Annotated in this window: 45 protein-coding genes and 9 pseudogenes (1 of these 54 cut by a window edge); 28 read left to right on the forward strand and 26 right to left on the reverse strand. The window is 60.6% G+C overall.

The annotated features are described in order from the left end of the window. The 5 genes from CDQ92_RS00005 to CDQ92_RS00025 all read right to left on the reverse strand — a co-directional run. Positions 1-382, reverse strand: a 382-nt coding sequence (locus CDQ92_RS00005) for a pilus assembly protein TadG-related protein (protein WP_229667598.1), incomplete at its 3' end; no start/stop codon positions are given. A gap of 371 nt (positions 383-753) precedes the next feature. Then, positions 754-2829, reverse strand: a complete 2076-nt coding sequence (locus tag CDQ92_RS00010) for a TonB-dependent receptor (RefSeq protein WP_088438966.1) — start codon at positions 2827-2829, stop codon at positions 754-756. A 475-nt stretch (positions 2830-3304) separates the two neighbouring features. After that, positions 3305-3694, reverse strand: coding sequence for a type II toxin-antitoxin system VapC family toxin (locus tag CDQ92_RS00015; RefSeq protein ID WP_088438968.1), 390 nt, complete (start codon positions 3692-3694; stop codon positions 3305-3307). Next, on the reverse strand, positions 3681-3953 hold the full coding sequence (locus tag CDQ92_RS00020; protein ID WP_088438970.1) for an AbrB/MazE/SpoVT family DNA-binding domain-containing protein: 273 nt from the start codon (positions 3951-3953) through the stop codon (positions 3681-3683). The genes CDQ92_RS00015 and CDQ92_RS00020 overlap by 14 nt, the downstream gene beginning before the upstream one ends. 159 nt (positions 3954-4112) lie before the next feature. After that, positions 4113-6221 (reverse strand): ParB/RepB/Spo0J family partition protein, encoded by a 2109-nt coding sequence (locus CDQ92_RS00025; RefSeq protein ID WP_088438972.1) that lies wholly within the window; start codon positions 6219-6221, stop codon positions 4113-4115. Positions 6222-6442: 221 nt separating this feature from the next. Between CDQ92_RS00025 and CDQ92_RS00030 the strand changes: the two genes are divergently transcribed. From CDQ92_RS00030 to CDQ92_RS00040, 3 genes are all read left to right on the forward strand, one after another. After that, a complete protein-coding gene (locus tag CDQ92_RS00030) occupies positions 6443-6649 on the forward strand; it encodes a hypothetical protein (protein ID WP_088438974.1) in 207 nt (68 codons plus the stop codon). Positions 6650-6810: 161 nt separating this feature from the next. Beyond that, positions 6811-7056, forward strand: a complete 246-nt coding sequence (locus tag CDQ92_RS00035; protein ID WP_088438976.1) for a type II toxin-antitoxin system ParD family antitoxin — start codon at positions 6811-6813, stop codon at positions 7054-7056. A 2-nt stretch (positions 7057-7058) separates the two neighbouring features. After that, positions 7059-7304, forward strand: coding sequence for a type II toxin-antitoxin system RelE/ParE family toxin (locus CDQ92_RS00040; protein ID WP_229667597.1), 246 nt, complete (start codon positions 7059-7061; stop codon positions 7302-7304). A gap of 72 nt (positions 7305-7376) precedes the next feature. Here CDQ92_RS00040 and CDQ92_RS00045 read toward each other — a convergent pair whose 3' ends face one another. Beyond that, a complete protein-coding gene (locus CDQ92_RS00045) occupies positions 7377-11597 on the reverse strand; it encodes a strawberry notch family protein (protein ID WP_088438978.1) in 4221 nt (1406 codons plus the stop codon). Between the two features lie 189 nt (positions 11598-11786). Here CDQ92_RS00045 and CDQ92_RS00050 point away from each other — a divergent pair, with 189 nt between their 5' ends. The 3 genes from CDQ92_RS00050 (at position 11787) to CDQ92_RS00060 (ending at position 13455) form a co-directional block, all read left to right on the forward strand. Next, on the forward strand, positions 11787-12509 hold the full coding sequence (locus tag CDQ92_RS00050) for an antitoxin Xre/MbcA/ParS-like domain-containing protein (RefSeq protein ID WP_088438980.1): 723 nt from the start codon (positions 11787-11789) through the stop codon (positions 12507-12509). Positions 12510-12601: 92 nt separating this feature from the next. After that, entirely contained in the window at positions 12602-12910 is a 309-nt protein-coding gene (locus CDQ92_RS00055) for a type II toxin-antitoxin system TacA family antitoxin (RefSeq protein ID WP_088438982.1), read from the forward strand. Beyond that, entirely contained in the window at positions 12907-13455 is a 549-nt protein-coding gene (locus tag CDQ92_RS00060; protein WP_088438984.1) for a GNAT family N-acetyltransferase, read from the forward strand. Before CDQ92_RS00055 ends, CDQ92_RS00060 begins: the two co-directional genes overlap by 4 nt. A 117-nt stretch (positions 13456-13572) precedes the next feature. On the opposite strand, the gene CDQ92_RS00065 is transcribed toward CDQ92_RS00060, so the two are convergent. Further along, complete coding sequence (locus tag CDQ92_RS00065; RefSeq protein ID WP_229667596.1) at positions 13573-14076, reverse strand: toprim domain-containing protein; 504 nt, start codon at positions 14074-14076, stop codon at positions 13573-13575. Here CDQ92_RS00065 and CDQ92_RS21925 point away from each other — a divergent pair. Continuing rightward, positions 14037-14393 (forward strand): transposase, encoded by a 357-nt coding sequence (locus tag CDQ92_RS21925; RefSeq protein WP_201792015.1) that lies wholly within the window; start codon positions 14037-14039, stop codon positions 14391-14393. The two genes, CDQ92_RS00065 and CDQ92_RS21925, sit on opposite strands and share 40 nt — an antisense overlap. Here the strand turns inward: CDQ92_RS21925 and CDQ92_RS00075 are convergent. The 5 genes from CDQ92_RS00075 to CDQ92_RS00095 all read right to left on the reverse strand — a co-directional run bounded on the left by CDQ92_RS00075 (position 14317) and on the right by CDQ92_RS00095 (position 18835). Beyond that, a complete protein-coding gene (locus CDQ92_RS00075; protein WP_088438988.1) occupies positions 14317-14667 on the reverse strand; it encodes a type II toxin-antitoxin system RelE/ParE family toxin in 351 nt (116 codons plus the stop codon). The two genes, CDQ92_RS21925 and CDQ92_RS00075, sit on opposite strands and share 77 nt — an antisense overlap. Then, positions 14664-14936 carry a type II toxin-antitoxin system Phd/YefM family antitoxin gene (locus CDQ92_RS00080; protein WP_088438990.1) on the reverse strand — a complete coding sequence of 91 codons (273 nt, stop codon included), beginning with the start codon at positions 14934-14936 and terminating at the stop codon, positions 14664-14666. The genes CDQ92_RS00075 and CDQ92_RS00080 overlap by 4 nt, the downstream gene beginning before the upstream one ends. 167 nt (positions 14937-15103) lie before the next feature. Continuing rightward, a complete protein-coding gene (locus CDQ92_RS00085; RefSeq protein WP_088438992.1) occupies positions 15104-16063 on the reverse strand; it encodes a nucleotidyltransferase in 960 nt (319 codons plus the stop codon). Between the two features lie 188 nt (positions 16064-16251). Continuing rightward, on the reverse strand, positions 16252-17115 hold the full coding sequence (locus tag CDQ92_RS00090; protein ID WP_088438994.1) for a DUF7146 domain-containing protein: 864 nt from the start codon (positions 17113-17115) through the stop codon (positions 16252-16254). Positions 17116-17530: 415 nt separating this feature from the next. Continuing rightward, positions 17531-18835: a replication protein RepA gene (locus CDQ92_RS00095; RefSeq protein WP_088438996.1), complete on the reverse strand. Its 1305-nt coding sequence runs from the start codon at positions 18833-18835 to the stop codon at positions 17531-17533. A 546-nt stretch (positions 18836-19381) separates the two neighbouring features. Here CDQ92_RS00095 and CDQ92_RS00100 point away from each other — a divergent pair. Next, positions 19382-20587 (forward strand): AAA family ATPase, encoded by a 1206-nt coding sequence (locus CDQ92_RS00100; protein ID WP_088438998.1) that lies wholly within the window; start codon positions 19382-19384, stop codon positions 20585-20587. A 225-nt stretch (positions 20588-20812) separates the two neighbouring features. Beyond that, a complete protein-coding gene (locus CDQ92_RS00105; RefSeq protein WP_088439000.1) occupies positions 20813-21796 on the forward strand; it encodes a ParB/RepB/Spo0J family partition protein in 984 nt (327 codons plus the stop codon). Here the strand turns inward: CDQ92_RS00105 and CDQ92_RS00110 are convergent. After that, positions 21793-22830 carry a hypothetical protein gene (locus CDQ92_RS00110; RefSeq protein ID WP_188682446.1) on the reverse strand — a complete coding sequence of 346 codons (1038 nt, stop codon included), beginning with the start codon at positions 22828-22830 and terminating at the stop codon, positions 21793-21795. The genes CDQ92_RS00105 and CDQ92_RS00110 overlap by 4 nt on opposite strands. Before the next feature lie 159 nt (positions 22831-22989). On the opposite strand from CDQ92_RS00110, the gene CDQ92_RS00115 reads away from it, so the two are divergent. The 8 genes and pseudogenes from CDQ92_RS00115 to CDQ92_RS00150 all read left to right on the forward strand — a co-directional run. Next, positions 22990-23271, forward strand: coding sequence for a hypothetical protein (locus CDQ92_RS00115; RefSeq protein ID WP_088439002.1), 282 nt, complete (start codon positions 22990-22992; stop codon positions 23269-23271). Continuing rightward, the gene (locus tag CDQ92_RS00120) at positions 23268-23678 is read left to right on the forward strand and encodes a type II toxin-antitoxin system VapC family toxin (RefSeq protein WP_088439004.1); all 411 of its coding nucleotides are present in this window, start codon (positions 23268-23270) and stop codon (positions 23676-23678) included. Before CDQ92_RS00115 ends, CDQ92_RS00120 begins: the two co-directional genes overlap by 4 nt. Before the next feature lie 277 nt (positions 23679-23955). Continuing rightward, on the forward strand, positions 23956-26892 hold the full coding sequence (locus CDQ92_RS00125) for a Tn3 family transposase (RefSeq protein WP_444544652.1): 2937 nt from the start codon (positions 23956-23958) through the stop codon (positions 26890-26892). Between the two features lie 141 nt (positions 26893-27033). Then, positions 27034-27828 carry a hypothetical protein gene (locus tag CDQ92_RS00130; RefSeq protein ID WP_144035659.1) on the forward strand — a complete coding sequence of 265 codons (795 nt, stop codon included), beginning with the start codon at positions 27034-27036 and terminating at the stop codon, positions 27826-27828. Further along, complete coding sequence (locus CDQ92_RS00135) at positions 27825-28526, forward strand: recombinase family protein (RefSeq protein WP_268239199.1); 702 nt, start codon at positions 27825-27827, stop codon at positions 28524-28526. Before CDQ92_RS00130 ends, CDQ92_RS00135 begins: the two co-directional genes overlap by 4 nt. A 50-nt stretch (positions 28527-28576) precedes the next feature. After that, the gene (locus tag CDQ92_RS00140; RefSeq protein ID WP_088439011.1) at positions 28577-29008 is read left to right on the forward strand and encodes a GNAT family N-acetyltransferase; all 432 of its coding nucleotides are present in this window, start codon (positions 28577-28579) and stop codon (positions 29006-29008) included. Next, the gene (locus CDQ92_RS00145) at positions 29005-30147 is read left to right on the forward strand and encodes a tyrosine-type recombinase/integrase (protein WP_088439013.1); all 1143 of its coding nucleotides are present in this window, start codon (positions 29005-29007) and stop codon (positions 30145-30147) included. Before CDQ92_RS00140 ends, CDQ92_RS00145 begins: the two co-directional genes overlap by 4 nt. A gap of 180 nt (positions 30148-30327) precedes the next feature. Further along, positions 30328-30633: pseudogene (locus CDQ92_RS00150) on the forward strand (transposase); the annotation flags it as partial. On the opposite strand, the pseudogene CDQ92_RS21480 reads toward CDQ92_RS00150, so the two are convergent. The 3 genes and pseudogenes from CDQ92_RS21480 to CDQ92_RS00165 all read right to left on the reverse strand — a co-directional run. Next, positions 30624-30977 (reverse strand): annotated as a pseudogene (locus CDQ92_RS21480) (IS110 family transposase); the annotation flags it as partial. The pseudogenes CDQ92_RS00150 and CDQ92_RS21480 sit on opposite strands and share 10 nt — an antisense overlap. A 304-nt stretch (positions 30978-31281) precedes the next feature. Continuing rightward, entirely contained in the window at positions 31282-32022 is a 741-nt protein-coding gene (locus tag CDQ92_RS00160) for a hypothetical protein (RefSeq protein WP_088439015.1), read from the reverse strand. Next, positions 32022-34610: a TonB-dependent receptor gene (locus tag CDQ92_RS00165; protein ID WP_088439017.1), complete on the reverse strand. Its 2589-nt coding sequence runs from the start codon at positions 34608-34610 to the stop codon at positions 32022-32024. The genes CDQ92_RS00160 and CDQ92_RS00165 overlap by 1 nt, the downstream gene beginning before the upstream one ends. Positions 34611-34825: 215 nt before the next feature. On the opposite strand from CDQ92_RS00165, the pseudogene CDQ92_RS00170 reads away from it, so the two are divergent. Beyond that, a pseudogene (locus CDQ92_RS00170) lies at positions 34826-34999 on the forward strand (IS21 family transposase); the annotation flags it as partial. A gap of 57 nt (positions 35000-35056) precedes the next feature. On the opposite strand, the pseudogene CDQ92_RS00175 reads toward CDQ92_RS00170, so the two are convergent. After that, positions 35057-36023 (reverse strand): annotated as a pseudogene (locus tag CDQ92_RS00175) (Tn3 family transposase); the annotation flags it as partial. Between the two features lie 674 nt (positions 36024-36697). Between CDQ92_RS00175 and CDQ92_RS00180 the strand changes: the two are divergent. From CDQ92_RS00180 to CDQ92_RS00195, 4 genes are all read left to right on the forward strand, one after another. Next, positions 36698-37327: a TetR/AcrR family transcriptional regulator gene (locus tag CDQ92_RS00180; RefSeq protein WP_088439019.1), complete on the forward strand. Its 630-nt coding sequence runs from the start codon at positions 36698-36700 to the stop codon at positions 37325-37327. A gap of 779 nt (positions 37328-38106) precedes the next feature. After that, positions 38107-38481 (forward strand): hypothetical protein, encoded by a 375-nt coding sequence (locus CDQ92_RS00185; RefSeq protein ID WP_088439021.1) that lies wholly within the window; start codon positions 38107-38109, stop codon positions 38479-38481. Positions 38482-39642: 1161 nt separating this feature from the next. Continuing rightward, positions 39643-40491 (forward strand): universal stress protein, encoded by an 849-nt coding sequence (locus CDQ92_RS00190; RefSeq protein ID WP_088439023.1) that lies wholly within the window; start codon positions 39643-39645, stop codon positions 40489-40491. A 212-nt stretch (positions 40492-40703) separates the two neighbouring features. Then, entirely contained in the window at positions 40704-41753 is a 1050-nt protein-coding gene (locus CDQ92_RS00195; RefSeq protein ID WP_158213744.1) for an MlaA family lipoprotein, read from the forward strand. Between the two features lie 279 nt (positions 41754-42032). On the opposite strand, the pseudogene CDQ92_RS22010 reads toward CDQ92_RS00195, so the two are convergent. Then, a pseudogene (locus CDQ92_RS22010) lies at positions 42033-42215 on the reverse strand (ISL3 family transposase); the annotation flags it as partial. A 105-nt stretch (positions 42216-42320) separates the two neighbouring features. On the opposite strand from CDQ92_RS22010, the gene CDQ92_RS00205 reads away from it, so the two are divergent. The 3 genes from CDQ92_RS00205 to CDQ92_RS00210 all read left to right on the forward strand — a co-directional run bounded on the left by CDQ92_RS00205 (position 42321) and on the right by CDQ92_RS00210 (position 43901). Next, entirely contained in the window at positions 42321-42485 is a 165-nt protein-coding gene (locus tag CDQ92_RS00205; RefSeq protein ID WP_444544651.1) for a DUF2274 domain-containing protein, read from the forward strand. After that, the gene (locus CDQ92_RS22015) at positions 42482-42541 is read left to right on the forward strand and encodes a hypothetical protein (RefSeq protein WP_444544653.1); all 60 of its coding nucleotides are present in this window, start codon (positions 42482-42484) and stop codon (positions 42539-42541) included. The genes CDQ92_RS00205 and CDQ92_RS22015 overlap by 4 nt, the downstream gene beginning before the upstream one ends. A gap of 253 nt (positions 42542-42794) precedes the next feature. Next, positions 42795-43901 (forward strand): MlaA family lipoprotein, encoded by a 1107-nt coding sequence (locus CDQ92_RS00210; protein WP_088439025.1) that lies wholly within the window; start codon positions 42795-42797, stop codon positions 43899-43901. Positions 43902-44120: 219 nt separating this feature from the next. Here CDQ92_RS00210 and CDQ92_RS00215 read toward each other — a convergent pair whose 3' ends face one another. Further along, positions 44121-47057 (reverse strand): TonB-dependent receptor, encoded by a 2937-nt coding sequence (locus CDQ92_RS00215; RefSeq protein WP_088439027.1) that lies wholly within the window; start codon positions 47055-47057, stop codon positions 44121-44123. A gap of 683 nt (positions 47058-47740) precedes the next feature. On the opposite strand from CDQ92_RS00215, the gene CDQ92_RS00220 reads away from it, so the two are divergent. Continuing rightward, positions 47741-49063, forward strand: a complete 1323-nt coding sequence (locus tag CDQ92_RS00220; protein ID WP_088439029.1) for a hypothetical protein — start codon at positions 47741-47743, stop codon at positions 49061-49063. A gap of 186 nt (positions 49064-49249) precedes the next feature. On the opposite strand, the pseudogene CDQ92_RS00225 reads toward CDQ92_RS00220, so the two are convergent. Both CDQ92_RS00225 and CDQ92_RS21775 read right to left on the reverse strand, forming a co-directional pair. Further along, positions 49250-49939: pseudogene (locus CDQ92_RS00225) on the reverse strand (IS256 family transposase); the annotation flags it as partial. A 182-nt stretch (positions 49940-50121) separates the two neighbouring features. Next, positions 50122-50250, reverse strand: a complete 129-nt coding sequence (locus CDQ92_RS21775; RefSeq protein WP_268239198.1) for a hypothetical protein — start codon at positions 50248-50250, stop codon at positions 50122-50124. A gap of 323 nt (positions 50251-50573) precedes the next feature. On the opposite strand from CDQ92_RS21775, the gene CDQ92_RS00230 reads away from it, so the two are divergent. After that, positions 50574-51401: an IS5 family transposase gene (locus tag CDQ92_RS00230; RefSeq protein WP_088439031.1), complete on the forward strand. Its 828-nt coding sequence runs from the start codon at positions 50574-50576 to the stop codon at positions 51399-51401. A gap of 16 nt (positions 51402-51417) precedes the next feature. After that, positions 51418-51600, forward strand: a pseudogene (locus CDQ92_RS00235) (integrase core domain-containing protein); the annotation flags it as partial. A 59-nt stretch (positions 51601-51659) separates the two neighbouring features. Here CDQ92_RS00235 and CDQ92_RS00245 read toward each other — a convergent pair. From CDQ92_RS00245 to CDQ92_RS00265, 5 genes and pseudogenes are all read right to left on the reverse strand, one after another. Further along, positions 51660-52750 (reverse strand): annotated as a pseudogene (locus CDQ92_RS00245) (IS3 family transposase). A gap of 56 nt (positions 52751-52806) precedes the next feature. After that, a pseudogene (gene tnpC, locus CDQ92_RS21485) lies at positions 52807-53793 on the reverse strand (IS66 family transposase); the annotation flags it as partial. Positions 53794-53863: 70 nt separating this feature from the next. Continuing rightward, positions 53864-54217: an IS66 family insertion sequence element accessory protein TnpB gene (gene tnpB / locus CDQ92_RS00255; RefSeq protein WP_088439037.1), complete on the reverse strand. Its 354-nt coding sequence runs from the start codon at positions 54215-54217 to the stop codon at positions 53864-53866. Then, positions 54214-54618, reverse strand: a complete 405-nt coding sequence (tnpA, locus tag CDQ92_RS00260; protein WP_088439039.1) for an IS66-like element accessory protein TnpA — start codon at positions 54616-54618, stop codon at positions 54214-54216. The genes tnpB and tnpA overlap by 4 nt, the downstream gene beginning before the upstream one ends. Positions 54619-55252: 634 nt before the next feature. Beyond that, positions 55253-57148, reverse strand: the 3' portion of a protein-coding gene (locus CDQ92_RS00265) for a TonB-dependent receptor (RefSeq protein WP_088439041.1). It continues 285 nt past the right edge of the window; the window shows 1896 of its 2181 coding nt (coding positions 286-2181); its start codon lies beyond the right edge, outside the window; it ends in the stop codon at positions 55253-55255.

Here is a 57148-nt window from a genome sequence, read left to right on the forward strand (position 1 = left end):
TGCGCGATGCTTTTACTTCAACGATTACACTGTTATTTTGGTTATCGCCAAAATTCGCAATCCGGATGTGTGGCGAGCTATTGAATGTGACAATCTGACGATTCCCATTAAATTCTGACAGCGCGCGCTCACGCCATTTTCCCTGGGCGTCTTTGCTCAAAGAATAGGCCCCCGAGACGGCGGCCTGATCGACAGCATACTGCAGTTCCCGCTTCCACAAGAACCATTGGGCGACATCGACCGCAAGCCCGGTCGCACCGACAAGACCCGACATGCTGAGCGCGGTCAGCAGCAAAGTTCCGCCGCGCTGATTTTGTAGAATTTTGGTCGACGCTGCAGCCTTGGCCTTCCGGATCAAGACGTTTTTGCATCTCGCGAACATGGGCGCCTCCCTACCTAAGCGTGAGAAGCTACGCGGATCAGGTTAAGAAATTATTCACATCCAGCTATCGATCTCAGGTCGGTCTGCTGCCATAGGATGGTGCACGGGAATACCGATATTTTAGAATTTTTGGGCGGCGGCCCCCGTCTTTCGATGGAGTGACGTGACCCCTATCTTTCATCCAGCTGCAACCAGAGACAGAGGGGTGTTGTCGCGCATAAGCGCAGGTGAAGCAACGGGCGGGGTTAAACTGCTGAACCGGCTCTGCCTTCATGGCGCTGCACTGCAATTCGGCCTGCGGACGGGCATTTGGTCAACCACGGTGCGTCGAGGGCGGGAGCGCAAGGCACTCCCGCCCTCTCGGCTAGCCGTCAGAACTTCACGCGAGCAGTAAAGCGCGCGTTGATCGGCGCGCCGGGCGTGATGTTATTGTTGTTGTGCGCGTCGGAGAAATAGGTCTCGTCGAGCAGGTTCTCGACGTTGACCTGGAGCTCGATCCGCTCGTTCGCCTTGAAGAACAGCGCGGCGTCCACGCGGGTAAAGGCAGGCAAGCGGGTGGTGGTTGCGGATGTCCGGATTGTGGCGAACTGGCTCGACTGATGGATCACGCCGATGCCGGCACCGACGTTGCTGTTAAAGTCATAGCGATTCCACAAGGCGAACTGGTGCTTTGGAACCTGCGCCGACCGGACAAAGCCGTTCCCGCGAAGATGTGCATCCTGATAGGTATAGCCGCCGCTCACTTGCCAATTGGACGTGATCCGACCGGTCAGCACCAGTTCGGCGCCCTTGGTCCGCGTCGCGCCAACGTTGATCGTCGCGGTGACATTGTTCGGATCGGGGGTCGTCGCATTGGTGCGGTCAAGTTGAAACAGCGCGAGCGTGGCATTGAGATCGGGTCGGATGTCCCACTTGGCACCGACTTCATAGTTGGTGAAGCTCTCGGGCGCGAGATTCTGCTGGGTCGCCGACATCGTCAGGAACTGGTCGCCCGAGCGCGGCAGGAAGGACTTGCTGTAACTGCCGTAGACCGAGATATAGTCGCGCGGCTTCAGGATCAGGCCGATGCGCGGGGAAACCTTCTCGTCGGTGCGCGCGAAGGGGCGCGGCGTGCCGATCAGATCGGTGCCCTTGATCTTGAACCGGTCGTAGCGCAGGCCGACCACCAGATCGACATGCGCACCGAAGCTGATCTGGTCTTGCGCATAGGCCGAGAAGAATTGCACGTCGGACTCGGTGTTCCGGGCGAGCGCGCCAAAGCGGACCGTCGGATAGACGATATTGGCGAGGTTGAGCGTGCTGCTCGACAGCGTTCCGTTCCGGCGCTGGTTGGTGGAATCCTGATCGCCATATTCGAGGCCGAGCAGAATCTTGTTGCCGATCGATCCGAAATTCACATCCCACACTAAATTGCTCTGGGCGATGAAATTCTCGCGCGTCGTCGGATCGGTATAGCTCGACAGAGCGACGGTGCCGCTCTGCCCGGTGGCGGCGCCATTGGCGAACACATTGGTATAATATTTGTCATAGTCGCCATAGAGCAGCGTGGTCGACCAATTCAGGTTTTCGGCCAGTTCGCCATCGAGCCGGGCCTTGACGATATGCGCTTCCAGGCCGGCGCGATTGACGCCGGGCGTGCCGAAGAAGGTATCGCGATAGCCGGTGATCGGGCGATTGGGCTGGCCTGCCACGGTCGCGATCGACGGCACGCCGCGATCGGTGACGCGATCGTCGTTCACATATTCATAGGACAGGCCCAGATTCCATCGGCCCAGATCGACCGCGAAGTAGGGATTGATCGCGTAGCGCTCGCCGTCGAAGAAATCGCGGTGGCTGTCGAGGCTCTCGTAATTGGCATTGAGACGCAGCGAGGCATTGCCGCTGACCGGCGCATTGATGTCCGCCGAGACATCCCACGCGCCGAAGCTGTTGACGCTGGCCGTGCCGCCAATCGCCAGCGCATCGGCCGACGGTGTCTTTTGCACGCGGTTGATGATGCCGCCGCTACCGCCGCGCCCGAAGATCAGCGCGAAGGGCCCCTTGAGGATCTCGACGCGCTCGATGTTATAGAGGCCGCGATAATATTGGACGTCGTCGCGCACGCCATCGATGAAGAAGTCGGCGGTCGTATTCTGGCCGCGCAGCGTGATCTGGTCGCGATTGCCCTCACCCTGACCGATGGTGGTGCCCGGCACATAGCGCAGGACATCGGCCATGCTGCGCGGCGCCTGATCGTCGAGTCGCTCGCGGGTCACGACGGAGATCGACTGCGGCACATCGAGCAGCGGTGTATCGGTCTTGGTCGCCGTGACCGAATTTTCCGCGAGATAGCCATCCGCCTTGCCGGTGACGATGATCGTGCGGCTGTCGTCCGACTCGGCTTCGGCCGCCATAGCGGCGATTGGAAACGCAAGCATGGCAGCCGACAATAGCAATCTGGATTTCATGAACTTCCCCCTGAGAGTAGCGATTATCGCGCGCCTCTACAGATAATGCGATTGATTAGCAATATTAAGCAGCAGTGAGGAAAATGGGGTGCTAACGGCTAAATACGGCCGCGCACTCCCCCGATCGCCATCGCCTGGCGGCTGGATTTCACGCTTTCATGATGGTTGATGCTCCCGGGGGGCATCCCGTCACCGCGCTTCTGCTCGCGGAGATAGTCCCAAACTGCTACCGGCGAACCGACGACGCTCTGACGTGCTCCCGGACACTTCGGCGAACTTCCCGTCACAATTATCAACGTCCGCTTTCAAACGCTTGCAGGGTAAGTCAGAAAGGCAAGGATCAAGCGAAGGCAGTCGATCCTCTAGTCGGCAGGAGTGCTCAAATGACGGCTTCCAGCGAGTTATAACATAAGTGTCCCCGGGAACGCGGGAATGACGGTATTCGAAACCAATACTGAAATTCTTCGGGAGGCCTTTAGGGCACAATCACTTTCGTATCGCTGACCAAACCCGCCGCCTTTGCCAATCGCTTGTCAAAGGTGAAGAAAGCGTCGCAATCCCTGGCGCGAGCCAGATGCAAGGCGTCTGCAAAGTCCATCCCCAGGTCCGTCCATTCAAGCGCTTGCGCAAGAAGCAGCGCGTCTTCCAGAATGATTCCTGGAAGGCCAGCGACGGAGCGAAGCGCACTCGTTATCTCAGAAGACGAAAAACCGTAGGCACTTCGTAGAACCCATTCGCTCTCAAGCATGACAGAGGTTGCGATGAACAAATCTCCATCACCAATGATGGCATGGGCCTTTTTCGCTTGATCCTTGTCGTCGCGCGTCAGAAATCGGACGATGATATTCGTGTCAATCGCGCGCACGACGGCGAGCCTCAGCGACAATGGCTGCATCCATCTCCGCTATCGATTTCGATTTCCCCGCGAAGGGAAGCGATCCGAACACGGAGTCGATATTGGTGGTGGCAAAACAAGGCGCGGCCTTTAGCAGGACACCATCTTTCGTGTTTTCAACGACGAGCTTGGTGCCCGCGTCCCAATGCCACTGTTGCCGAATCGCCTTTGGAAGAATCACCTGCCCCTTCGTCGAAACGGTTGTCGTCAATTTTTCGGCCGCCGCCATTGCAGGAACCTCCTATGTAAGACAAAGGTAAGACATAGTATGCGCCAGCTTCCGGCGCAAGCCACTCGCCGCGCAGGCCAGCCATAAAGCAGTGGTATCATAAAAATGCCGCCGGCGCTGTGTGCGCCGACGGCCAGGCATCCAGGAGAGAGCTCCGCGTCAGGCGGCGAGTTCGCCCCGATCCTCCTCGAGGGCCTCGTCTCCGGCAGGTTCGTCGACGGCCTCGTCGTCATTGGCCGCTTCATCGGCCTCGGTGTCCGCCGGCTCGATCACGCCGCTCTGGTCATCGACGTCTGCTTCGGCGTCATCCGCCGTGACGGTATCGAGGAACCGCATCGTGTCTGGGATCCAGGCGATCGCCGCGTCCCTGGCCTCCGGCTCGACGATCGCCTCGCCGGCGAACAGCTTCTCGCAGGAGCTCGAAATCTCCGACTTCTTCATCGTGGCGTGCCGCGCCGTGAGCGCCGCGCCGCCGACATCGGCAAGGAGCGCCAAGATCGAGCCCTTGCTGATGCGGTCGAAGTAGTTCTCGGACGTCGGCCGCCACCAGCTTGCCACGTCGACCTCCATGATCGTCGCGAGACGGTTGTGGAGCGCGCAATGCTCGGCGCGGTAGCTGGGCTTCGCCTCAAAGGATCGCGCGACGATATAGGCGAGCCAGTTGGCCTTGCTGTCATCGTCGAGCGCCCGGAAGGCCTCGAAGCGGTCGACCTCCGACTTGTGCTCGGTCCAGGCCGCATCCAAGCCCTCATGCGCTTCGGCGAGATACACCCGCGCACGTGTCTCGGGCTGCTGACCGGAGACGGGATCCTGCGGCGAGCGGGCGCGGATCGTCGAGCCATAGGCGCTGAACGAGCTGTGACGATCGTCGATCATCACGAACAAGGCATAGTCGAGCGCCAGACCCGGGTGGCCAAGAAGCGTCGCCGCAAGGACATCGCGCCGCTGCATCGAGAGTTCGTCGAAGAGGCGCGCGCTGAGCGGCTTGCCGCCTGGCGCCACCGTTTCCGGAGCGGGAGGCGCTGCGGGTTTGCCGCTCGTCCCGCCGGTCGACCGATCGTCGCCCTCCCGATCGCCGTCCGCACCGTCCTCGTCCTCGCGATCCCCGGGGACCTTCACAGGCTGCTCGCTATAGTAGGCCGTGTCGAGCTGCATCTCACCCTTAATCGTCAGTTTGAGGAACAGACCGACCTGGGGCTTGAGTACCTCCGGAAGCACAGGCGTCGTGTCGTGGATCGCGCGGATCTCGTCGCTGAGCGCGTCATGCTCGCGATCGAGCGCCTGATAGGCATCGTCCGTCAGGCTTTCGTCGTCCATCTCGATCGAGATTTCGGATTGGCGCGCATCGATCTCCTCGAGCCGCGCGACCTGCTCGGTGGTCGGCTCGGGCTGCGGCAAGATGACGCGATAAAGGCCGGCCGCGGCGTTGTGGGTATAGTTCGATGCGATCGGCCTGATCCAGCCAAGCCCGAGCTCTTCACCCACGCGCTTGGCCTCGGCCTGCATGATCTCGGCCGCGAGCCGCTGCGCGATTTCCGGATCGACCCATTTGTCGCCATCCTCGCTGAACAGGTCGGGATCGATTTTGCCGCCGGCCGCAACATAGCGGTCCTCGCCGACGAGAATGGCGACCGAGTCGGTCGATTTCATCGTCTCGCTGGCGATAACCCGGCGGATCGTATCGGCATTGCTGTAGTTCCCGCCATAGGCTTCCCAGACGTGCAGCTGCTTCGCCTGATTCTCGGTGGACGCATAGGCCTTGGCGATATCGAGCGTGATCCCGCCCTCGCTCAGAGCATCGAAGATCGGTTCGGCCAGGGTGGCGAGGCGCAGGCGCCCTTCCACGAAACGGCGGGTCACGCCGAAGCGCTTGGCGACTCCGTCGATATCGCCCTTGAGACCGATGAAATATTGGAACGCCCGGCATTCCTCCGCAGGCGTCATCTTCAATTGATGGAAGTTCGCCGCGGTCGACGTCTCAGAGAGCGTCGCTACGTCGCCGGTCAGAACCTTGACGGGGACGTCATAGCTCTCGGCAACGATGACACCGTCCTGAACGAGCTTCATCAGGGCGCGGAGACGGCGACCGCCGTCGAACACTTCGAACGAGCCGCGCGGCTTCTTGACCGGATTGACGAGCAGGTTCTGGAGGATGCCGCGCGCTTCGATATCAGCCGCAAGCTGGGGAATTTCGAGGAGCTCTTCGGGGCGAGAGCGTACGTTGATTGGAGAAAGCGCAAGCTTTGAAAGCTTTACCGTAATGGTCATCGGATGAAGTCCTTCTGGCGTCCGGAACAGCCCGGACACCGGCTCCCCTCCCCCTCCCCTTTTTGTGGCGCCCGCGACGCCTGATGCCGCCGTCGGGATCGCCCATGGCAGCATCGTCTCCGCTCGGGGTCGCAGCTTGCCCGACTGCCATTCTGGACCGGATATGGGCTCGATCATGCCGCGCCCGGCGATTAGGCTGACCGTGTTTTGTCCCGGCCGCCATGCCGCCGGGCCTGAGAGATTATCTGGTCGGGGTCGGGAAGGATGTCGGTATCATGCAGGATGTATTGAAGATCGCGGTCGGCGTGTTCCTCGGATTGATGGCCTTCTGGATCGTCACCGTGGCACTTCCAGCAATGATGCCGCCCAGCGCCGGAGAGCGGGCGGCTCAGGATCTCCTCGATCGGCAATTTGCGCCTGCGAACTAAGCCCGCCGCTGCGGGTCACGAATTCAGTCAGCCGTTTGAGGTCTCAGAGTGATGAGACCTCGCTAGCCCGATCAGAACTGATCCGGTAATTCCGGGCGGTGCGCAACTTAACAATCTTTGCCAATTTTCTTATAAAGATTGCCAAAAGGAGCGAAGCGCCCATGGCGACAATGAACATCTCTTTGCCGGATCCGATGAAGCGTTGGGTCGAAGGCCAAGCCGACACGGGGCGCTACAGCAATGCTAGCGATTATGTGCGAGATCTTATCCGTCGCGATCAGGAACGGGCGGGAAAGATTGCCAATATGCAGCGTTTGGTTGACGAGGCGCGGAGCAGCGGAGTCAGCACTGAATCCATGGCGGACATCCGCACTCGAGCGCTCGAACAAGCACGCGCGCAGTCATAGGCGTGCCATCGTATCAGCTGACGCGTGCTGCCAGCGATGATCTAGTCGCGATTTACTTATACGGGCTCGAAAGGTTCGGGCCGGCACAGGCCGACGGATATCACGATGGGCTAGAGGCGACCTTCAATTTTCTTGGAGAATATCCCCGCGCGGCGCGCGAGCGTGAGGAAATCCGGTCGCCCGTCCGCATCTATCCCTACAAAGCTCATCCCGTCGTCTACGAACTGGGCCGAACGACAACGTGCTGATATTGCGCGTCCGTCATGCGCGCGAGGATTGGCTCTCCGAGATGGACGAAGCCTAGCGCACCTCCGCGGCGGTCATGTAGTCGCCTCCAGGACAGTCGCCAGAATAGCCTCGGCCACCGCTACGGGGACGAAGACCCGCGTGCGATACTGGATCACTTCGGTGAAACACCCCGCCGCCTTCAGCCATGCAAGCCGGTCGGCTGGAAAGCCGACGAGCTCGATACGCTGGGAGCCGTTGACGATGCTCCTCCTGATTGTGAGCGGAAACGGATGGGTGACGTCGATACTGCGCCCGGCAGCAACCGCCTTAGCGATCGCGGAAGCAGGCAGGGTCTCCTTGCGATCGATTCCGAGCGCCGAGAAAAGCCTAAGCACATGATCGTCGAAGACGAGGCGCCCGAGCCAGGATCGCCCTTCACCATCGACGATCCGGTTGACCGCGAGATGGTCGCTCGGAAGGGCGGACCATATCGGAAGGAGCAGCCCGGTCGCGAGGCGCAGCGTCTCGGTGTCGACCTTTTGCCGCAAAACCTCCGCCTCCTGGGTCCAGAGGGCGCCAAAGGTTGCCCGGTCGATCTCCTCCCATGAGGACTCGAACAGGTCGGCCGAGCGCATATAGTCGTTGCGCGAGGGCCGCATGAGTTCGACCCGCGGGATCGGCGTGCCTTCCTTCTCCTCCATGAGCGAGCGGGCCTGCGTCCGGAGCGCCGCCTTGCCCGACTTCCGGTTGATCATGAACGCCGCGCTCTGGTCGCCCTCGGCAATCCGCATGATCCGCTCAAGCGAGACGGGATTGCGGCGGCGCTCGATCTCGATCGTCAGGAGGTGCGAGGTTGCCCCCGTCCCGGGATCGGTGCGCAGAACGACATCGTCGACCAGCCGCGCCGTATCGACAAGGATGGTTTCCACGCCGACATCGAGGCGACCCGCGTCCCGCGCCGCCGCCACACGGGTTTCGGTGAGCGAGAGGAATTCCTCGAAGATGCTATTCTGCAACGCGATCGGTAGCGCCAGGATCCGGTTCAGCCAGCGCTGGATCGGCGGCATCTCGTCCTTCATGACGCCGTCCTTGTCGACGAGTTCGAGGCCGGTCCGATTCTGGAAGTCGTCCAAATTGGTACTCGCGAGCTTTCCGGCGGCGAGGAGGTGGAACCAGCTCAGAAGAGCGCTGCACGCATATTCGCTCTCGAGATTATCGGCGGGATCGAAAAGCCCCTGCCCTCCGGTCTGGCGCTGACCCCGCGTCAGCGCCCCAAGGGTGTCTAGGCGCCGCGCGATCGTGCTGGTGAAGCGGAGCTCGCCCTTGCAATCGGTCGTGACGGGCCGGAACAGCGGGGTCGACGCCTGGTGCGTCCGGTGTGTCCGACCCAGTCCCTGGATCGCGCGATCGGCACGCCAGCCCGGCTCGAGCAGCAGATGGACACGTTGCTCCTGGTTCACCGCGTCGAGCGAGGCGTGGTAGCTCCGTCCCGTGCCGCCCGCGTCCGAGAAGATCAGGACGCGCTTGCGCCCGGCCATAAAGGCGGCGGCCTCGGCCTGGCTGGTGCGCGCCGAGCGGGATTCGAGCTTCTGGCGGCCATCGCCCGCGGTGACGAGCCGCTTGGTGCGCCCCGTCACCTCGGCGACATTGTCGTGCCCGAAATGTCCGAGGAGTGCGTCGAGCGCCGACATGATCGGCGGCAGCGCGCAAAGCCGCTCGATGAGTTCGGCGCGGGCGGTTTCCGCTTCGGGATTGTAGACGGGCTGTCCGTCATCGTCGAGCATGGGGACCGAGCGCGGCGTACCCGTGTCGTCGGTAAAGAACCGCATCTGGCGCGTGGGAAAGGCGCGCTCCAGATAGTCGATCACATATTCCCGCGGCGAGAGATCGATTTCGAGGTCAGCCCGTTCCTCGGGGCTCAGTTCGGCGAGCCGGCGATTGAGGATCGATTCCGCGGTCGTGACGAGCTGGAGAACGACCGATTTGCCCTCGCCGAGGTGGTGACGGACCGCCGCGATCACTGTCGGCAGCTTCATGCTGAGAAGAAGCTGGCCGAAGAAGCGCTGCTTTGCGGATTCGAAGCGGGAGCGCGCCGCGGCCTTGGCGCCGCTGTTGAGCGTGGCGTTCTCGAGGCCATCGACAATGGCGGTCAGTTCGAGCGCCCGTTCCATGTTGCGGTGGATGATCGACCAGGCGTCAGCATAGCTATCGTAGATCGCAATCTGCTCGGTGGTCAGCGCGTGGAGCAGGATCTCATATTCGACGCCGGCGAAGCTGAGCGCCCGAGAGGTGTAGAGGCCGAGCGCCTTCAGGTCGCGGGCGACGAGTTCCATGGCCGCGATGCCGCCCTTGCGAATGCCCGCGATGAACTGTTCGCGATCGTCAAAGGCCGTTCCCGGCCCCCAAAGGCCAAGCCGGACCGCGTAAGCGAGATTGTTGACGTCCGATGCGCCAGTGGCCGAGGCATAGAGGACGCGCGCGCCCGGCAGATGGTTCTGGAGGAGGACACCGCAAACGCCTTGTTGCGATCCCTCCTTCCGGCCGAGCGCTCCTTCGCCGCCGGCGGCCCCGCCCATCTCATGGGCTTCGTCGAAGGCGATGATCCCTTCGAAGTCCGGGCCGGCCCAGTCGAGGATTTGTTGGAGCCGGCTATGGTCGCCGCGGACGGATCGGAGCGTTGGATAGGTGACGAACAGGACGCCCTGTTCGAGGGGGATGGGTTTGTCGATCGTCCAGTTCGCCAGGGGCTGGATGTCGGCCGCAAGGCCCCCGAGCGCGGTCCAGTCGCGCCGCGCGTCTTCGAGTAGCGCCTCGTTCTTCGAGATCCAGATGTTGCGGCGGCGTCCCTGGAGCCAGCTGTCGAGGATGCAGGCGGCGATCTGGCGGCCCTTGCCCGCACCGGTACCGTCGCCGAGGAAATAGCCCTTTCGATAAGCGCGCCCGTCTTCAGCCGCCTCGAGGCCGACGCCTTCCTTGCTGGGACTGAATGTGCCCGGAAGGTAATGCGACCAGGCGTGGCCCGCATAGACGACCGTTTCGAGCTGTGACGCGGAGAGCAAGCGCTCGCTGACCGTCCGCTCGGGCAGGTGCGGCACATAGTCGGGGACCGGCGCGGCGATCGAGCCCATCGCGACGGATTCGACGAGCGCGGTCGGATGCTCGCCAGCGGCGTCGAATACGATGCGGCTCGGTCGATAGGGGAGATAGACACCAACCTGTTCGAGCAGCGGGGCGGGCGTCGCGAGCGCCGAATAAGCGACCGGCAGGACATTGTTGCGTATGGGCGCATGAAAGGGCCGTGGCCTTGGCGGGCGGCTCTTCATGGCGCGGAACAGCGAAGGGTTTGCCGACCGGCGCGGGGGTGCCGCCGGCGCCATCACCAGCGCGGCGCGCGCGGGTATCGCCAGGGCACCGATCAGCTCCCGGATGGAAGACCGCTGGATTGTGGCCGGGATCGCACCGCCGGGCACCTTGTCGATGACGTAGAGGCGGACGGCGATCGAGGTGCCATGTTTCAGATAGCATTTTTCTAGACGGACGGAGGTACGGAGCTGGACGTCGCGCAAGCTGGTCTCGAAGAGGTCGCGCATCCGTGCATTGGGGCCGAACCAGTCGGGCATGATCGCGACGAGGCGGCCGCCCGGGCTGAGGCGCCGAAGAGCTGCCTGGAGGTGGCGGACGGCTGCATGGGCGTCCGCGCCCAGACCAACGGACCGCGAAAATGGCGGGTTCATCAGGATCAACGTCGGCCTTGCCGCATCGGCCAGCGTGGAATTGATCGTGGCACCGTCGTGCCCGGTTACCTGGGCGCCGGGAAACGCGTGGACCAGCCGGGCGCGGCGTTTGGGGGCATATTCGTTGAGCTGGAGTTCTGCGTGGGCGCCGCACTGGGCGACTAGAAGGCCGTTTCCGGCGCTCGGCTCGAGGATGACGTCGTCACCCTGGATGTTCGCGAGGAGGACCGCGATGGCCGCAAGATCGACCGGCGTCGAGAATTGCTGCCATTCGATCTGGCTCTCGCTGCGGACGGTCTGCGTCGGCAAGCGGTCGAGCAGATCGCAAGCGGCATGCGCATCGTCGAGAACGCGCAGCGGATAGGGTGCGGCCTGGAGGTGGTGAACGAGCGCGAGTTCGAGGAGCTCGAAACTCTGGCGCTGGGTCCACAGGCCATCGGCGTCGGTGCCATGGAAGGCTTCGGTCATCGCCGTATTGAGGTCGGCCCGGGAAATCGGGCCACCGGATTTCAGGCGGGCGGCGATGAGGGCGGCTGCACGGATTTCGGCAGCGATCGGCGCGTCGAATAGATCGGACATGATGGGGGTCTCCGGACTGACTGCCCTGTCGGCAGCCTCAGCCCAGATCCCCCTTCCCTCTCCTGCTTCAGGCTCGTTTGTCCGTCGGGCGGGTTCGCTTGCGTTGAAGCGAGGACCTGGTCAGCATATAGCGGCCCGCACATTCCGGATATATCGGACAATCTGGACAATGTAGGCACAACGGCCTATATGGACCGGGAAGGAGTGATCGCGATGGTAGCGCAGGTCCGAAATGCAGATGCGGGTGTTCGTCGATTGGTGGCGAGCGAAGTGACCGAGGTGCTTGGTCGCCAGTCCGGGCTCGCCAAGGAAGCCGTCGCGAACACCGCGCAGATCGTCGCCGCCGTTGCCGCTGCGGTCATCGGGCTGCCCGCGGCCCAGCAAAAGCGCCTCAAGGGCAAGAGTGCAGATGTTGCGACCATGATCGCCGCGTTCGCGCGCGAAGAGAGACCGGCGACAGCAATCCGGATACCGGCGCCTGCTCAGACGGAAGCTCGAAAGGGTTCGGGCTTTGGTGAGCTTGTCGACCTCGATGAAGGACGCCGCCGGCTCGCGGGCTATGTGACCGAGGGATCGCTCGAGGATTGGGCTGGTCCGGTGGCCGGATCAACCATGCTGCATGAACAGGGTATCGCCCGATCGACCCTGCACGACTGGCAGAAGCGAGGCGAAGTCATCGCGCTTCTGTCGGGCGCGCGCAAACATGCGTTCCCGCTCGAGCAGTTCGTTGACGGACGGCCCGTGCAAGGGATCAGCGATGTGCTGGAAATCGCGGGCAATCCGAGGCGCGCGTGGCTTTGGCTCGTTCAACAGAGCCCTTTGCTCGGCGAGAAGCGGCCGATCGATCTGTTGAAGCTGGATCGTCGCCAGGACGTGGCGGACGCGGCGCGGACGGTTTTCAGCAGTCCATGACTGGGGAAGCATCGGCGCCTAGGCGGCGTACACTATGTTGCATTGTACGCCGTTGAGGCGTACAAGATAGCTCACATAGATAGGAGGTAGCCATGCAGGCCTACCATGACGAGATCGGCAAGGTGGATGAGCGCAGTACCGAACGCATGTCGTTCCGGACCAAGCCGCGCATAAAGGAAACGATTCAGAAGGCGGCGGCGCTTTCTGGCGTGGACGATTCCGTCTTCACGATGAACGCCGCCTATCAGGCTGCGATGCTGACGATTGCGGCTCACGAGCATACACTCCTTGAGCCTGCCGATCATGAGGCATTCTTTGCTGCGTTAGATCGCGACCCTGCGCCGACGGAGAAGCTGCGCGCCGCCTTCACCCGGCACGAAGAGGCGATCGTCAGCAGGTGACCGTAGAGCCGGCGGGTACGAAGTACATCATAGAGCCCCTCGATCCATCAAAGCATGATCGAGGGGCATTTTCCTGCGGCATCGAGCAGGTCGACAATTATTTCAGGAAGACAGCCAACAAACTGGCGAAGAGCGACAATGTGAGGGTTCATTGCATGGTTGGCTCGTCCGGCCAGGTGATCGGATTCACCGCAATCAACGCCCATTCGGTTCACTTTTCGAAGCTCCCGGATCGTTTTGCGCGTAACCGGCCGAGCCATGGTCAAATTCCGGCGGCCTATATTTCCATGATCGGTGTTGACAAGCAATCGCAAGGCCAAGGTTTCGGCGGCGATCTGTTAGTTGATTGCCTCAAACGCATTGCACTTGCGGCGCGCGCAGTCGGCATTCGCATGATTCTGCTCGATGTGCTCGACTGCGGTGATGCAGAGCTCGTCGAGCGGCGGAGGCGACTCTATATGGGCTATGGCTTCAATTCGCTCCCGGCAAACGCCCTGCGAATGTTTCTACCGGTCGCCGACGTGGAAGCCCTTATCGCGCAATAGCCCTTTCCGGCGGGTGGAGCCGGATAGAAGGCGATTGGACCCCCTTGTCTCGTGATTGCTTCAGGCGTTGCTGTATATTTCCTGCTGGTCAGCTACGGCGAACGAGGCGCTGGAGCTTCAGAGCGTCGGCTTGAGATTACGCCGCTCGCCAGTTTCCAGAACCTTCGCCCAATCCTTGAGGCTCTCCTTCGGGGGCATGCGCTCGATTGAAAGCCCTGGGCGTGCGTAGCGCTCTTCGGCCTTGGTCGCGCCGCGCCGCCCTGCAGCATCATTGCCAATCGCGAGGATGAGGCGCTCGATCGATGACGACCGCTGGATCTGGTCGAAGCGGCGCGCGCCGAGCGTGGCCCAACACGGGATATCGTTCAAGATCGTGAAGGCCCGCGCCGTTTCGAAGCCCTCGGCAATCGCGAGTGTCCCCTGCCCGCCCCCCTCCCCCTGCCATGCGCCGCGCGCGCGCCTGCCGAGCATAAGTTTCATGCGGTACGACGCGGTTTGTGCGTCGAGGAAGATGCGCTGAATGGCAGTCAGCCGCCGACCTTCCCGAACCGCTACGAGCATTGCGGGCAGGAAGAGCGTCCATGGCCGGCCTTGCTCCGGTGCCGCACGATAGCGGAACAAGGCGTGGTAGAAGAACAATCGTCGGAGGGCGGCGGGCGCTGCGACAGGTGCTGTTCCAGGCTGCGCTCGCCGCAGCCTCTCACAATCAGATGCTGATGCCTATCGCCAAACGTCTCAAAAAACGTGGAAAGCCGCACAAACTCGTCATCATTGCTGTTGCACGCAGGCTCGTCATCATCGCGAACGCCGTCCTCAAAACGGCTACTCATGGCGCCCGAGCCAGTCAAATAGACTCCGTTGCTAGGTCTTTTGCAATAGACGCCGCTCCAAGAGGCTTGCGAAATCCCTGCGACCATCTGCGACAATCGCGATGGTAACTACATCGGCCGCTACGGTATAGATGATGCGATACGGCGGCAACGAGAGCTGCCGCCAATCTGCAATTCCGATGGCTAGCAGTTCGGGCGGAATCGGCCCCTTCAGCGGGAAATCAGCCAAGCTTGCAATCGCGTCAAAAAGACGATCGAGCAAAGCTTCGGCGCCATCAAGCCCTTCCGCTCCGCGCTGTGCAAGACGTTGATTGTAAATTGCTTGCAGGTCGCCTTCGGCCTCCGCGGCGAGTATAATCTGTACCGGCTGTTGGCGGCTCATTGCGCAGCGCGTTTACGAATGCGCTCCTTCAAGCCCAATAGCGGTTGAACGCGACCAGCCGTCATATCGTCGCGCGCCATCGCCAGCAGCTTGAGGAGAGCGAGCAACTCCTGGGTTGCAGCATAGCTGGCGACATCCTGAATGACCGCTTTGGCTTCGCCATTCTGTGTGATGATGAGCGGCGGGGCGCCTTCGCCCAAATCGCGGATCACTTCGGCGCTATGGGCCTTCAAATAGCTGATAGGCTTGATGCGTGTTTCAAGGCCCATATTGATCTCCGGACTGAATTTAGACTAAATATAGGTCCACGCGGTATAATCGGCAAGGCTCGAAATGCCTTGCGATCCTCAAGGACCAATTTGCTCATCCATATGGGCCAAGCCGCAGGTCATGGCGAGATCCAGGCGCCGCCAAATCTGCGTTCCATGTCTCGTCCCTACGGAGCCGATGGTGTGGGCTTTTCTTTCTCGCCGGAGACCGCGCGCTCCAGCGCGGCCAGATGTTCGGCGCACACCTGCTGAACGATCGCGCTGAGTTCCTGGACGCGTTCGCCAAGCCAGGCGAGATCGTCGGCCTCGATCCGGTAGTGCTTGGAATAACGCGCCTTCACATAGGCCTCCTTGAGGAGGCTGAAGCGCCGACGGGCATCTTTCGTGTCATCGGGCCAGACAAAGACCAAACGCGCATCGATCCTCCGCCCCTGCTTGCGGAGGTTCTCGATATTATGGCTGTGCGAAGTGTAGAACGTACAGGTCAGCAGTAGCGTGTGGTAGAGTCGCTCGGTCGTTTGATGGAGTTGGAACGCCGCATTCTTGAGAAAGACCTGACTTGTGCCCTCGGCAAGCGCGAGCTCAAACATCTTGTAAAAAGCGCCCGCACTCGGGAACCATTCCTCATAATATTCGCGCGCCAGCTTGAACGCGTCGGCGGGCCGTTTCGGCTTCGGCGTCGCAAGCTCGCCGTCGTCGGCCTGGTAGAGCGCGATACCGTCCTTGACGACGTCGAGAAAGAAGAAACGCCCTTCCGCCAGATTGTTGTTCACCTGCTGAAGCGTGTGGACGATCAGGCTGACCGGGTGGCGCAGCCGGCCGAGGATGACATGGTCGCGGCTGAATCTGTCCTCGAGATGGGTCCAGTGCTCCGTCTCGGCGAGCTCGTCCTGGTTGACGATGACGAGGATGTCGTAGTCGGACACATAGCCCTTGGCCGTCTGCGGCTCATAGATGCCTTCGCCGCGCGCGATCGACCCGTAGAGAATGACCTTCAGGATCCGGCCCGCCTTGCGATCGCCACTGGCGAGCTTGTGCGCGTCTTCGAACTCCTCGAAAATCGCGCGGACAATCTGTTCGAGTTCGCGCTGATTCTTCGCGGGAAGATGGGATATGTCGGAACGCATGACGCTGCTACCTGCATGAGGGTGCGGCGCTAGGCAATGGGTTTGCTGCGAGCACTGTCGCGCTTCAAGACGATCGAAGGGCCGCGCCAAACTTTGCCAGCCCTCCCGACGAACCGTGAGTAGCGGGACGCTTCCGCTACAGTCGCGATATGCGATCAGTCGGCTTCGCCGAATGAGACACTGGAGCTTCAGAGCGACGGCTTCATAAACCGCCGCTCGCCAGTTTCCAGGACCTTCGCCCAATCCTTAAAACCATCTCGGGGGAGCATGCGCTCGATCGAAAGCCCTGGACGCGCATAGCGCTCTTCCGCTTTGGTAGCCCCGCGCCGCCCCTCCGCATCATTGTCGATCGCGAGGATCAGGCGCTCGATCGATGATGGCAACTGGATCTGGTCGAAGCGGCGCGCGCCCATCGTGGCCCAGCAGGGTATCTCGTTGAGGATCGTGAAGGCCCGCGCCGTTTCGAAGCCCTCGGCAAGCGCGAGTGTCCCCTGCCCGCCCCCCTCCCCCTGCCATGCGCCGCGCGCGGGCCTGCCGAGCATTAGCTTCATGCGGTACGACGTGGTTTGCGTGTCGAGGAAGATGCGCTGAATGGCTGTCAGTCTTGGTCCTTCACGGACTGCGACGAGCAATGCCGGCAGGAAGAGCGTCCACGGCCGGGGACGATATGGGCATCTGGGATGGAAGCGCACGTCGTGAGGAACGGGCAGCAGGTGACGCGAGGCCAGATAGCGGGCTGCGAGAGTCTCGTCGACCGGCCGCGCCTCGGTCCAGAGGCGCTCTGCGTTGCCCGTGCCTGTCGAGGGCTTGTCCTCATAGCGATATTGGGCACCCACCGGAACGCGGGCGAGTTCACGGAGGACGTCCGAGCGTTCACAACCGGCGAAGCAGGTGACGAGAATGCCCCGGTCGCCCTGCCGCAACGCAAGGCTCGGGTTCTTGTCGGCATGGGCAGGGCACAGGCACATCGCCGTTCGGCCGTGCCAGGTTCCTCCGAGGGTGCCGACGAGGTTGATGAGGTCCTGAGTGGGAGGGTGAGCAGTGAGAGCCATGATACGGTCCTTTCTGCCTTTGCGATCCCTCTCCCCTTTCCTTCCCCAGTTGCCCGTGTTCCCTTTTGGGGCGCAGTGCTATCCGCCGTCCCTATCCTGTCCTTTTGGGGGCGATATGAGCAGGCCATTTACCGTGACGTGTGGCGGGCAGCCGCAGGCCGGAAGCGAGACCGATTTGCCGGGAATTCCGTCGCCAGGTTATGAGGGTGCTGGTTGAAGATACCTCGCGAGGAACGTCTGGCACTTTGTCGCCTTGCGAGCGTCGCTCGTTCATCCTGTCCGATTGGGGGAACAGCATTGGCGTATGAAGGGTCGTTCGGGAGGAGCGCGGCAGAAGCTCTTGTCTGGCGTCGCTATGACGCGCCGCGCCGCCGCCAATCGGGTTCAAGCAGCGCATCGGCTCGGACATCATCGGTCAATCGTTACCATTCGCCTGTCGTCGCTCGGCATAGCGAATTACAAAAGCTTCCCACACGCGAAGCCATTCAGCTTGGGTCCGGTGCCGCTTGATATCCGGAAAGCCGGCGCGAAATGCATCAGCCATCGTATCGACCGCCCAAGGTCTTCCCTTGTCGAGGCCGATCGCTCTGAATTCGGCTTCCCGGGTGCCATAGTTCAATGAGCCCGACGGGAACTCGAACAGCGGCTCCCTGGACTTCGTATTTTCTGCTGACTTTCGCGCCTGTTTCGCGACCGATGATCTCGGTGCCGTTTGAGCGGTATCGGATCCAACGAGTCGCAGGTGCGGGCCGACAAGCTTTCTCTCGAGCGGCGCATGCGAGGGATGAAGCACGACCTTCCGTCCCGAAAGATCCACATTGGCGTTCGGGTACACCGCGGACACGATTTGCATCGTTTCCCGGACCGTCTGCCGGAATCGCTTGCTGTCCGCTTCGTTGCCGAGATGCTTTGCAAGCTGATCCCAGGAGATGATCTGCCCCCTGTCGCTCGTGATCCGCGGCAAGCGGTAAGCAAGATAGGTATAAAGATCGAGAGCGGTCGGCGTGCCCTTGAGTTCGCGGATCGCGACTTCGTTCAATGGTACGGCATGATCGACGAGATGGCTGTAAAACGCCTCCGACATGCGTATCTCGCGCGCAAAAGCGCCGTTCTTGTCGAGCGATCCCGCATATTCGTTTGAAATCTTCACGTCGCGAACGGCGAATGCATTGTCGCCCGTCTCATGCCCATCCCAGCGAATCTGCCATTCGCACGCCAGCAGGCGATCGACCTGTTCGCGCATCAAATTGGCTGTGCCTCGGGGTCCGTACGAAATGCTCTGGTAGCCAAGGCGGCGCATCCACTCGGTGAAGTTCCGTCCCAGATATACATCCCGGGATTGCTTCGAGACGGCCTGCGAGAGGAGATAAATCAGCGCGACCCGTGGATAAGCCCCATAGGGGACCCCCAAGCTCTTCATGACCGACTTGCCATCGACCACCTGAAGGACAGGCCGCGGATTGATGGCGAGCGCGTAGCGGCCATCCTCGCGCACGATCGGGAGCGTATCGTCCTTGGGTCGCTTGGTGGGAAGCGACATGGCGCAGAGTGCGGAGTGGAGAAATGCAGGAACGGGTTCTTCATCATGGACGCGAAGAAAGGCATCCATCGTCAACTGCGATCCGGCAGCCAAGGCAACCGAACGGACCTTTTCCGGGCCGCCATCGAGCATGGCCAGCGCATATTGGTGTCCGATCGGCCTCGATGTATCCCCACTCATGGTTTTGCCCTTATCCGACTCCCGGAGTCGCTCCACGGCCCGATGTATCAACAGGTTTGGGTACTCAGCGCAAGGGTTTTGGCAGTTTTGCCGGCATTCCCGGGGTGAAACCTCCAAAACCACCGATGATGTCGGAGCCGTTCCTTGCCCTCGCCCTCCCCTTCTCCAAAAATTGTTCAAAAGCGATTCGCGAATCGGATTTTTATAGGGATTCTGTAGCTATAGGTATGGGCTCCGAGATCATCGGTCCATTCGCACCGAGATCATCGGAAAAACGCACCAATATCATCGGTTTGCACCGAGATCATCGGTCCGCCGACAGCCATTGAAAATGGGCGGTTTGGACGAGCGGTTCAATGCGATCGCTAACAGTCGAACGGCTCCCAGATCATCGGTATGATGTGTCGTGGCTGGACGGACTTCTACCGGCCGGACGAGTAAACTGCTCGGAGATCATCGGTCAAGTTGGAAGCTTGGTGGTCAATTCTTGCTCGAAACTGCCAAGAGGGCTAAGCGAGGCCTTCAACTTCACAAGATGTGGCGGACATGGCAACAGAACCTACTCAAGACAGCCAGGCTGATGAGCTCTTCAGCGATGATCTCGGTACCCTCCATCGCAAGGCGCTGACGATCCTGAAGCGGATTCGCGATGGCGCTCTCGATCCCGAGACGGGAACCAAGAAGGGACCCACCTTCCCCATCTCCAAGGCGGCGGCCCTCGTGGGGCGGACAGCCTCGGCGATCCGTGAGGCAGAACGGGACGGCCGGCTTCCCGGGCGCGGTCGCACGGCATCGGGCCATCGGCTGCAATATACGCTCGAAGAGCTGGACCAGATGCGGGAGGTGTTCGGCACACGCCCGTGGCGGGCTGCCAGCGATACTCCGGCGATTATCTCGATCTCGAACTTCAAGGGCGGTGTCGCGAAGACCACTATCGCCCTTCACGCGGCCCAGCATTTTGCGATCCGGGGCTACCGGGTCCTCCTGATCGATTGCGACAGTCAGGCGAGCACGACGATGATGTTCGGCTATCGGCCAGATGTCGATCTCAGCGAGGACGACACGCTCTACGGGCATTTCCACAACCCGGAGCTGCTGGGTGTCCGCAAAATCGTCCGCAAGACGCATTTTCATGGACTCGAGCTGATCCCGGCGAACCTGAAACTTTATAATCTCGAGTATGAGATCGCGGGCTATCTCGCGCAGAACCAGAACTTCGACATTATCGACATGATTTCCCACGCGATCGACGACGTCGTCGATGATTATGACGTGGTCATCATGGATCCGCCGCCCGCCTTGGGGATGGTGTCGATGGCCGTTCTGCAGGCGGCCAACGCGATGGTGATACCCATGCCGCCGAGCGTGATCGACTTTGCATCGACGGTGTCCTTCATCGACATGGCGCGGACGACCATGGCGCAATTGGAGAAGCTTGGGGGGAGGGCGAAGCCCGCCTATAATTTCATCAAGATCGTCGCGAGCCGCGTCGACGAAAGCAAGTCGATGCATCGCGAAATCCTCTCGATGATGCGGCAGGTCTTCGGCGGATCAATGATCAATTCGGTACTGCGGACAAGCGCCGAAATCGACAACGCAAGTTCGCGTATGAAGACGGTTTTCGAGCTCGAACGCCCGGTAACGTCGCACGAAGTTCACAACCGCAGTGTGCGGCTACTGACAGAGGTTTGCCACGATATCGAGATGGAAGTGTTGCGCAGCTGGGACAGCAAAGCCAAGGCCCATCGCTAACGCGTTGCCACGTGGCAACTGGACAAGAAAACGTTGAAATTCAAAGAGCTAACTATGCGACATGACAGAAGTTTTCAGCGTGTACATCCGGATAAAGTGGCGTAGGCTAAGTCAGTTGCCACGTGGCAACTGAGACGCAAGCGGGTAGGGACATCGGCAGTTGAGTGACGGGTTGCCACGTGGCAACTAGGGTGACGTAACAGGCAATAATCGGAAAGAGCGACCATGGCACAAGGCAATCGCGGATTTGGCAGCAGCCTCACGGAGGGCCTCGATGAAGCCGAAGATGTCGGCAACGAGGCGCCATCCGAAAGCATCATGGCCAGTCGCAGCCAGACCCTTGCGCGCATCGCATCGGGGAAGATGGTAACCGATCGAACGGAGTGGGTGGACCCGGCGCGGTGCCGGCCATGGCGACTTCATAACCGCGACCTCGATCATCTTACCGAAGAAAGTTGCCGTGACCTCATCGATGCATTTCTGTCGGCGAAGAAACAGCGCATCCCGGCGATCGTGCGGCGGCTCCAAAATGACCCTGACCATGATTTCGAAATTATTGCCGGCGTCAGGCGTTGGTGGACGGCGCAGTGGCTACGCGAGCATCATCACCCGGAGTATGACTATCTTGTCACCATCCAGAATGTCACCGACGAAGAAGCGTTCCGCGTTTCTGATGTCGAAAATCGCTCCCGCAAGGACATCAGCGATTGGGAGCGGGGAATCGAATATTCCCGCGCGCTCGCGGAGTTCTACAACAATTCGCAAAACGAGATGGCCGAACATCTTAGAATCTCGCGCTCCTGGCTGAGCCGCCTGCTTGATGTTGTGCGTCTGCCGGATGAAATCGTGAGCGCTTTTTCCGACCGTCACGACATCACGGTTCGGGTGGCTCGCGACGTCAAGCCTTTGGTCGGCGATCCGCGCTCGAAGAAGCTGATGGTCGAAGAGGCGGCGCGCATCGCCGGCGAGCGCAACGATCTCGGCGTTCGCTTCACCGGTCCCGAAGTCGCCAAGCGGCTCGCGCGCGCGACCATGGCTCCAAGCAAAGCGGGGGAAGGGGAGGTCGAAGTGAAGGGGCGAGGCGGCAAGGCCATTCTGCGCTATTCACGAAACACTCGCGGCGCGCTGACTCTGAAGGTCCCGCCGAAAACCGGGGCCACGAAGGATGAGCTGCTGAAGGCGATCGGCGAGATCCTGGGCGCCAGCTAGGCTCGTGAATTATCTCTGTTAAGCGCGCTAGCATCCAGCATGGCATCGATCTCTGCCATCTCGCGGTCGAAAGCGTCGAAGGCTTCGGCGATCTTCGGGTTGGCGGGCAGGGGAGGGGGGTCCTTCCGGGGCCGACCCCGTCGAGGCTCGATAAAACCAAATGCGGTGGCGAGATCCGGTGTGAGGTACTGGCGCCAGCTGCGGCGGCCGCTTATCTCCACAAGCAGCCCCGCCTCAGTGGCGCGCTCAAGAAGCTTGCTCGCTCCCGCCACGCTCATGTCGAGCAAGGTGGCAACCGATTGCGGCCCGAGCAGCGGCCGATAGCTGGTGAGGGCGAGGAGCCGGGGCAGGGCGCCAGGGCGATATTCCTCCGCGATGGCGCGCTGAGCGAGGCGATAATGGCGATCGAGGTCGTCGAGGTGTGCGAGCCCAGATCGTGCGCTCGCCTCTAAAGCGCGCAGGGCGGAAAGCCAATCCTGCTGGTCGACGGTCTTTCGAAGGCGGAAGGCCTTCGCACCCCCGGTCAGGCAGGGGAGGGGGGCGGCGCATAGACTGAGATCGCGAAGCGCGAAGGGGAGCCCGAGCCACGCCGCGATCGAGCGATCCGTTCGGCTATCGCGCCGGAGCATATCAAGCGCTCGCACCAGAAGAGGATGGGCAGTGGCGGAATCGGTCTCGGCCAACGCGAGTGGCCGCGCCATCCGCCAGGCAAAAGGGTCGGGATTGCGAAGTGCGGCTTGCCACGGGGCAAATTCCTCGAAAATGTCGACCGTGGAGGCGCGCAGTGCGCGGCCAGTGATTTTAAGCTCGCAGCCCCATGAAAATACGTCGATTTCATCAATTTCGATCGCCTGGAGCTGAAGCGCCCCCGTGTAGCCCATCCAGGCGGCGCGTCGCCGCCACGCGGAAGCCACCGAACTCACCATAATCCGGGCGTCGAGACGTGCGATCGCCGCGGTACAGGACGCTATCGCCGCGACTATTTTTGGGGTATATTCGGGGCCGAAACGGGCAGGAGAGGGGGTGTTGCTCATACGTAATTATGAACCGAAATGGCTTCTCAGTAAAGTATGCTCGAACACACAGTGTTGATAATGGATGTTTATCACCATTAGCCAAATGTGCTTGCACTGTAGCAGCACAATGCGCTATGATGCAAAATCGTCGAAATTAGCGACCAGAGGAGCATCGTCGTGGCCACCGCCGCCCATCAACCACCGCGCCGCAAGCAGCGGGCAATCACCATCCGCTCCGATCATGCGTTGAAGCGCTTGGAGCTGCTCGCCCGCGACGGGCGCAGCCAGGTCGACATCATCGAAGAGGCGCTCGACCGCATGCCGCTTCCACCTGCGAGCGACGGTGCAACCTTTCGCGCGGAAGTCGAGGCCATTCTCGCAGGAGTGCCCAAACGCTCATATCCGACGATGGCCGAGATTGATGCGGAATTGTGGGATGAGGATGGGTTGCCGCGATGATCATCGACACGTCGGCGTTGATCGCCGTGCTGACCGACGAGGAGGGCAGGGACGCCTTTTTGGATGCGATCATCGCCGAGCGAGGTGGAATACCGGCGCCAGCCCGCGTGGAGTTCCTGCGGGTCGCCGGCAATCAGCGCTTTGGCTTGCGGGAAAAGGCCAAAGAGATGCTCGCGAGTTTCGAGCGTGGTGGTTGCGCCACGCTGGCATTCACGGCAGACCACGCACAAATCGCGATCGAGGCCGAGCCGCGTTACGGCTCAGGGAACGGCAATGGTGGCCCGCTCAACCTGCTCGACCTCATGGTCTATGCGGTGGCCAAGGAGCGGGGCGAGCCGTTGCTGTGCACCGGCAAGGATTTCGCGGCGACGGATGTCATCCTCCATGAGGCAAGCCGTTCGTGGTGAGATCATCGCAATCGTTCGGGCTGATTTCCTGGGTGCAGCGGCATGTCCGCTGAGCGCTTAGCATCAGCCCCATGGGGTGGGCAGAAGACGCCTCGCGCAGGGCAGGGCATCGAACCGATACTTCGCCGCGCGGTAAAGGAGGATGTTCCCGAGATTGGCCCAGTGACCTCATAGGTTGAGAAACGGCCAACTGGCAGAACGGATCGGAAACGGACTGCGCGGTTGACTGTTGCGTTCCGGTATCCGAATGATGTGAGCAAGCGGGCCGGAGACGACAATGTCGGTGGTGAGTATCTTGGAGACGGACGAGGATCTGGCCGGACGCTGGAGTCTGGTTTTCGAAGATTTTGCACTTTTGAATGCAAAGCCTGCGGCGACGCGGCTCGGCTTTACCGCGCAACTGCTCCTGTACCGTACGGCGGGACGCTTTGGTCGCGGTGCCGATGAGTTTCCGGATACCGTCGTTGCGTATCTCGCCGAGCAGATCGGAGCATCGCCTGCAGAGCTCGAAGTCTATGACTGGCTTGGCCGTTCCGGGCGACGGCATCGTGCCGAGATTCTCGACCATTTGGGATTTCGCCGGGCGCGCCGGCAAGAGATGCGGGCGGCGGCCGCGTGGACTGGCTCCGAGCTTTGCCAGTTGGGCTTGCCCGCTTCCGGGATGATGGACCGTCTTCTTGGCTGGTTCGTCGCGCACCGGATTGCGGCGCCTGAGGAAGAGGCGTTGACGGCGCTGATCACCACGGCCCGTCGCGCGTTCGAGGATCAGGTGCTGGAGAAGATTGCCTCGTTCGTATCGCCCGAGCACGGGGAACGGCTTGATGCTTCGCTCGCCGATGAGGACGGCGTCACAGGTTTTTCGGGACTGAAAGCGGATCCCGGGCAGCCCAATATCGACAACATACTGGTGGCGGCACGGCGGCTTGCCTTTGTGAAGCAGCATGTGTTGCCCTGCGAGGCCTTGCCCGATTTGGGGGACCCCATTGCGCGGATTCTGCGCCGCAGAGTGATCAACGAGACCGCCTGGACGATGCGCCGGCACCCTGATGGGCGACGCCACGCGCTGTTCGGGCTTTTCCTGGCGCACCGGGAGCGCGAACTCACAGACGGCCTGATCGACCTGCTGATCGAAATTGTCCACAAGGTCGGCAGCCGAGCCCGCAACCGGGTGCTCAAGGCGTTTGTGACCGAAGTCGAGCGGGTTCACGGCAAAGAGGGACTGCTGGTCCGGATTGCCGAGGCGGCCTGTCTTCAGCCCGAAGGCATGGTGCGCGATGTCGTGTTTCCGGCAGCGGGCGGCGCCAATGTGCTGGCGGCGATCGTGCGAGAGCATAAGGCGTCGGACGGTTTCGAGCGGCGCGTTCACCGGGTGCTGCGCGTCTCGTATCTGCGTCATTATCGGCGCATGCTTCCGGCCGTATTGGGTGTGCTGGAATTCCGTTCGAATAACCTGGTGCATCGCCCGGTGCTCGATGCGGTCGACTGGCTGCGCCGGACGAGCGGCGGCCGGCGCGTCATCCGGCCTGAGGACGGCGTGCCGCTGGACGGTGTCGTGCCCCCCAAATGGCGGGACCTGGTCGTGGAAAAGGACGACGACGGGCGTCCGCGGATCAACCGCATCAACTATGAGATCTGCGTACTGACCGCGTTACGCGAGCGTCTGCGCTGCAAGGAAATCTGGGTGGTGGGCGCGGACCGCTACCGCAATTCTGACGACGATTTGCCACGGGATTTCGAAACACGCCGCGCCGACTATTACCGCGAGCTCGGCCGCAGCGAGGATGCCGGAGCGTTTGTCGGCGGACTTCGTGCACAGATGACCGAGGCGCTCGGCGCGTTGAACCGGAAGATGCCGCGCAATGCCAAGGTGCGGCTTCGCCAGCAGGGCAAGAACCGAATTTCGATCACGCCCTTCGAGCCGCTGCCGGCAGCCCCCAATCTGGAGGCGATCAAGACAGAACTCGAGCGGCGCTGGCCAATGACGGATTTGATCAACGTACTGATGGAGACCGCTCGGCAAACCGGGTTTCTCGAGGAATTCACGACGTCGGGCGACCGGGTCGTCCTTGATCCTGATACGCTGCGCCAGCGTCTCGTCCTGTGCCTCTATGGCTTGGGCACCAATGCCGGTCTGAAGCGGGTCAGCGCGGGAACCGAGACCGCGAGCTATACCGAGCTGTTGCATGTCCGGCGCCGCTTCATCCACAAAGAGGCGCTACGCAGCGCAACCGCGTTGGTCACCAACGCGATCCTCGCGACGCGCGACCAGCGCATCTGGGGCGAGGCAGGAACTGCCTGCGCGTCTGATTCGACGAAGGTGGGGGCCTGGGACCAGAATCTGATGGCGGAATGGCATGTCCGCTACCGCGGCCGGGGCGTCATGATTTACTGGCACATGGAGCGCCAGGCGACCTGCATCTACTCGCAGCTCAAACGCTGTTCGTCCTCCGAGGTCAGCGCGATGATCGAAGGCGTGCTGCGCCATTGTACCGACCAGGAGATTCAGCGTCATTATGTCGACAGCCATGGTCAGAGCGAGGTGGGGTTTGCCTTTTGCCACCTGCTCGGGTTCGAGCTGGCACCGCGCCTGAAGGCGATCGCGCGCCAGAAGCTCTATGTGCCCGAAGCCACGATGCGCGGAGCGCTCGGCAATCTCACGCCGATCCTGGCGCGCGAGATCAACTGGCCCCTGATCGAGCGGCAGTATGACGAGATGATCAAATATACCGCAGCGCTCAAACATCGCACCGCCGACCCCGAAGCGATCCTGCGGCGCTTCGCCAGCGCGGCTGTCCAGCACCCGACCTATGCGGCACTCGCCGAACTCGGCAAGGTCATCAAGACGATCTTCCTGTGCGGCTATATCGGCTCGGAGGATCTGCGCCGCGACATCCATGCCGGGCTCAACGTCGTCGAGAACTGGAACGGCGCGCACAGCTTTATCTTCTTCGGCAAGGGCGGTGAGATCGCCACCAACCGCCTGGAGGATCAGGAGTTGTCAGTGCTGGCGCTCCATTTGCTGCAGAACTGCCTGGTCTATGTGAACACGCGGATGCTGCAGCGGGTCCTGACCGAGCCCGCCTCGCTGAATCGGATGACCGCCGAAGATCATCGCGGCCTGACGCCCGCCATCCACGCCCATATCAATCCTTATGGCCGTTTCGAGGCGAATCTGGATCGGCGCATCGACTTCGAACTGCCGCTGGCGGCGTAATCCGCAAAGGGATCTGCGATGAAGAAAGCGACACCACCTCCCCGACGTCCCAAGGCCAGGAAGACACGGACCAAGCCCGCGGCAGCGCCCGCCAAGCGGCCTGCCGAGGTGTTGCCCGACCGGCGGGCCATGGAAGGCTTCATGGCTGGACTGTTCGGTCGCGTAGCGGCCAATGCGAACGGCGCCGTCGATGATGCGCAGGAGATGATGTACGATGCCTGGGAAGCGAGCGGAGCCGAGCGCGTCGCCCTCGCCAGAGCCGCCCTCGACATCTCCCCGCTATGCGCGGATGCCTATGTTCTGCTCGCGGAGGAAGAAGCGGGCTCCCAACAGGACGCGCTGGCGTTGTACCGTCAAGGTGTGGAGGCAGGCGAACGCGCGCTCGGCGACGAGTTCGAGGAGCTGTCCGGTCACTTCTGGGGGTTTCTCCAGACCAGGCCCTATATGCGGGCGCGAGCAGGGCTTGCGATCACGTTGTGGCGCCTGGGCGAGCAGCAGGCCGCGATCGATCACTATTGTGCGATGCTGATCCTCAATCCCAACGACAATCAAGGCATCCGCTATCTGCTGGCGACCGCCTTGCTTGCGCGTGACGACATCGCTGGACTGAAGGTGCTGTTGAACCAGTATGAAGAAGATGGGAGTGCCGCCTGGGTCTACACGCTGGCGCTGATCGCTTATCGCGAACAGGATCCGCATGGTTCTGCGATTGTCCAGGAGGCATGGGACAGCAACCCGCATGTGCCCGCCATGCTGGCCGGCCTCAAACGCCTCACTCCTTCCCGCGACGGCTATATCAGTATGGGCGGCGAGGATGAGGCGACGGCTTATGTCGAGGAGAACGGCGCCGCCTGGCGCGCTGTCCCGGGTGCCGTCGAATGGCTGGTGGAACGCACGGCCGCGTTGAAGCCACACCATCGCGGACGCAAATCATGATGAGAGAGCCCTGCGCGCAAACGGTCGTTTGCGCAGCATCCAGACCGGCTCAGCAAAAACAACACGCTACTCGTCGCACAAAGCTGTTGCCAAACGACATGCAAAAGCAACAGACAAATGCAGCATCAGCCAAGCTGCTCGGCTATGCCCGCGTGTCCAAGGCCGAAGACCAGGATGCCGCCCCGCAGATCGAAGCACTCGAAGCCGCAGGCTGCACCCGGGTCTACGAGGAACACGCCTCGGGCGGCCGCTGGGATCGGCCGGAACTCCACCGACTGCTCGACCGTCTCGAGCCCGGCGATGTTCTCGCCGTCTGGAAGCTAGACCGGCTGTCGCGGTCGCTGAAAGACCTGCTGCTTATCCTCGACCGCGTTGAAAAAGCCGGCGCCGGGTTCCGCTCGCTGACCGAAAATATCGACAGCACAACGGCTTCTGGTCGCATGATGATGCAAATGCTGGGGTCGTTTGCCGAATTCGAACGCGCGATGGTGCGTGAGCGAACCCAGGCGGGCCTTCGTTCAGCCCGTGCCCAGGGACGCCGCGGCGGACGTCAGCCCAAGCTCACCCGCCAGCAGCAAGCCGAGGTCATTGCCATGCTGGCGGTCGGCCGGTCCGCCGCCGACGTCGCCCGATTGTTCAACGTTCACCGCGCGACCATCTCCCGGATTGTGAGCAACGCAGCCGCCACAGTCGAATGATCGCCCAATCCGTTCCGTATCCGTTCCCCGAGTTGGCCGTTTATCGACCTATGAGGTCACTGGGCCAGATTCGGGCGCTGACGTTTGCCGCCTATGCGAAGTGGGTCGGCGTCACGCCGCGGCCGCCGCGGCCCGTCACCGCCGATTATGATCGCGCCTTTCGCGACCACCGCTTCGATTTGCTCGTTGAGGGCGGTAAGCTTGTCGCCTTCATCGAGACCGTGGCCGAGGGCGCCGAGCTCCTGATCGTCAATGTCGCTGTCGACCTCGCCCGGCAGCGCAAGGGGCTGGGGATCCGTCTGATGCGTCATGCCGAAGCGGTCGCCCGCGCTGCGGGCCTTCAGGGAACGCGGCTCACTACCAACAAGCTCATGGCGACGAATATCGTCCACTACGAGCGCCTCGGCTACACGGAGGAGCGGGAAGCGGATCATAGTGGAGGGATGGTCGCGGTCCACATGGCTCTTCGCTTCGCACCATGACCAGCGGGGCCGTCACCGGGGGGCACGCGCTGGCCCGTTTCTCGGCCGATTCCGCCGATCTGGTCGGCGAGGTGCGCGCCTTGGTTGGCACCGCGACCCCGATCGACGAAGCCCTCCTCGACGCGGCGCTGCGGGGCTGGTCGGCCAACACGCGCCGCGCGTTCCGCTCGGACCTGACGCTCTGGGGGGCGTGGTGCCGCAAGCGGCGCGTGGCGGCGGCCGAGGCAACGCCCGCGCTGGTCGCGGCCTGGGTGCGGGCGCTGGCCGGCATCGATCCGTCGGACGAGACGCCGCGCGCGATGGCGACGATCGAACGTTATCTGGTCCATGTCGGCTGGGCCTATCGCATGGCGGGCCTGGCCGATCCGACCGCCGCGCCGCTCGTCAAGCTCGAGAAGAAGGCGGCGCGCAAGAGCCTTGGCGTGCGCCAGCGCCAGGCGCGCGCGATCCGGTTCAAGGGCGACATCACCGATTTTGATAGCCCGGCTTCGGGCGTGTGTCTCGCGCATCTGCTCAAGGCCTGCCGCCGCGACGAGCTTGGCCTGCGCGACGCGGCGCTGCTGCGGGTCGCCTATGACGCCGGCTGCCGGCGGTCGGAACTGGTGGCGATCCTTGTGCAGCATATCGAGAAGGATGCGCAAGGGGCGGGGACGCTCTTCCTACCGTCGTCCAAGACCGATCAGGCGGGGGAGGGGGCCTGGGCCTATCTGTCGCCGGTGACGATGGCGGCGATCGCGCGCTGGCGTGACAAGGCCGATATCCGGAAAGGTCCCCTGTTCCGGCGGGTCGAGACCCATTTTGACGGGTCGGTCGCCGCGATCGGACGCGTCGCACTCCATCCCAACAGCATCACGCTGATCTACAAGCGGCTCATTCGCGCCGCTCACGCGAAGAAGCTGCTGGGTGAGATGAGCGACACCGAACTCGATCACTGGGTGCAGGCGGTGTCGTCGCACTCGATCCGGGTCGGGGTGGCGCAGGACAATTTTGCCGCGGGGGAGGGGCTGCCGGCGATCATGCAGGCCTATCGCTGGCGCGATCCCAGGACTGTACTGCGATATGGGGCGCAACTTGCGGCCAAGAGCGGGGCGAGCGCGCGGATGGCGGCACGCATGGCGATTTCATCCCCAGAGGTGTGAATCGGCACCCAAAGCGGGATCGGCCAATTTGAATTATCACACTGAAATTGCGCTAGACCTACAGCTGGCGCGGCCTGGGGTCGGCGTCCATCGGGACCCCTCAGGTGAACGAAAAAGAACACATTCTCAGCAACCTGTCTGAAAGAACGGTGGGGTTCCGGATTGTACGCCTATCGACACCGGACGTTCGATGACTGGGACGATCCTGCGCCCGGTCACTTCGAAGCAGATCTGGTATCGCACAGCGGACCAGTGGCGAGGGGCAGCTTCGCCCAGACGTTGGTTCTGACCGACATTGCGAGGGGATGGACGGAGTGCGCTCCCTTGCTGTTCCGCGAGCAAAACCTGCTTACGAGCGTGCTGGATGAACTGCGCCGACATCTTCCGATGACCATGCTGGGCTTCGACACGGACAATGACAGCGTATTTATGAATGAGACCGTGCGGGACTGGTGCGCCGCAGGCGAAATCGCATGGCTTTGCTGCTCTGCCGATTTCGGATCGACGAAGCGCATTTCCGGCCGCTGAGCTGCGATCACGATGGCCTCGGCATCTGCCGCATCGTTCTTCTGCCGCTTCACAAACGGTTTTACGTAATGCGGCGCAATTAGCTTCACCTCATGGCCGAGCCTGATCATCTCGCGTGCCCAATAATGCGCGCTGCCACAGGCTTCCATCACGACCACCGCCGGTGACTGCTCAGTCATGAACTTGCCAAAACACAGCCGCGACAGCTTCTTACGGAACTTCAGCTCCCCCGTCATAGAAGCGCCGTGCACCTGGAAAACATTCTTTGCCAGATCTACTCCGATCATCGTAACTTCTGTCATGGTTGCCGTCCTTTCCGCTCAGTGGCCGTAAACACCACCGTCTTGGCACATTTCGATGCCGTCTGGGGAGGGCGGCAACCACCCCATCTTTTAAGGAAACGTCGAGTCCTATATACTGAGCCACGGTTGTCCTCCTTTGATGCTGGCCCGGTCAACAATCGTGAGCCCGTACTTCATTTTATCGGGGGGCAACCAACCTTCCAGCCATCTCGTGCTTCTGGACCATCGCCGGCGCACCCGCGATTACGTCATGTTCGTGCAGCGGCCAGATTTGAGCAAAACCGCGCCGCTTTCGCGCACGACCTCAGAGCGGCGGCATGCGGGTCGAATGCAACTGCTTGGCGCGCCGGTCGATCGACCAAAGCAGGCGTGGTTCGGCCGGGTCCCAGTCGATCGCCTGCCCCTCGGTCGGCACGGGAAGCGTCGCGACCAGTTCGAGCGTCGCGCCCGCCTTCGGCAGCCGCAGCGCATAGACTTCGGGTCGGTCGTGCCCGCTCGCATACATCAATCCGTCGGCCCCCCATGCGAAACCCGAACAGCTTTTAGGCGCGAAGCGCTCCAGCACGGTATCGGGAAAAAGCCAGGATTCGAGCGGACGGAAGGAAGCATCCATGCGGACTAACGTCGTGGAACGATGGTCGCGCCCCGGCTCGCCGCCGCGGTCGTCGTAATTGGCGAAGACGGCCCACCAGTTCCCTTCATGCCAGTCCATCGCGGTCAGCGATCCGTACATCCGGCCGAGGCTGACCGTGCGGATATGGCGGAGGGTCTTCGCGTCGAAAATCTCGACGCTGCTCGCCATCGGCACTTTCGGATAGTTGGACGAGGCGCAAACAAGCTCGGCCTTGACGACTGCGCAGCTGTTGAGATGCGGAAACAGCTTCGGATCGCCCTCCCACCCCGCAACCCGCTTGCCGCTCGCTTTGTCATATTTGCCGATCGCATAGTTATCGATGGCATAGACATGGCTCCGGTCCGCCGCGACGCCCTGATCGGCCTCGGGCGCCGCGATAATAGAAAGCGTCAAGAGCGCGGTGGAGAGCATCAGAAGCGCACCGATGCGCCGGCGTAGAACGTCCGGCCATAGCGTTCGTTCTGGATGATCCAGTCGCGGCGTTCGCCCTGATACTGGCGCGTCGGCTCGTCAGTCAGATTCTGCCCTTCGACGAACAGGCTGACGTTATCCGTCACAGCGAACGACGCCTTTGCGTCGAGCCGACGCAGGTCGTCATTATATTGATCGCCGAGCATGTCGGCGCCGAGCGAAATCAGCGCGCTGCCCGTGTTGTGATAGGCGATCGACGCCTCGATCGGCCCATTCTGGTAGAAGAGCTGTGCGCCATAGAGCAGGTTAGACTGCTCGGGGAACGCCGCGGGGTCGGCGCGGCCCGGCACCTTCAGCTTCGAATCGATCAGCGTCATGTTCGCCTCGACCCCGAAGCCCGAGAGGAAGCCGGGAAGGAAGTCGAACTGCTGACGATAGGCGACCTCCAGCCCGATGATGTCGGCACTGGTCCCGTTCGCCTTTTGCGAAAAGCCGAGCACCGCATAGTCGCGACCGCCATAGCTGGTGTCGAGCAGAGTGAAGCTTTGCGTATAGACCGGGTTCTTGATGAATTTCGCAAACACGCCCACCGAAAACAGCCCGCCCTTTGCGAAATACCATTCGGCCGAGGCGTCGAGCGCGTCGGCGATATAGGGTTCGAGGTTCGGATTGCCGAGCGACACCGACCCGTCAAACGTCCCGTCGTCATTCTGTTCATAACTGATCTCGCCGCCAGGGGTCAGGTCCGAATAGTTGGGACGGCCGACGCTGCGCGTATAGGCAAGGCGGACGATTACCTCGTCACTGGGCTCGATGCGCACGATCAGGCTGGGCAGCCAGTTGGTGTAGTTGCGCTTCGCGTTAACGGCGACGACGTCGGTTTCATTCTCGAGCTGGAACCCCCGGATCGTCAGGTCGGTGCGTTCGACGCGAATGCCCGGTGTCACGGTGATCGACCCGAAATCGAGGTTCGCCATCGCATATCCCGAGGCGATATCCTCGCCAAGATCGAGATCCCCCAGCGTCGCATTGGCAAGCGTCGATGTCTCGTCGAGAACGAAATAAGCGGCATTGGCCGGGTCGGCGGTGAAGGTATCGATCAGGCCGGCGTCGATCACCGGCGTAATCAGATAATCATGGCCGCCGCCGACACGCGAAATCACGTCGGCGCCCTGCAACCCGAACTGGCCTAACGTAAAGCGCGTCGCGGCATTTCCGCCACGCGAAAAGATGCTGTTATTCGAATCGAAAACCTTGTCGGTCGCGCGATATTTGCCGCCGACCTTCAACCAGCTGTCGTCGCCAAAGCCGAGCTTTCGCGTTACATCGAGCCGGCCCGTCCAGATATATTCGTCGCCGCTTTCATCCTGAACCGTATATTGGCGGAAACCCAGGTTGCTGGGTGACAGCGGGGTACGCGGAACCGCGCTGAATAACTTGTCGGTGAAGTCGAAATCGACTGTTCCGGGATTGCCGCGGAACTGCCACAGCTGGTTCGGCTCGACCACCTCGTTGTGTGAACGTGCCAGGCCATAGTCAAAGGTCCAGTCGTTCGCCTCGGTCTTACCGCCGATCATGCCAACGAGAACGGACTTCTCCTTATATTCAAGCCGCAGGTCCGATCGCTGCTCGGTCACCGTCGATACGCCGGTCAAGCCATCGGGGGTCAATGTTACCGTCCCATTGTCCCGTTGCGCCTGAGTCGCGAAATCGAGCCGAAACCGCTGGCGATATTCATTCTCGGTGAACTTGCTGTAGAGGCCCCGAGCCCACAGATGGGTGGTGTCGCTCGGGCGCCAGTCGAGCGAGGCGATGCCTCCGATGCGTTCGCGCTCGAGCTGATAGTCGGTATATTTTATATTGGTCGGCATCCCTTCGCGCGCCGCGCCGGGGAACGCCGCCCAATCGTCCGGAAAGATGCCGAAGCTCTGGAAATCGCGTTTCGAATAGCTGCCGCCAATCAGGATACCGAATTGCTCGTCGCCGCCGAAACGGCCGCCGGCGCTCGCGTCACCGCGGATCGGATATTTCTCATTGAGCGTCTGGTATCCAACCTGCGCGTTCGCCGAAAGAACGAAAGGCTCGGCGAAGTCGAACGCGGTCTGGGTCACGAGGTTGATCATGCCGCCGATGCCCTGAGCGTCGAGGTCGGCGGTCTTCGCCTTGGTCACCTCGACGCGATTGAGCAATTGCCCCGAGACGATGTCGAGCGGCAAGCGGCGGGTGTTGCCGTCGGGATTGCCGAGTTCGAAGCCGTTGACGGTATAGTTGTTGAGGTCCGACGGGATGCCGCGGATCGCGACATAGCGTCCCTCACCCTGGTCGTACTGGACGCCGACGCCGGGCAGCCGCTCGATCACCTCGGCGACGTTGCGGTCGGGAAGCTGGCCGATCTCGTCGGCCGCGACGACATCCATAATACCGACGGCATTGCGCTTGATCTCGATCGCACGTTCCTGCTGCGCGCGCTGCCCCGTGACGACGATCGCTTCGCCTTCGTCGGCAGGCGCCAAATCCTGGGCGAGAACCGGCGTGGATGTGAGCAGTGCAAGAGCGCTGACACCGGCGAGGCAAAGCTTGTTTCGCATATGAGTTCCCCTGATTGTTGCGGCGCACCTAGAGCTGGGCAGCGACAATTCTGTGACCAATCAGTGACAGCCATGCTTCGTTTAATTGACCACCACTGTCACATTGTGGAGGGCGGTGAGAAACCGGGCCAATGGAACGCCAGCGATTTGTTGAGCGTGGCGGTTTAAAAACCAGCCATTGGATAGGTTGCTCCTTTTAAGGGGGGTGGCCGAGGATGTTTGCCGTGGAGAGCTACGCCGCCGTTCGGCACTTTGTTTTTATTGAAGGTAATAGTCAGCGCGAGGCCGCGAAGGTCTTTGGACTGAGCCGCGAGACGATATCGAAGATGTGCCGGTTCTCGCTGCCGCCGGGCTACACGCGGACCAAACCTGTGGCGAAGTCGAAGTTGAGGGCATAGCGTGAAGAGTACGCCAAACAACGCTGTGGGCGAACAATCAGTGAACGCTTAGGCGACGCGGGCATTTTGCGGCAGGTTCAGGGCCTTGCGGCCAGCGGAAGCGGCAACTCTATCCCAGAGAAAGTCTCCGGAAAAGGCGATATGTTCCCAGCCTACCGGGGATGTATGGGCAAGGAGGTGGTCTGGCGCAGCGACCGATTCCGATCGTAGATGCTGGACAGCAGCGCCCATGTAGGTCTTGTTCCAATAGACGATGGCGGCGATGACCAGGTTGAGGCCCGATGCGCGATATTGCTGGGCTTCATGGCTGCGATCAATGATGCGCCCTTGCCGGAATGTGTAGATCGCCTGCGTCAATGCATGGCGTTGCTCGCTGTTGTTGAGGCCGGCATGGCAACGCCGGCGCAGGTTGGGGTTTTCAAGCCAGTCGAGCATGAACAGGGTTCGCTCGACCTTGCCGATTTTCTGTAGCGCCACGTCGAGCTGGTTCTGCCGCTCATAGGCGGCGAGCTTTCGCAACATGACCGGCCTTGATCGAACCGACAAGCCGTAGCACATCGCCCCATTGTTCACGGATAATATCGGTCCGGATGCGCTTGCCCAGCAGCGGGGCAATAAATGGATAGGCGGCCACCGGGGCGATTGACGGGAGACGCCTGTCGGGAAAGTCCCGCAGGCGCGGACAGAAGCGAAAGCCCAGCATGGCGCACAGGGCGAATACATGGTCGGTCGCCCCGCCGGTGTCGGTGTAATGCTCTACGATCCTGAGATCGGTGCCATGGCTGGTGAGGCCATCAAGGACATAGGGCGCCTCGTGCGTCGCCGCCGAGATCACGTTGACGTGGTAGGGCGCGCGCTGATCGGAATTGTGCGTGTAGAAGCTGAAGCCATGATCGACGCCGTAGCGGGCGTTGATGTCGCCGCCGGATGCGCCTCGCTTCGCGCCCCTGAAAAATTGTCCATCGCAGCTGGACGTGGTGCCGTCGCCCCAGACCCGCGAGAATGGCAGGCGGTGATCCACAAAGCCGGGCCTATGGAGATGAACGTAGCGCATTCCGAAGACTTTGCGCGATCCTTGCTCTGCCGAAGGCGAACAGGGATATTGGTTCGGTCGGTCCGCAGCCATCAGATCTGGTCCAATGGACAAACCGAGATTGAGATCACCGATTTGAAGCTCGTCAAATGCCAAATGTACGAACGCGCCAGGCTCGATCTGCGGCGGGCAATACCGATGCCGCCTTGCAATCATCGGCTCAATTGCACCTCCGGTTCCAGGATCTTGCGGGGCGGGCGGGGGGGCATCGTAAGGCGCTGCACAACCGTCCGGATCGCCGCGCCGCCAGATAATCCTGCGTGATCTCAGGCATGCGCTCTCCGGGGCGACAGCGATGCGGCCGAACACCGAGCTGGCCTTGTTCATGATCAATCCGGCGGAACGGCCGCATGGGACCCACATAGCACAACAGCTTCCCCAACCTCACATCCGAACCGCGGATCACAACCGGCCCGTCTAATCCAATGACGGGAATGGAATCCTGTCGACCGCGCGATGAAGCCCGTTTCAGCGAACTGTTAGTGCTTCCCCCTCATCCATATGAAATGTAAGCTTGCGGGATAGACCCGGATGGAGCGGATCGGCATGTGTCGCGTCCGAAGATCGTCAAACAGAGGACGCAGGGAAAGTCTCGAATGAAACGTTCTTCAAGAAATTATGCCGAGGGAGAGTCTCCGCGCGAGAGAATAGTCAATGCCGCTCGCAGATTGTTCGGTTCGAAGGGCTTTTATGCGACAACAACGGCTGAATTGGCGGAAGAAGCGTCGGTCAGCGTCGGCCAGATATACCGACTCTTTACCGACAAGGACGACGTCATCCTCGCAATAGTGGAGGAAAATGTGCGCGTTCGTCTGGCCGAGATGCACTCGATTTTCGACGCCGTGGAACGGCGCGAGCTTGCGATGTTCGAGGCGATCAAGGCAATCGCTGCCAATTCGCTGCACAATGAGGATGGCAGCCTGTTCTATGAGATTTTGGCGGAGGCTTGCCGAAATCCTACAGTCGCAGAGCGGTTCGAGAAGCAGACCGCCTTTTACCGCGATGGCATACGCCGCCTCGCTGCGCTTGCACGGCCCGATGTGCCTGCGGCCGAGCTCGAAGCCTATGGCGATGTCATGATGGCCTGTTTCATCGGGCTCGGCCACCGCACGGCGATGTCACCACCCGTCGATCCCGAAGCGACAAGCCACAGCACAGCTTGCCTGATGATGCGCGCGCTTGGTCTGGCGGAACTGGAAAGTGGTCGCGTGCAAACCCAGCCGTGACGATTCCGAAATGCGCGCACGGCCGTAAGCGGGGGAGGACCCATCATGACATCGGCGACTGTGCAGCTCTGGGGCCGCTACCCTGGCGGGCGACGGGTAATCGATGATGCCGCCGAATTTAGCCGGCAGCGGCATCGGAGGTGATTGCACCGTGCCCGCTGGGATCGGCGCTTTAAAGACCGGAAGCGCGAGGCGTGTGGTCCGCAGCCACAGACGCTGTACCAGGATTGAATTACCGCTTGACCGGAGAATCGGGATTGCCTAATTGAAATAGGAGTGAGCGCTCATTTCATAACGTGCTCCGGAGAGATAATGGGAACCAGCGCATTCATTCCCCTGTGGAAGCCGGCACGGTCACTCGCGATCATGGGGTTCTCGGCAGCATTGTTTTTCCCGTTCGGTTTGACGGGCCCGTTTGCGCTATTTCTCCCTACCCTAGGCGCCGGGTCCCGCCACCTGCCAGCCGGTGTTCCCTGAACCGGCTACCATTGTCCACTGGTCGAAGCCCTTCGGGTCGCGTCGCGCCGGCTGGCAGGACCAATGAAAGCATCGTCCGTCGAGGCGAGCGCCGCGAAAGGCTGGTATGATGACCTTGGAAACACCAACGAGTGGCGGTCGGCGACCCATCCTTCGTCTCCGGGGCTGGCAGGACGAGCCGAACGGGGAAAACGAGCGGACCTCGGAGAGCATAAGCGCGGGCCCCCCTCGGCTACGCCTGAAAAAAAGCAGATCAAACAACCGCAACCGAATTGTATGTTCGGAAGAATAAAAGGAAGCACATGGGCAACCTATCGTCTTCAATCGTGTGGATGCTCGGCGGAATGGCGCTCGCGTCTACCGTTCTCCTGTCAGCCTGCGATAGCGGCACGACAAGCGCGAGCAACTCAACCAACGTCGCGAAACCGGTCGCTCCCGCAGAGCTGCCACCGGCAATCGAGAAAAGTGTGACCTATCGCTGCCAGGACAACGGCATAGTCTCTGTGGATTTCCTGAATGATGGTCTTACGGCCACGCTCCGGACCGATGGCAATCTTGCCCAGCTCAAGGCGAATGAAACAGGCGGACCGTTCCAGGGCGGTGGAGTGACCATGACGGTAGACACAAGCGAGATCACCCTGACCGAGTCCGGAAAGAAAATCAGACAGTGTAAATGAAGAGGCGCGCATGTTGAAAATGCGCGGGAGAGACGCCTGTCGAGCCTACTGTCCGGAAGGATATCGCGACCAAGGATGGGAGGAGCGGTGCCTTCCATTCGGCAGCCTGTTCGGGGCTCGTCTCAGCATAGCCTGTTTGCGGTCGAACAACTTTCGACCTTTGTCATAGCGAAGCCAAACATGCTCTCGCTCAGGCGGCGCAATTTGCCGTCACACGTACTTCTTGAAAGGCCGAAGGTGGGCCACGCCGGCGCTGTTCCTGAAACGCCCTGGGCACCGCTTTCGTCACGCAGTCCGTCCCAAAAAGCCTGCGGGGAAGTCGAACGCATTCGCATGACAAGCCGGGTCACAGAATTGAAATATTAGAACTTGTTTCGGCCTGAAGCAGGATTGTCACCCGGCCGCTGGCGGATTTAACACAGACGACAGGAGCCCCCGTTCACCCAACTCCTCGGTGGTCGCGATCCGCCGACACGCCTCCGCGGTCACGGCGCCCTGCACCAACACAACCTCCGCTTCACGCAGTGGCAGCCGGAGGCTGCACGCACCGCTTCAGAAGGAGGGTACCGGAATGGCTGCATACCACTTCGCATCGTCGAGTATTGCGTGTCGGCGGCTGACTGAAATGGGGGTGGGTAAAGGGCTGTCTTGACTGCCCTTCCCGGGAGGTCTATTCGTTTGACATTGGAGTGAGGGCTCATTCCGATGAGAAATGAGGGAGGGTCGTGAAGTGGAGGGAGCCTTCGCCCAATTTCCGGATGCGTCGAGTGCTCAGGATGAATCTGCTCGCCGATTGTTCTTGCAGCCATTGTCTTTGGCAGGCGAAACCTCCTGTGAGGCCTTCCCGCACCTCCTGTCCGCTGGCCCGTCAGTCGATGGCTCCGCAGGCGGGCTAGCCGATCGCGGGATTTCACTCTCACTGTTGGAACGTCGCGCGATTTGGATCGGCATGCAGGATGCGGCTGCCGGTTATGGACCTCTGCCGCCTGGATCAACCTGGATCAGGCGACTTTACCGGCGTTTTTGCCGATGGACCGCGCAAGCAAACCTTCAACCTCTCTCAAATCCCCGTCTTGAAGCCTTTCGTTATCTTGGTCTGAAGTTCGGCCAGGACGCCGCTGATCTGATAGAGGACAACCGTAAACTGGAGGATCGTAACCCTTGTTGCCTATCTGGAGAGATATCGCCGTTTTCCTCGACGCCACACCCGAGGGCGAACACATAGGTTGCCGTGCGGCTGCGATCGCGCAACGTCATAATGCGCATCTGGTGGGCGTCTATGGCGTGTCCCACGAAAACGCGCATCCCACCGAAACCTTTGCGAGGGGCACTGCGGCGATTCGAGACGTGCTGACCCGGCAACGGCTTGCCGACGAACAGAAAATTATTGCCGCCGCTCGCCATTTTGGAGAACTGGCCCGCGAATATGGCATCGGCTCCGAATTCCGGATCGTGTGGCGCGATGACCTGCGCGACGAAGGCATGTTGCGGGCGCTGCACTGCGATCTCATCGTCGCGGCGCATCCCAAACCGGCAGACCTCCCATCAGGCTGGTCGGCCGAGCGACTGCTGCTGGCCACCGGCATTCCCGTGCTGATGATCCCTGCGGGATGGGGCGGTGAGACGATCGGCGAAAATGTGCTGATCGCATGGAATCGCAGCCGAGAAGCGCGACGGGCGGTGAACGACGCAATTCCGTTCATCAATTCTGCGTCCAACGTGACGATACTCACCATCGACAGCGGCCGGAACCCCGAACGTTTTGGGGCAGAGCCTGGTGCCAATCTCCTTAAACACTTGTCCAGATACGGCGCGCGTGTCGAGATCGCCAACATCACGTCCGAGGGCGTATCGGTAGCAGATGTGATCCTCGACCAGGCGGCGGAACGCGACGCGAACCTACTTGTGATCGGGGCTTATAGCCACCCGCGCACCACCGAGATACTCTTCGGCGGTGTCACTCGGTCGCTGCTGTCGAGCGCGCGGGTTCCGCTACTGATTTCCCGCTGACCATAGCGTATCCAGCTCAAAGACGTTGGCAGAAGAGTGATTGACTTGGTCTCCAGCGAGCACCCGCAAAGTGGGCAGTCCTTGCCGTCGAACCGAGGAATTGCTCGGGGGGATGATCGCCGACGCGCGCGCAATGCTGCCGTGTGCGGAATGCGAGCCGAACGGGGGCATTGGACGCCAAAGATGTTCGAAATATGGGAGATAATCGCAAAATGAGCGTCGTGGCCAGTGCTGCCGCTTTCCTTCTGATCGGAACGCAGCCCGAAGAAATAGGCATTGTTCACCAGAATGAGCCATTGGTCCGGACAGCTCAAGCTCAAGCAGCTTCTGCCGAACCATGTCCGATGATTGTGAATCCGCAGGACGAAATGCAGACCCCTGTCATGATCGGCGAAGGGCCGGTGGCAGCAGGACAATTGAGCGACGTGCCGGCGGAAGCTGGAAATACGGCTGAAGCAGCGCCGGACGAAATTATTGTGACCGCACGAAGCGAAGCGCCGCCGGGCGACCCACTCCAGAATGTGAATATTGAGGCCTTCCAGGTCGCTCAGTCGGTCGACAAGGCTCTCGTTGGGCCGATCGCCAAGGGATATGAGGGGGGCGTTCCGAAGCCGATCCGTGATGGTCTTGGCAACGCCTTGCGCAATCTCAGAGAGCCGATCAATTTTCTGAACTTCCTGTTCCAATTCAAGATAGGAAAGGCTGTGGAAACGGTCGGCCGCTTCGCGATCAACTCGACGATCGGCGTCGCGGGCATTTTCGACGTCGCCAAAAAGCCGCCCGTCAATCTGCCTTATCGACCCAACGGCTTCGCAAACACGCTTGGTTTCTATGGGGTGGAGCCTGGCCCCTATTTCTTCCTTCCGCTGGTGGGGCCCACGACATTGCGCGATATGGTCGGCGACGGCATCGACCTGCTCGTCTTACCCGTTTCCGTTGGCAAGCCTTTCAACCAGACCGCCTATGCTGTCCCGACCACCGTCATCAACAGGCTGAACGATCGTGTCGCGCGGGATGCGGAAATCGAGCGTTTGCAAGAGGAAAGCGCCGATCCCTATGTGGAGACGCGCAGCTTGTATCTCGAGATGCGGCAGCGGGAAATTGACGTGTTGCGCGGCAAGGATCGCGATCGGGCGGGCGAGCCTGATATGGTCATTCCCGACACGCTTGTCGCACCTCAGGCTTCCGATCCATCAGCCGACACAGCGTCAGATTGTGCAGAAACCTTGAGCAGAGGCACGACCCTTCCGATCGAAGACTGAGAAAATCTGCGGCCAGCAACAATGCTCGGATGCTGCGGTCTTCGAGACGGAGAATTGTCGATCAGCGTCAGATCAGCGTCAGAGTGGGGCCACGCTTCACGAAAGCTTAGGCATTGATTGTTATGCCTATACTGGCGCATGCCGGCGTCCTATCGGGACCCCGGTCAAAACCGCCTTTTTAGGGTAATTCAAAATGATAGATCGTGAAAGAGGAGGGGCCCGCTCCAACGCTGATCCACACAGGATGCTCGACGAGGCCTTTGTTGTCCTCATCGATGGTCAGCCGGCCAATAGAACTCGCTGTCGCAGAAGTTGGTAGTTTGCGCGTCCGTACATCTGCCGCTTTATGGCTTTGACCCTGCTGATCTGACCTTCGACCGGACTCGTCGTCCACCGGGTCAGAATGGCGCCTTTCACGGCATCGATGTCGCGGGCGATGCCGGCCGCAAAGCTGCCAAGTTCCCCGCAACTCCAGATGCAGCCGACAATCACGATCTGGCCGGGGTTCGATCTCAGGATCCTTGTAACGCGCGACCTGATCCTTGATCCCGCTACGGGAGCCGCACCATGACCAAGCTGCGGCTCGGTCCGATCGCCGATGATAAGCCGGTGAAGCTATCGATCGACCTTCCAGGGGGGCTATTCCGCGAGTTGACCATCTATGCCGAAGTCCACGCCCGAGCGACCGGCCTCGCTGAGCCCTTGCCGGCTGAAAAGATGCCGTACCCATGATCGAGCGTTTCATCGCCACCGATCGAGGCTTTGCTACAGAGCGGCGCCGCCGCTGACAAAGGGCAATGGCAGATCAACAGATGCCGGCGCAGGTGAACAGAGCAAAGCTCCAAGACACGACGTTCAGCAAAGATCGTAATTCCTTAGCGGAAGGCGTCAACTGGCGGCGGTCCTGCGTTCCATGCGGCGGAGCGGCAGGCCGAACCTGTTTAGGCTTCCCTCCTGATGAGGGAAGGGTAAGATGGCCGGCCCGCATCGCGGGTCCGGCGGCAAGGCGCAGTTGCTGGCGGTGAGCACAATTTCGGGTTGATGCCCCCCAGCCGGAGTTTAGCAGATGCATCTAATGTTCATCGGTTACATGATCACTGGATCCAGCGCGCGATGAGCCTGTCATCCGTCACAGCGTTTCTCTTGCTGTCCGGGGCAACGCCGCCTACCGTGGACGTTCCAGCTGAAACCCAGACGCAGACCGAGCGGCAGGGAAACAAAGGCGCCCAGACACCGCTGGAACCGCCGGTCGTCGTGCCGACCGTCGATGACCGACATTCCCCTTCTCCTGCCGCGCCGCCCTCCTCAGCGGGCGAGCCGCCGATCGAAATTTCCTCGTCACCCGCTGATATTGTGGTGACTGCGCGTGGAGAACCGCCTGCTGGTGATCCGCTCCAAGAAGCCAATATTGCATCTTATCGGGCGGTCCAGTCGATCGACAAGGCATTCGTGGCCCCCGTCGCTACCGGCTATCAAGGGATCGTCCCCGAACCCGTTCGCGACGGGGTAGGCAATGCGCTGCGAAACCTTGGCGAACCCGTCAATTTCCTGAACTTCCTGTTGCAGTTCAAGATCGGAAAGGCCGCCGAGACGCTCGGCCGCTTCGTCGTCAACACGACCTTCGGGGTCGGGGGTCTTGTCGATGTTGCGAAGACCAAGCCGTTCAACCTGCCCTACCGGCGCAACGGCTTTGCCAATACATTGGGTTTTTACGGCGTCGAGCCCGGTCCTTATTTCTATCTCCCGCTCGTTGGCCCAACAACATTGCGCGATCTGGCTGGAAACAGCATCGACTTGCTCGTCGTGCCAACGGCTGTGGGCGCGCCGTTCAACCGCACCGCCTATGCAGTTCCGACTACCGTGATCAGGCAACTCAATGATCGGATCGAGGGCGACACCGAGATCAAGCGTCTGCAAGAGCAAAGCGCTGATCCCTATGTCGAAACACGAACCCTCTACCTCGACATGCGCCAACGACAAATCGACTCGTTAAGGGGCAAAGGCAGGGACGGCACTGCCGGACTCCAAGCCGAAACCACGCACAGCCAGCCCGGCTCGTTTACCGATCCTGAAACACCTACCGCCGCCGAGCCCACTGAACATGAAACGCCGACCCCGGTCGGTCCGCGTCCCCACCCCCAGCGTTAATTTTGCAGATTCGAGGGGCAGGAGCCAATGTGCCTCCCATGTCGCTCGCGCGAGGCGCAAGCTTCCGCCCTGCGTACGCCGGACGTATCTCACACCCATCCCTCGCCCAAGACTGCTATTGGCGCATGAAATCGGCGTCGGAGGGCCTACTACTGGCACTCCGACGCCGCGATTTTCATGCGGTATGATTTTTCCCGTTAGATTGGGAAAGCTAAATCATTAGAATTTTGCGCCGATCGCGACACCATAACGCCGCGGATCAAGCGTGTAGATATTCGTAAAATTGCCGGAAGATGCATCGGTGACATAAAGTCCGGTAACTGAGTTGCTATCGAAGATATTCTGAACGAACCCCCGGACAAACCAGCGCTCGTCGGCACCATTCAACTGCAAAACCGCATTAGCCTGTACGAAAGGTTCGATGCGATTAATCCTGCCGTTGAAGATATTGCCATATTGCTTTCCGGTCATGGAAATGTCGACGCGGGGGACGAGTGTCATACCATTTCCGACCTCTGCCGTGTACTGCACGCCCATCGAGACCTTGACATTCGGTGCTTGGGGCAATGTGTTGCCCTTGATGTTAACCTCGACGCCAGGACTCAAGACCTGGATCCCGCTGTTCGCAGGGATAGCGCTCGCGAGGACACCGCAAATGCCGAACGCGCCGCTGGAGGCGATATTGCCGTCCGAAGGAAATTCCTGCGGTGCGCGAAGGCCGAGAGCCGCATTTACACCCGCAACGAACGCATCAGCAACGCCAGGCGCAGGTCCCGTGACAGCGCAGTGCGCACCATTGCTGATGTCCTTGATAATCACGGCATCAGGATCCCCGCCGCCCGGATCACGCGGATTGGAGAAGAATTGATCGCCGGCGACCTTGGCATTGAGATAGCTGAAGGACAGATTGATAAGCCAGTTCGGGTCCGGCCTGATGACGGACTCCAGTTCGACACCCCAGATATTGGCGTCAACCGTGTCATTCACAGACGTTCTTGCCACGATGCGGCTGAGCTGCAGTCCACTATATTTGTAGTAAAATGCGGTGGCATTCAGTTGCAACGCGCCGTTTGCGAAGACGTTCTTGGAGCCAATCTCGAAGGCATCGATCGATTCAGAGCCGAAACTCTCGCTGACGGCGAAAATCGGAGAAAGCGGAGGATTGATACCGCCGGATTTGTAACCCCTCGAGTAAGATGCATAGAGTGAATTGTCCGGCGTAACCTCGAAGGCCAGAACTGCTCGTCCGGTAATTTCGTCGAAGCTTACTTCGCGAAACTGGGCGAGCTGTTGGCCCGGTGTCCCCGGGTCGGCATCGAAAAGTCCAGACGGCCCGGTGAGAGGCGTTATCGGGGTATCGAACGGATCTCCATCGTTGGCATAAGGGTTCAGGAAACTGATCAGTGTCGTACGCGCCGTTACATCCTTCTTGTCATTGTTGTAACGCAGCCCCCCGGTCAACGTCAGCCGGTCGCTTAGATCGAAATAGACCTCGCCGAAAATCCCATAGCTCTCCAGATTCGATTCCAGCGAGTTGTTCCGATACATCGACGTCGCGAAATAGGATGGCGGAAGGCCGCCCGACAAGGAGCCGAATGAACCCAATATGGCACTGGCGTAATCGAGCGCAAACGAGTTCACATAATAGCTATTGTCGGTGGTTTTCGATTTCGCGTAAATTCCCCCCAACAGGAAATTGAACGGCCCGTCGAAGTCACTCGTAAGGATGAGCTCTCCGCTCCACGATTCGCGTTGTTCCGAAGATCGATCGAAAGAAAGCGGCGTTTCGGAACACAGCGAGTTCCCTTCGAAAGCGCCTCTGCTTCCATCATCATTATCCGAGGTGCACAGCACGCCCTGCGGACCGTCCGGGATGAGAGCGCCGGCCATCGGCGAAAAATAGGCCGAGGAGCCGGGAATGAAGGCCGGCGCCGGCGGAGCAAGACCCGTCGGCAATCCGTTAGCCGCAAAAAAGGCCAGCGTATTGAGCGCCGGGGCGAAACCGGCACGGCTTTGAATTCCAAGAAAATAGTCCTGCCTGGAATCGACTTCAGTATCCTGATAAATGCCGGTGGCCGTCAGGGTCATCGCGCCGAATTTTTGCTCAAGGCGCGCCTGCACCTGTAGCTCTTCCGCAAAATAGAAGGGCGTATAGGCCGTGTTGACGACACGCACATCGCCAGGCTCCTGAAACCCGGAAAACCCGTCAGGGCCATAAAGGCTGCCAAGGCCGAGTACGGCGGGAATGCCCTGAATGGCGAAGAACTCGGAAGAACTGAGCGTCGCACCGACCGTTGAATTTGCGTTCGTGGTATCGAAATCACGTCGATTGTTCAGGCATCCGAGCACGCCCAATGGATCGCGTTGGCACGTTTGTTTCTGGTTTCTGAGGCGCGTGTCCTTTTCCCGGAAATAATAGCCCATGAGATCGATCGTCGTATCAGGACCGGGCTCGAAACGAAGTGAGCCTCGCAACGCGTAAAGGTCCCGAGTGTCGATGTCCGATCCATCATAAAGATTCGTCGTATAACCGTCGCGGTTCACATATATGCCCGCCAGTCTCACGCCGATCATATCCCCGATCGGGACATTGACCATGCCACGCGCTTCGATGCTGTTGAAATTGCCATACTCGAATTGCGCTTCAGCCTCGAAACGGGAGAGTTTGGGTTTCGCGGTCACGACATTCACGACCCCGGAGGTCGCATTCCGACCGAACAGGGTGCCTTGAGGTCCGCGAAGGACTTCAATCCGTTCCAGATCGAAATATTCGGTCTCGAACAGGCGTGTTCCGAACAAGGGTGATCCATTGACATGGATTGCGGTCGCAGCATCGCAGGTGACGCCGACGCACAGGTCGCCAACGCCGCGAATAGTGAATGAAGCTGAGGTAAAATTGCCTTTCGAGAAGGATACATTGGGCAGCGTCAGCTGTAGATCCGAGGCATTTTCGATCTGCTGGCTTTCAAGCGCTTCAGCGCTGAATGCGCTGACAGCGATCGGCACGTCTTGCAAGCTTTGCGCCCGACGTTGCGCCGTAACGACGATGACATCGTTACCGCCATCTGGCTCTTCGGCTCTGGTTTCCTGAGCATTTGAGACCTGTGGCAACGCCATCAGGACGGCGCTTGCCAACCAATAGGCTTTGTTATTCATCACCCTTCTCTCCCTGTCTCGATTTTTTAGTTTCTTGCGCGAACCCGTGCCTTTCCCCGATTGTCGATGTTCAAAAATGGGGCAGCTCGCCGAGCTGCCCCGAGTTTGAGAGGTGGCCAGAAGGAGATTTCCGGAGAGGAAAAGACTCTCGCCGCCCGGCTGGAAGCTGAGCAGTTTTTCGGTATTTGGTAAAGAACTTTATTATGGCACTTTATTATATTGCTCGGGGCGGTGGGAGGTGTGCCATCTGAGATCCGAAGAAATCAGTTTATACATCCGATGCTTGCTGTCAGCGCTTCAGCCTTGGCGCGGTCGAGCGCGCGCCGACGACTTTTGGATGCTGCTGGTACGGCATGCCCGATCCGGAGCGCATGACCCGCGTGGTCCAAGGTTGGGTAGCAGTGCAAAAGGCCGGACTCTGATCCCGGCTGGTGGAAACCAGGGGATGAGGTCAGTTCACCTATTTCTTCCTGTTCATTTTAGAGTCATCAAGATCGTATTAACCACGTCACGGTCCCTGCCGGGCAGGGCTTTCACGTGGGGGCATCCATGACCAGAACCAAACCATCCCTTGAGTCAGCTATCCTGTTGGCCAAATAGGATCAAGGCGACCGGCGCACCAATTTGCCTCGTGACTGAGCCATGTGCGCGCGAAACCGTCACCACTTCGATGGGGATTTGACATGACATTGCCATTTCACATGCCGTCCACAATCCGCCTTTCGGGTGTAGGTCTTGCCGCTTGTGCGATTGCCACGATTGCTGCCGCAAGTGCGCAGGCGCTACCACTGTCCAGCTTCAAGGATCAGGGCGTCGACCATATCTTTGGCAGCTACGCCCCGCGCGGCGACTGCTCAAAGGAACCGCGCGTAACCATCGATGAAAAGGGCATGACGTTCCGCGCCAATGGTCGGGAAATAAAGCCCCCTCGGGTGGAATATGCTCTCACCTTCATGGGCCAGAGCTATGACGGCATCATGGCAGTATTTTTCCCCTTTCCAGTTAGCAGCAATGATTTTGGTCGGGTTCTAATGTATGTGAACGACGACGAGAAGCGCGGTGTCATCCGCTTTGAAGCCGATCTGCCGCGCGGCCAACGCCCAGATTCTTTCCACGCGGCCTTCACGGGTGGCGGCCCGTTCACGCTCTGCAAGGGCAGCGCTCTAGCTGGCACGCCAGTGCCGCCACGGCCTGAACCGACGGTTGCCGTGCAAGGCATTCCAGCGGAATGGACCAATCTCGCCAGCCTCGTCGGAAAATATCCGGGAAGCTACGCCAAGGACAATATCGACCTGTTCGATAAGGGTGCCTTGGCTGCGGCATTGAAGGCCCGGATGGGGCCGAAGATGGCTGCGCTGCGGACCAATCTCTCAGCCGTCTCGCCATTGCAGCGGGCTGGGAACTATTACTATCTTTCCGGCAATGCGCAGCATCAGGGCGGTGTGGAGCAGGCCTATATAATGATAGACCCGGCGCGCCGTGCGGTGCAGGTGGGCCTTTGGGAGCGCGGCAAGCTAACAGTTTATCCGTCTGCTTCGGGCGTTAGGCTGCCGATTGCGCCGGAAATCAAGACGCTGTTGGACAAAAGCCCGCCCGAAACGGCAGTGCCGCTTCCCGGTACACCCTGGGAAGTTGTACCGGTGCAAGGTCGCGCGCCCATGGCTTATGTGAGCGCGGCGGCATCTCCCAACATCGAAGCCCTCAGTCTCTATTGTGAAGGCGGAAAGCCCTACATGGCGATGCTGCTCAACAAGCCCTCCGCCGACAATGCGATGACGATGACGTGGAACTTCTCCGGTCGGCTCGTTAGCATATCCGTTCAGCGCGCCAATGCGAACGGCACGCAATGGATCGGCGGCGTGACGGGCACGCAACTTGTTCCCCTGCTCATGCAGCAAAGCGGCACGGTGATGCTACGTATCAACGGGCGGCTGGAAGGCGAAGCCTCGCTCAGTAATTCAATTGCGGTGCTGCGCGATACCCTGCGGGGCTGCGGGCGGCTCTGACCTGTAAGAACGGCGCCGTCTCCATTTCAGAGATGGCGCCATTTAAATTCGCCTGATTGCGGAATGACGAGGCCTTATTCAGATCAATGGCGGGCAGCCTGTCTGTCACGCAGCTCGCCGACATCACCCTTACGCATTTAGGTTTCGCGGACAAAAGCTTGACCTGAGACTCATGCGCTGATTCATGACGGCGGTAATCGCATCGGGAAAGCCTTTTAGGCCGTCGACGACGGCAAGCAGGATATCCTCTGTGCCGCGGTTCCTGAGCTCGTTCATCACGCGCAGCCAGAATTTGGCACCCTCATTTTGCTCAAGCTACAGCCCGAGCACCTCCTTTGCGCCATCGGCGCGGACGCCCAAGGCGATGTGGATGGCTTTATTGCGAACCATCCCTTCGTCGCGGATCTTGACCCGGATCGCATCGAAGAAGACCAGCGGGTAAATCGGATCGAGCGGCCGCTGCTGCCAGGTTGCGACCTCGTCGAGCACGGCGTCCGTTACCGTGCTGATCAGATCGGGTGAAACGTCAATGCCGTACAGATCACGCAGATGCCCAGTGATCTCCCGGGTGCTCATACCACGTGCGTACATCGAGATGATCTTCTCGTCGAAACCGGGGAAACGGCGCTGATACTTGGCGATCAGCTGCGGATCGAAGCTCGACTGGCGGTCGCGCGGAATGTCGATCTCCAGCTTGCCCGTCTCGGTTGTTACGGTCTTCCGGCCATAGCCGTTGCGCACGTTACCAGCGCCTTCGCCTGTCGCCAGATGGTGATCCATCTCTGCGTTCAACGCGCGCTCCGTAAGCGCCTTCTTCAGCGAGTCCAGCAAACCGCCCTGCTAAAATGCGGCACTGGCGGCGCCTCCTGCCAGCAGTTGGTCGAGAAGCTCATTAGGTATAGCGGGTTCTTTGCGTCGGGACGTAGGGGGACTCCTTTTTACCCATTATGCCCGCCCACACACGAAAATCATGACAGTCCCGGCCTGGCCGGCCCTTGCAGGTGTAGAACCGCCCATAAGCCTCGTCGAAGCGTGATCCAGTCAATCATCCCGGCCAGCTACACCAGCGAATGCTCCATGTCGATCATGTTGACCAGCTGCATCCGGAACAGTTCGTCGTCGCGCAATTTCGGCTTCTTCGGGGGCATCTCGAAATCCTCGGTGTCTCGTCGAACCGATTGAATCATAGCACCACCGCAAGGGCAATATTCTACGTGCAACCCCACACCAAATCACAAGGCTTTTGCACCAAAGCGGCCAAAAACTTGCAAATCGGAATACTTGATCTGAGCTCAAACACACGCATCTCCGCGGGGTTCAGCGTTTTTCACGGGCGACTATCTCTCGGGATATGGATCTGTGGGCTTACCAGCGCGGTGTGACCTTGGACTTCTCCCGCCCTGGTAAGAGCCTGATCCGAAATTAAGTTGAGTGGTGTCAGCGGGTTAGCTTGACGCCATCCCAAGTCGCTGATTCACGGGGTTTTGCAACAAACTTCCGGAGTTCGACGATGTGGACCGACACCACTCGGGCGCAGTATGCCCGTGCACAGCTGACTTTGCCAAGCGATTTGACTGACGCGGAATGGGCCGTGCTGAAGCCGTTTCTTCCGCAGCCTTCACACGTTGGGCGCCCGCGGAAGTGGCCGCTGCGGCGCATCGTCGAGGCGATCCTGTATCTGCTGCGCGGAGGGCTGCCTTGGCGGATGTTGCCGCCCTGCTTTCCTCCGGTCTCGACGGTACGACGCTGGTTCTACCTGTGGCGCGACAATGGTCTGTGGCTTTCGCTCAATCATGCTCTGCTTCTGATCGGCCGGGAAGCGGTAGGGCGCGAAGCTTCGCCCAGTGCGGGAGTGATCGACAGCCAGAGTGTCAAAACCACCGAGAGCGGCGGGCCTCGGGGCTACGATGCGGGCAAGAAAATCAAGGGCCGCAAGCGCCACATCCTGACCGACACAGACGGTAACCTGGTTCATGCTGTGATCCACACCGCCGACATCCAGGACCGCGACGGTGCACCGTTCGTCCTCGCCGAAATAATCCGCCGCTTCCCGTGGCTGCGGCACGTCTTCGCCGATGGTGGGTATGCCGGTGACAAGCTCCGGGAGGCACTGAGCAAGATCGGAAAGAGCAAATGGACCATCGAAATCATCAAGCGGTCCGACACCGCCAAAGGCTTCGAGGTGCTGCCGCGCCGCTGGGTGGTGGAACGAACCTTTGCATGGCTCAGCCGCAACCGACGTCTCGCCAAGGACTTCGAACAAACCATCGCCTCAGCAACCGCCTGGCTGTTCATCGCATCAATCCAGCTCTTCACACGCCGTATCGCAAGAGCATGAAATTACACGAGATAGTTTTGAATCAGACTCTAAGCCCACCGACAATGCGTTCATCGAAGCGTTCAACAGCGAGCTGCGTAGCGAATGCCTGAACGCGCACTGGTTCCTGTCACTGCAAGACGCTTGCGAAAAGCTGGAGGCCTGGCGTAGACACTACAACGAAGAGCGACCGCACAGCGCGATCGGGAATATCCCCCCGATACTGACCTGCACCCCGATGCTGGACCACTTGGCTGGCGGCCTTCCAGCGTGCGTGCATCAGGGCGGGCCATGTGCCGCTGATGCCAACATGAGCGATATCGGCGGTTTGTTGCCGATCGCGCTGTGCGGTCGTACTTCGTTGTAGTCTCTACGCCAAGCCTCGCATTTTCGGACCGCGTCATCCAGGCTCATGAATCAATGCTGGTTCAGGCATTCCGCCCGGAACTTGCCGTTGAAGGACTCGATAAACGCATTATCCGTTGGCTTGCCAGGCCGCGAGAAGTCGAGCGTCACTCCTTTCATGTAGGCCCACAGATCCAGCTCGCGGGATATAAACTCGCTGCCCTGATCAACCCGGATCGAGGCTGGATAGCCGACCTCGGCACAGACCCGTTCCAGTACTTCCACCACATCCGGAGCGCGGAAGCGGAACCGCGGAACCACCGCCGGCGAGTAGCGGCTGAACGTATCCACGACCGTCAGAACACGCAGCTTCGGACCGGTCGCCAACTGGTCATGGACGAAGTCCATGGCCCATACATCATTGACGCGGGAGGCCGCACAGCGGCCTTCCCTCAGCTTTGCCTTTACCCGTCGCTTCGGCGCCTTCTTGCGCAGTTGCAGACCCATCTCCCTGTAAAGCCGGTAAACTCGCTTGCCGTTGATCGCCCAGCCTTCGCGCTGCAGTAGGACATGGATACGGCAATAGCCGTACCGTACCCGCGTCTCCGCGATCTCTTTGATCCGTTGCTTGAGGTCGGCCTGATCGGTGCTTTTGCCAACATAGTGGTAGCTGGATCGTTCCGCCCGGAGCACGCTGCAGGCCCTGCGGATGCTGACCTGCCATGTACTGCGGACATTATCGACCAGCTCGCGTCGCCGATCAGGCCTCAGAGCTTTCGCGAGACGACATCCTGCAACATCGCCTTGTCCAGACTGAGATCCGCAACCAGCCGTTTGAGCTTGGCGTTCTCGTCCTCGAGCTGCCGCAGACGCTTCATCTCCGACGGCATCAACCCGGCGTATTTCTTGCGCCAGTTGTAGTACGTCGCCTCGCTGATCCCGGCCTTGCGACACACCTCGCCGACCGACGTCCCATCGTCCGCCTGCTTAGTACTACAGTTGCATTTGATGTCGTATTCTTCGATGACTTTGAGCCGCGATCGCTTGGTGGGTTTGGCGCCATCGGGACCAAGCCCAGACAGCAATAGGCCAGCACGGAGGGTCCGCCGGGACGGCCCGCCTTGCCGAACTGACCATAGGCTTCATAGCCATCGACCTGCAGGATACCGTGATAATCACCGAGGAGCTTCTTCGCCCACATGCCGCCCCGGCCCGGCATGTAGCTGTAAATGATCGCGGGTGGATCGACGCCGCCAGATGCCCGATCATCTCGGACCATCGCCCACAGGTAGCCGGTCTTCGTTTTGCCGCTTCCCGGTGCGAGCACCTTGGCTGTGGTCTCGTCGACGAACAGGCGATCGCTCTTCAGAAGCTCCGCCTTCTGCCGGTCGACGATCGGCTTCAGATAGCCCGCCGCGCGGCCGACCCAGCCCGCGAGCGTCGCACGGTCGATCGTCACGCCCTGGCGCGCCATCATCTGCGCCTGCCGGTAGAGCGGAAGGTGGTCGGCGTATTTCTTGACGAGGATGTCGGCGAGCAGCGCTTCACTCGGCAGGCCGCCCGGCACCACATGCGCGGGAGCCTTCGCCTGCGCGACGCCATCGCCGCAGGACCGACACGCCATCTTCGGCCGCACCGTCACGATGACGCGATATTGGGCGGGGATGATGTCGAGCCGTTCGGACCGATCGTCGCCGATCCGGTGCAGCGCACCGCCGCAGCCCGCGCAGCAACCGGCCTCGGGCGCGATCTCGATCTCGTGACGCGGAAGATGCGCCGGCAGCGAGGCGCGGGACTCGTCGGCCGCCCGCTTGCGCCGTGCCGGCGCGATGCCGGTGGCTTCCTCTCCCTGTTCGACGAGCAACTCGGCTTCGGCCATCGACACGTCGCGATCTTCGAGCGCCAGCGCGAGCTGACCGCTGTCGATCTTTTCCGATCGCTTGCCGAAGTGCATGCGGTTGAGAACATCAAGAAGGTGCTGGAGCCGGGCGGAGCGGAGCCGTTCGGCGATGATCATCGCCTTCAGTGCCTCGACGTCGTCGGGCAGCTCTTCCACCCCCTCGCTCATGGTGCGGATAGATAAATTATGTCGCGGTTTTCTGCCCGTTTTCTGCGGCCAGACGAGTCATTTTCACGGCCTATAACGCCATCACCGGACGCGCCACGCGCGGGGCATGAACACGCGCCCAGTCGAGCCCTTCGATCAGCGCCGAAGCCTGCGCCGCGGTCAGGCTCATCACCCCGTCGCCGAAGCGCGGCCAGCGGAACGTGCCCGTCTCGAGCCGCTTCGTCACCAGCACCAGGCCGGTCCCGTCCCATAGCAGAAGCTTGATCCGATCGGCCCTTTTGCAGCGGAACACGAACATGATTCCGGAAAAGGGATCGCGTTGCAGTTCTTGCTGCACGAGCGACGCCAGCCCCACCATTCCCTTGCGGAAGTCGACCGGCTTCACCGCCACCAGCACTTTGAGCGGTCCCGGCGGAATGATCATGTCGACACCTGCACCGCCAGCAGCACGCGCTCGATGTGATCTGCCGTCGTGCCCTCGGGAATGCGGATCGTCATGCCCTTGATGTTGATCCGGATCTCGGCGCTGTTCCCCCGCGCTTTCGGCTCCTCGACCATCGCCGGAACAAAGGCCGGCGCGTCGGCCGATTCCATCCGCTCCCGCGCTTCCCGGCGCCAGGCGTAGAGCTGCTGCGGCAGAATATCGTTCCGGCGCGCGATATCCGAGACGTTCGCCCGCGGCGCCATGCTCTCGGCGATGATCCTGGCCTTCGCTTCCGGCGTCCATTGCCGACGCTCGCGACCTGCCGGGATCACCTCCATCGGGCGAGCACGGCCGTTCCCGTTGCTTTCGAAGCCACTTTCGAACGTGGTTACATCACCCATCACTCGCTACGCTCCCGATTCAGCAGGCCCGCAACATAGCAATCTCAAAACATTCGAAAATGTGGGGGTAGATTATCGCTTACCCCGAGTCTCCGCCCGCCCCAACGCTGGGGCCAGATACTCCTTCAACTCATCAAGCGCCGCCCGCCAATCGACAAGCGTTCCTGCCCACTCCGCAACCGCCATGATCCGATCCTCCGCCAATCTATCGCGAAAGAATCAGATTTTGGTCATAAATGCAACTGTAGTACTAAGCACGAAGGCGATCTGCGCCTCCGAAAACTTCGATCTTTTCATCAAACCCTCCGTATTCTGGCCCTCCAATCATAACTGGAATTTTCCAGCTCGAAACGGTCCAGAATTCCGGGTGCAGGTCACAAGGCGGAAAACTCCAGACCCGAGTGGTCTGAGGTTGGGTAGCAGTGCAGCTTGGGGCAGACTCTACATCAAATCGAGGGAGCCAGCGGGTGGCAGGTCAGGCCGTATCGCGGCCCGCCGCAACACCGCGGCAAAACGCATCATGAAACCGGTAAACGGCTAACCCCTGCAACTGCCGCCCTCACCTGATGCTTACGCATATCCGGGCAGGTGTGGCGGTGCAGGGCACGAATCTGTGTCCTGCACCGCCGATAGATCAGAACCTGATCTCTACACTCGCGCCCACTTCGCGCGGACGTTCGTAGATGACGTAAGCCCCAAGCGGTCCTGGCGAAATTTGCTGGGCCACCGCTGCATTGGTAAGATTCTTCGCGAATATCCGGAAAGTAAGGTCGTCATTCGGACTGGTCCAACCGATCTCAGCCGAGACGAGCTCATAGGAATCCTGCCTGAAGGTATTCAGAAAGTCGTAATAGACCGGGCTTGAATGGAATAGACTTCCGCCGAGGAAGGCTTCTCCATCGAATGCATCAAAGCTGTAGCGCCCACCTAGGGACAACGTGAACTCAGGTGTGCGGATCAGTTGGTTTCCCGATGCATTGACAGAAGTAACGGTGTTTCCACCGCCCAGTCGGGGAATGAAAGCCTGCGCGTTGGGGAAACTGTCATACTTGGCATGCGTGTATGCAAGCGCTGCCCGCAGATTCAAGCCCGTGATGGGGTCTGCTGTAAGCTCCAGTTCGCCACCATAGATTTTGGCTTTGGCGGCGTTCTGTAGCACGAACGAGTTGTTAGCCGCTCGCGCTGTCACCTGCATATCGTCATAGGAAGAATGGAAGGCCGCCAGGTTTGCGCGCAGCCAGGGCAGCGGTTCAGACTTTACGCCAAACTCGAACGCGCTGATCGTTTCCGGATTCACTGCGACATTGGACGGGCTGAACGTGTTGAAGACGCCGCTTTTGAACCCCGTTCCGTAAGTGCCGTAAATGTTCAGATCAGGTGTGGCTTCATACTGAACGGAGACGCGATAGGTGAACTTGTCGAACTTCTTTTCCGCATCCGTGAATAGCTGAGCGCCATTGATACGCTGCGAAAATTTCCTTGTCTCCGTCGTGAAACGACCGCCAAGTGTAATCGAAAGCTGCGGCAACACCTCATATGTACCCTCAGCATAGGCCGAGTAGGAAGCGGTCGACACTTTCGGCTCAAACCTGATTGGCACAATAGGCAGTGCCGGGTCTTGGCGATTTATCAAGGTGAGGGGCTGCTCACCCTTCAATTCATAATAATAGAGTCCGGCAGTCCAGCTCAAAGGACCGCTGGTATCCGAAATCAAGCGAAGTTCCTGGGTTAACGTCTCGGGCCTGACCCGCATGTCGGTTTCGCCGAGCACGATGTTGGTGGCATCGGAATCGGCATTTTGATGCACACGCGTCCGCATGAAGGAGCTGGAAGATTCCAGAATGACTCCACCCAAATCCAACTCGCCCTTGAGAGCGATATCGAGCCGATTGTAGTCAGACAATCCCGCAGTTCCGGTTGCGTTGACATAGCTTGATGTTTGCCATGGCTTGTTGGGGACGATCGCTCCGGCGTACAGCGCTCCCAGTGAGTTTCCTTTAAAGGGTTGAGCGAGCCCAGCCGTTTCCTCATGCGTGTCGACATAGCCGACGGTGAGCACGAACTTGGCCTTGTCGCTAGGCTGGAACAGGAGCTTCGAGCGGACCGAGATAGTTTCTCTGTCACCGACAGTGCCGCCATTGAACAGGTTGACCGAATATCCGTCCTGGTTGCGATAGAGCACTGCGACATCGGCAGCGATTGTGTCGGTCAAGCCGCTGGTAACATAGCCGCTAATGTCGAAATTGTTCGCGGATTCGCGTGTGCGCGACCCACTTGCCTTGAAACGGCCCCGCGCACTAAACTGCGGATCCGGGGTCACTACGTTGACGAGGCCACCTGTCGCGTTACGACCGAACACTGTGCCCTGCGGTCCGCGAAGAACCTCTACACGCGAAACTTCGACAAGGTCGATCTGCGTCGAATAGGGGTCGCCTTGATAGATCCCGTCAACATAGACGGCGACGTTGGATTCGTCCCCAACCGAAGTTCCGTTCGAGCCGACACCGCGAATGCTGGGCTGCATCACGTT

Source organism: Sphingopyxis bauzanensis (genome assembly GCF_002205675.1).
In the GTDB taxonomy this organism is placed as follows: domain Bacteria; phylum Pseudomonadota; class Alphaproteobacteria; order Sphingomonadales; family Sphingomonadaceae; genus Sphingopyxis; species Sphingopyxis bauzanensis.

Bases quoted from the DNA above. Each gene is read 5' to 3' on its own strand.
- CDQ92_RS00010 (WP_088438966.1), bottom strand. From the start codon at position 2,829: ATGAAATCCAGATTGCTATTGTCGGCTGCCATGCTTGCGTTTCCAATC.
- CDQ92_RS00020 (WP_088438970.1), bottom strand. From the start codon at position 3,953: ATGGCGGCGGCCGAAAAATTGACGACAACCGTTTCGACGAAGGGGCAG.
- CDQ92_RS00025 (WP_088438972.1), bottom strand. From the start codon at position 6,221: ATGACCATTACGGTAAAGCTTTCAAAGCTTGCGCTTTCTCCAATCAAC.
- CDQ92_RS00030 (WP_088438974.1), top strand. From the start codon at position 6,443: ATGCCGCCGGGCCTGAGAGATTATCTGGTCGGGGTCGGGAAGGATGTC.
- CDQ92_RS00035 (WP_088438976.1), top strand. From the start codon at position 6,811: ATGGCGACAATGAACATCTCTTTGCCGGATCCGATGAAGCGTTGGGTC.
- CDQ92_RS00045 (WP_088438978.1), bottom strand. From the start codon at position 11,597: ATGTCCGATCTATTCGACGCGCCGATCGCTGCCGAAATCCGTGCAGCC.
- CDQ92_RS00050 (WP_088438980.1), top strand. From the start codon at position 11,787: ATGGACCGGGAAGGAGTGATCGCGATGGTAGCGCAGGTCCGAAATGCA.
- CDQ92_RS00055 (WP_088438982.1), top strand. From the start codon at position 12,602: ATGCAGGCCTACCATGACGAGATCGGCAAGGTGGATGAGCGCAGTACC.
- CDQ92_RS21925 (WP_201792015.1), top strand. From the start codon at position 14,037: ATGGCCGGCCTTGCTCCGGTGCCGCACGATAGCGGAACAAGGCGTGGT.
- CDQ92_RS00075 (WP_088438988.1), bottom strand. From the start codon at position 14,667: ATGAGCCGCCAACAGCCGGTACAGATTATACTCGCCGCGGAGGCCGAA.
- CDQ92_RS00080 (WP_088438990.1), bottom strand. From the start codon at position 14,936: ATGGGCCTTGAAACACGCATCAAGCCTATCAGCTATTTGAAGGCCCAT.
- CDQ92_RS00085 (WP_088438992.1), bottom strand. From the start codon at position 16,063: ATGCGTTCCGACATATCCCATCTTCCCGCGAAGAATCAGCGCGAACTC.
- CDQ92_RS00090 (WP_088438994.1), bottom strand. From the start codon at position 17,115: ATGGCTCTCACTGCTCACCCTCCCACTCAGGACCTCATCAACCTCGTC.
- CDQ92_RS00095 (WP_088438996.1), bottom strand. From the start codon at position 18,835: ATGAGTGGGGATACATCGAGGCCGATCGGACACCAATATGCGCTGGCC.
- CDQ92_RS00100 (WP_088438998.1), top strand. From the start codon at position 19,382: ATGGCAACAGAACCTACTCAAGACAGCCAGGCTGATGAGCTCTTCAGC.
- CDQ92_RS00105 (WP_088439000.1), top strand. From the start codon at position 20,813: ATGGCACAAGGCAATCGCGGATTTGGCAGCAGCCTCACGGAGGGCCTC.
- CDQ92_RS00110 (WP_188682446.1), bottom strand. From the start codon at position 22,830: ATGAGCAACACCCCCTCTCCTGCCCGTTTCGGCCCCGAATATACCCCA.
- CDQ92_RS00120 (WP_088439004.1), top strand. From the start codon at position 23,268: ATGATCATCGACACGTCGGCGTTGATCGCCGTGCTGACCGACGAGGAG.
- CDQ92_RS00125 (WP_444544652.1), top strand. From the start codon at position 23,956: ATGTCGGTGGTGAGTATCTTGGAGACGGACGAGGATCTGGCCGGACGC.
- CDQ92_RS00130 (WP_144035659.1), top strand. From the start codon at position 27,034: ATGGCTGGACTGTTCGGTCGCGTAGCGGCCAATGCGAACGGCGCCGTC.
- CDQ92_RS00135 (WP_268239199.1), top strand. From the start codon at position 27,825: ATGATGAGAGAGCCCTGCGCGCAAACGGTCGTTTGCGCAGCATCCAGA.
- CDQ92_RS00140 (WP_088439011.1), top strand. From the start codon at position 28,577: ATGAGGTCACTGGGCCAGATTCGGGCGCTGACGTTTGCCGCCTATGCG.
- CDQ92_RS00145 (WP_088439013.1), top strand. From the start codon at position 29,005: ATGACCAGCGGGGCCGTCACCGGGGGGCACGCGCTGGCCCGTTTCTCG.
- CDQ92_RS00160 (WP_088439015.1), bottom strand. From the start codon at position 32,022: ATGCTCTCCACCGCGCTCTTGACGCTTTCTATTATCGCGGCGCCCGAG.
- CDQ92_RS00165 (WP_088439017.1), bottom strand. From the start codon at position 34,610: ATGCGAAACAAGCTTTGCCTCGCCGGTGTCAGCGCTCTTGCACTGCTC.
- CDQ92_RS00180 (WP_088439019.1), top strand. From the start codon at position 36,698: ATGAAACGTTCTTCAAGAAATTATGCCGAGGGAGAGTCTCCGCGCGAG.
- CDQ92_RS00185 (WP_088439021.1), top strand. From the start codon at position 38,107: ATGGGCAACCTATCGTCTTCAATCGTGTGGATGCTCGGCGGAATGGCG.
- CDQ92_RS00195 (WP_158213744.1), top strand. From the start codon at position 40,704: ATGAGCGTCGTGGCCAGTGCTGCCGCTTTCCTTCTGATCGGAACGCAG.
- CDQ92_RS00205 (WP_444544651.1), top strand. From the start codon at position 42,321: ATGACCAAGCTGCGGCTCGGTCCGATCGCCGATGATAAGCCGGTGAAG.
- CDQ92_RS00210 (WP_088439025.1), top strand. From the start codon at position 42,795: ATGCCCCCCAGCCGGAGTTTAGCAGATGCATCTAATGTTCATCGGTTA.
- CDQ92_RS00215 (WP_088439027.1), bottom strand. From the start codon at position 47,057: ATGAATAACAAAGCCTATTGGTTGGCAAGCGCCGTCCTGATGGCGTTG.
- CDQ92_RS00220 (WP_088439029.1), top strand. From the start codon at position 47,741: ATGACATTGCCATTTCACATGCCGTCCACAATCCGCCTTTCGGGTGTA.
- CDQ92_RS21775 (WP_268239198.1), bottom strand. From the start codon at position 50,250: ATGATTCAATCGGTTCGACGAGACACCGAGGATTTCGAGATGCCCCCG.
- CDQ92_RS00230 (WP_088439031.1), top strand. From the start codon at position 50,574: ATGTGGACCGACACCACTCGGGCGCAGTATGCCCGTGCACAGCTGACT.
- tnpB (WP_088439037.1), bottom strand. From the start codon at position 54,217: ATGATCATTCCGCCGGGACCGCTCAAAGTGCTGGTGGCGGTGAAGCCG.
- tnpA (WP_088439039.1), bottom strand. From the start codon at position 54,618: ATGGGTGATGTAACCACGTTCGAAAGTGGCTTCGAAAGCAACGGGAAC.